Here is a 56,031-nt window from a genome sequence, read left to right on the forward strand (position 1 = left end):
GCCTGCTCCAGGGCGCGGATCCGGCCGGTGACGTTGGACTGGACAGTGTTGAGCCGCGCCGCCGCCCGCCCGATGCCGCCGGTCTCGGCCACCGCCGCGAAGAACATCAGGTCGATGCTGTTCATGCCATCTGCTTTTCCGATGCCTTCCTTCAGAAGGAATCATTTTTTCCGCCATCGCGCGAGCGTTAATCCCTGGCGGGCGGCGCGCGCAACCGAGACGCTTTCCGGGGAGGGGACCCATGGCCTTAAGGACCAGACTCACCGACGCCTTCGGGCTGCGGCACCCAATCGTGCTGGCCCCCATGGACCCGGCCTCGGGGGGCGCCCTCGCGGCGGCGGTGAGCGCCGCCGGCGGCCTCGGCCTGATCGGCGGCGGCTACGGCGACCACGCGACGCTCGACCGGGAATTTGCCCGCGCGGGCAATCAGCGGGTCGGCTGCGGCTTCATCACGTGGTCGATGGCCCGGGACCCATCGCTCCTCGACGCGGCGCTCGCCCGGTCGCCCGCGGCCCTGATGCTCTCCTTCGCGGATCCCGCGCCGTTCGCGGACCGGATCCGCGCCGCCGACGTGCCGCTGATCTGCCAAGTGCACACCCTGGCGCATGCGAGGCGTGCCCTGGAGGTCGGCGCGGCCGCGGTGGTGGCGCAGGGGACGGAGGCCGGCGGCCACGGCCTCACCGCCCGCGGCACCGCGGCGTTCGTGCCGGCGGTCGCCGACCTGATCGCCCGCGAGCGCCCCGAGACGCTGCTCCTCGCGGCGGGCGGCATCGCGGACGGGCGCGGCCTCGCCGCCGCCCTGGCGCTGGGGGCCGACGGTGTCCTGATGGGGACCCGGTTCTGGGCCAGCCGGGAGGCGCTGATCCACCCGGCCTCGAAGCAGCGGGTTCTCGCCGCCACCGGCGACGACACGATCCGCACGCAGGTCTACGACATCGCCCGCCAGCGGGCCTGGCCGGCGCCCTATACCGGGCGACTCCTGCGCAACACCTTCATCGAGACGTGGCACGGCCGCGAGGACGCGCTGCGCGCGGCCTCGGCCGAGCGGCGCCGGGACGTGGAGGATGCCGACGCGGCGGGCGACTACGACGTCGCCAACGTCACGGTCGGCGAGGCCGTCGGGCTCATCGCCGACCTGCCGGGCGCCGGCGACCTCGTCCTACGCATCGCCGAGGAGGCCGAGGCCGCGATCCGCCGGATCTCCGGCATGGCGGCGGCGCCGTGAGCGCGCCGGCACGGCGCTCAGCAAAGCGTGACTACGCAGCGGCCCGGCGGACCGGAACCTCGGTGTTGCCGGGGCTTTAGCGTGACGGCAAACCGTCGCGGTTTCTCGAGGCGCGTCTCGAGTCGGAGTCGCTCATGCGTATCGGTCTGATCTCCGTCCTGTCCGGGCTGCTCCTGAGCGCGGGGATCCCCGCGACGGCCAGCGCGGACGTGCTCGTCAACGTCGACAAGACCACTCAGCGCATGGAGGTCTCGGTCGACGGACAGCCGCGCTATTCCTGGCCGGTCTCGACCGGCGTCGCGAGCTACGACACCCCGTCCGGCGCCTACCGCCCGTTCCGGATGGAGCGCACGCACTTCTCGAAGGAGTGGGACGACGCGCCGATGCCCTTCGCGATGTTCTTCACGACGCAGGGCCACGCCATCCACGGCACCAACCACGTCCGGAGCCTGGGACGCGCGGCCTCGCACGGCTGCGTGCGCCTGTCGGTGCGCAACGCCGCGACCCTGTTCAATCTCGTGAAGAGCCAGGGCATGGGCCGGACGCGGGTGGTGATCGAGGGGGCGGATGTTCCGATGGCGGAGCGCGGCCGTCGCGGCACCCGGCTCGCCCGGAACCGCAGCCCCTACGAGCCGGACGACCTGCTGGCGAACAGCGATCAGATGGGGCGCCAGTCGGCGCCGGCCTATTACCGCCCGGCGGCCCGGGCCACCTACGCGCCCGCCACGGTCTACGGCTACCCGACCGACGCCGACGAGACGGACGGCTGGTAGGCCGGATCGCGGCCCGGACCCCGTATCGGCCGATCGGCGCCACGACGTGCCCCTGCGCGCGGACGATCACCGGCCGCGTCGTCTGAGCGCGAAAGTCATGCGCCGCAGCCCCCTCCCATTGCCGAGCGCCCCCTCCCGGCCTAGCTCCTGCGCGGCCATCAGAGCCTGCGCGGCCCCTGCCGCGACTTGAGACGGACGGAGACACCCCGAGATGCCCTTCGCTTTCTGCCGGTCCCTTCCCCTCGCCGCCCTGGCGCTCGCCGCGGCCACCGTGCCGGGCTACGCCCTGGAGGTGACGCGCTCGGCCGACATCGCCGCGCCCCCGGCCAAGGTCTGGCAGACGATCGGCGAGTTCTGCGGCATCGGCGACTGGCACCCGGCCATCGAGAAATGCGCCCTGTCCGACAAGGACGGCATGAAGGTCCGCACGCTGAGCCTGAAGGGCGGCGGCACCATCAAGGAGGAGCAGGTCTCCCGGGACGACAAGGTGATGAGCTACACCTACACGATCCTGGAGAGCCCGCTGCCGGTCTCCGACTACAAGTCGACCCTCTCGGTCGCTCCCGAGGGCTCCGGCTCGAAGGTGACCTGGACCGGGACCTTCAATGCCAAGGGCGCGCCGGACACGGTCGCCACCGACGCGATCCAGGGCATCTACGATTCCGGCCTGAAGGCGCTCGTCGAGAAGGCGAAGTAAGCCCCGTCACGATTCGGAGCGCGCCGCCGGTGCAGGCTGCCGGCGGCGCGCGCCAAGTCCCTCCGGCAGCGGCGGAATCGCGCGTTCGAGGCGCTCCGCGTCCCGCGCTCCGCGCCCCTTCGGCATGTCGCCGGGGCGATTGACCCACCGCCAAGCGCGGCTCAGAACCTCGGCGGCGCGGCCCCTCGCGCCCCAACAGGATGATCGCCGTGCCCGCGTCCCGCCTCCCGATGCGCCTCAGTCTCGTCGCCCTCGCCGTCGCGGCGCTGGGCGCCTGCCAGCAGCGCGCCACGCCCGCGGTCACCGAGCCCTCGCCGATCGTGCCGGCGCCCCTGGCCCTGCCCACGGGCAGCGGTTGCGGCCCGGAGATCGCCCGCACGAAGGCGATCGTCGACAGCGACGTGGCCACCGGCAACCTCAACAAGCCGGTGGGCGACCGCTTCAGCGCCGACCTCGCCCACGCCGCCGCGGAGTGCTCGGCCGGCAAGTCGGGCGAAGCCCTGCACCTGCTCGCCGCCGCCAAGAGCCGCTACGGCTACCGCTGAGCGCGCAGCGACAGCGATCCTGATCCGATACGATCAGCGTCCTCCCCCTAGGCGAGAATTTTTCTCGGATCCGGAACGCGGCTGGGGACCCACGCGTGGCTCTCATACCGTTTCCCGGTGATGACTTCGGAAGCGCCGTCTTCGCGAGCGGAGCAAAGCAATCCAGTCGGCGCAACGCCGACGAAGGTTGCGTTGCCCTGGGTCACTTCGCTTCGCTCGCGATGACGGATGCGTCAATCGAAGCGTTCAGCCGGAAACCGCGTCCGCCCTCGATGGGGCGCGCTCGCGCGCGCCGGACTGGCGCCGGCTTCAGTGGGGGAAGATTCTAGATCACGAAGAGCAGGTTCAGTCCGGCGCGCCGGAACCCGTCCTCGGCGATCTTCAGGTCGAGCCCGTAGGACGCGATGTCGTCCGCCACCGGGTCGAGGGCCGGCGCCCGGTGCTGGTGGAGGTGCTTGATGTAGCTGTGGCAGGTCGTGCAGGTCTCGACCTGGACGTCCTTCGAGACCTCGTCGAGCCCGTAATAGCTGACACCCTCGCCGTCGCCGCAGGCGGTGCAGCGGATCCGGACGTGGTTCCAGTACGTGCCACAGACCGAGCAGCTGAGATACCGGGCCTTGTCGGCCGGGGTCCAGGAGACGATGACGCTCGCCACCGGCGCGCCGCCGCAGCACGGGCAGACGCCGTCCGCGACGGGCTTCAGCGTCCGCGTGTCGAGGCGCGCGGCCCGCTCGGCGAAGCGCACCTGCAATGCGGCTGAGACGAACAGGCATTCGGCGATCCGGTCGACCGGCAGCGCGCCCTCGAAAACCTGCACGGCGAGATCGCGGCGCTCCTCCGGCGCGGCGGCCCGCAGGGCATCCCGCGCCGCCGCCGAGGCCTCGGGCGCGGTCGCGAGATCCAGCGCGTCGAGCAGCGCCAGGAGGCACGCGTCGAAATCCTGGTCGGCCTCGAGGCTGTGCCGCGACAGCGGCGGCATGCCGTGCTCGCTCCGCAGCGCCTGATCGGCGGGATCCGGCGCCGCCGGGGCCGGAAACCGTGCCTGGATCGCAGCCTGGGCGCGGGCGACCTCACCGACGAACCGGAGATAGGCCTCCAGCGGGTGCCCGGGCGCGGCCTCCGCCAGGCGCGCGGCCCGGTCGGCGAACAGCGTCGCGGGATCGGGCAGGCGCACGAACGGGACCGAGCCCGAGATCCCGATCTTGTCGGGATCGGGCTTGAGCTCGCTGAAATCCCGGCGGTGGGGCTTCGGAGCCTCGGCGGGTTTCGGGGTCTTGTCCGCGGCCGGAGCCGCGGGTTTCCGCCTGAAGAAGTTGGCCACGCGATCAGGATCCGCGCTTGTCCACCGAGCCGCGGCGCGCCGGGCCGCCGGCCATCTGACGGAACCACTTGCGGTGATGCCGGTAGGCCCAGCCGCCCGTGACCGTGCCGCGGACCATCGCCCGGCCGGTGCCGCGCACCCAGATGCCGGCGTAGACGTGCACGACGATGATCGCGATGGCGATGACGGCGGCCAGCGAGTGCGCGAGCAGCGCCCAGCGCTGGGTCTCGATCGAGGTGAGGCCGCCGAAATAGGTGTTCCAGATCACGAGGCCGGTCACGAACATCACGCCGATCAGCGCGGTCTGGCCCCAGAACACGCCCTTCTGGCCGGCATTGTACTTGCCGAGTTCCGGCAGCCGGTCCTCGCGGTTGGTGACCACGTCGCCGATCTTCTTCGACCACTCGACATCGTCCTTGTTGGGGATGTTGAGCCGCCAGAAGCGCACGAACAGGAAGAGGAAGCTAATCGCCAGCGCCACGCCGAACCACGGGTGGACCGCCCGGGTCGCCTGCCCGCCGCCGAACAGGCCGGTCAGCGAGAACAGGTAGGGCGTGAACATCGCCAGCCCCGAGAGGGTCAGCAGGGTGAACAGGATCGCGGTGATCCAGTGATTCACGCGCTGCAGGCCGGTGTAGCGCGGGACGTACATCACCTCCGGCGCCTCGGACTTGGCGTGGTGGAGGGGGCGGGAATCGCCGTCCCGGACATCGTTCTGGATCGTCATCGGCCTTCACTCGCCTGACGGGGCCGCCCGTCGCGGCGGGCGGGCCGTGAAACTCGAAATCGGGTCTGGCGCCCGAGCCGTCTCCGCCCTGCCGAAACCGTTCGGCGCGGCGCTCCCTCCCCCCGCGGGGGAGGGAGACCGTCGCGTCTCAGTGCGGCCGGGCCTCGCCGCCATTCTCCCGGCGCTTGGCCTCGTCGTACTCGACCGCCTCTTCCTCCTCTTCGGGCACGACCTCGTTGGGGCCGGCCGTGACGTAGTGGAAGAAGCCCGCCACCGCCGCGAAGCCCATCGCGGCGAGACCGAACACCTTGGCACCACCCTTCCAGAAGGCGACCAGCGGCGAGATCTTCGGGTCGTTCGGCAGGCCCGCGTAGAGGTTCGGCTGGTCGGCGTGGTGCAGCACGTACATGACGTGCGTACCGCCGACCCCGGCCGGGTCGTAGAGGCCGGCATGGGCGAAGCCGCGCGACTTCAGGTCCTCGACGCGGTCGTGGGCCTGATCGATCATGGCTTGCTTGGTGCCGAACATGATCGAGCCGGTCGGGCAGGCCTTGGCGCAGGCCGGGGCCTGACCCACCGCCACCCGGTCCGAGCACAGAGTGCACTTGTACGCCTTGTGGTCGGTCTGGCTGATGCGCGGGATGTTGAAGGGGCAGCCCTTCACGCAGTAGCCGCAGCCGATGCAGTTCTCCTCGATGAAGTCGACGATGCCGTTGGAGTACTGCACGATCGCGCCGGGAGACGGGCAGGCCTTCAGGCAGCCCGGCTCGGTGCAGTGCATGCAGCCGTCCTTGCGGATCAGCCATTCGAGGTTGTTGGTCTCCGGGTTCTCGTACTCGGTGAACCGCATCAGGGTCCACGACTTCGGCGTGAGGTCGTGGGGGTTCTGGTAGGTGCCCGTGTTGACACCGATGTCGTCGCGCAGGTCGTTCCACTCCTCGCACGCCGACTGGCAGGCCTTGCAGCCGATGCACTTCGACACGTCGATGAGTTTGGCGACCTCCACCTGACGGCGGATCTCCGGTGGCGTCTCCGTGGAGGCGGAGCGCTGGCGGATGTCGAGGGAGCTGTAGTCAGCCATGTCTGCCGCTCCCCCTTACGCGACCGCGTCCGACGGAGGCGTGGTCGGCTCGATGTTCACGAGCCAAGCCTTGAACTCCGGCGTCTCGGTGTTCGCGTCGCCGACGACGGGCGTCAGCGAGTTCGGGTGCCATCCTTTCTTGGTGTGGCCCATGAAGCCCCAGTGCTGCGGGATGCCGACGACGTGGACGGGCTTGCCGTCGCAGATCAGCGGCTTGATCCGCTTGGTCACCACCGCCTTGGCCTTCAGGGAGCCGCGCTTCGACCAGACGCGGACCCAGCCGCCCTTGGCGATGCCCTTCTCCTTGGCGAGCTCCTCCGAGATCTCCACGAAGGCCTCCGGCTGGAGGATCGCGTTGATCCGGGCGTGCTTGGTCCAGCCGTGGAAGTGCTCGGTCAGGCGGTAGCTCGTCGCCGCGTAGGGGAACTCCTTCGCGTCGCCGAGGTCGGCGAGGTCGTCCTTGAAGATGCGGGACGCGGGCGCGCCCTTGATCTTCGGGAAGGCGAGGTTGGCCACCGGGGACTCGAAGGGCTCGTAGTGCGTCGGGAACGGCCCGTCGCGCATGAGGCCGCGGGTCCACAGGCGGGCGACGCCCTCCTGGTTCAGGATGAACGGGCCGACGCCCTTATCGGGGGCGACGGTGACGCCGTAATCCGGCACGTCGAAGCCGATCCACTGCTTGCCGTTCCACTCGATGAGCTTCTTCTTCTCCGACCACGGGCGACCCTCGGGGTCGCACGAGGCGCGGTTGTAGAGCACGCGCCGGTTGGCCGGCCACGCGAAGGCCCAGTTCGGCGCGATGCCGCGGTCGCCGGGGTCGGTGTTGTCCCGGCGGGCCATCATGTTGCCCTTCTCGGTGTAGCAGCCCGAGTAGATCCAGCAGCCGCAGGCGGTCGTCCCGTCGTCCTTGAGCTGGGCGAAGCCGTCGACCTGCTTGCCCGCCGGGATGATCGTCCCGTTGAGGTCCGGCGTCGGCGCCAGCGTGTAGCCGTTCAGCTCGCGGGCGAGCTCGGTCGGCGTCGGCGCCTCGGCGATCGCGTAATCCCACTTCAGATTGACGATCGGGTCCGGGAAGGCCCCGCCATCCTTCTTGTAGGCCGCCTTCATGCGGAGGAAGATCTCCGACATGATCTCGATGTCGGAGCGGCACTCGCCCGGCGCCTCCTGCGCCTGCCAGTGCCACTGCAGCCACCGGCTGGAGTTCGACAGCGAGCCTTCCTCCTCCACGAACAGGGTGGTCGGAAGCTCGAACACCTCAGTCTGGATCTTGGTCGGATCGACGTCGTTGTACTCGCCGTGATTCTCCCAGAACCGGGCCGTCTCGGTCTTGAGCGGATCCATCACCACGATGAACTTCATCTTGGAGAAGGCTTCCGTCATCTTGGCGCGATTGGGGAACGACAGCAGGGGGTTGAAGCCCTGGATGACGTAGCCGGTCATCTTGCCCTGCTTGGCGAGCTCGAACCCGCGCAGCACGTCGTAGGTCGGCACGTCGAGCTTGGGCAGGTAGTCGTACGCCCAGTCGTTCTCCTTGGTGGCCTTGTCGCCCCACATCGCCTTCTGGAACGAGACGAAGAACTTGTTGTAGTTCTGCCAGTAGCTCGTCTGCCCGGGACGCAGCGGCTTGAACTGCCGCTTGGCGATGTAGCTCGCGTAGTCGGGCTCCTTCTCCACCGGGATGTTCAGGTATCCGGGGATGAGGTTCGACATCAGCCCGATATCGGTCAGCCCCTGGATGTTGGAGTGACCGCGCAGGGCCTGCATGCCGCCGCCGAGCACGCCGATGTTCCCGAGCAGCGTCTGCACGATGCACATCGAGCGGATGTTCTGCGAGCCCTTGGAGTGATGGGTCCAGCCGAGCGCGTAGAGCGAGGCCATCGACTTCTCGGGGGAAGCCGTCGTCGCCATCAGCTCGCAGACCTTCAGGAAGGTCTCCCTGGGCGAGCCGCAGATCTTCTCGACCATCTCGGGCGTGTAGATCGCGAGATGCTTCTTCAGGAGCTGCATCACGCAGCGCGGATGCTGCATCGTCTCGTCGACCACGGCGTAGCCGTCGGGGCCGATCTCGTAGTCCCAGGTGGTCTTGTCGTAGTCGCGCTTGTCGGCGTCGTAGCCCGTGAACAGCCCCTCGCTGAAGTCGTAGCCCTCGCGGACCACGTACCCGGCGTTGGTGTAGGCGGAGACGTAGCGGTGCTGCAGCTTGTCGTTGTCGAGCAGGTACTTGGCCACCCCCGACAGGAACGCGATGTCGGTCCCCTGCCGGATCGGGCAGTAGAGATCGGCCACCGACGCCGTACGGGTGAAGCGCGGATCGACGACGATCAGCTTGGCATTGTTATGGGCTTTCGCCTCCACGACCCACTTGAAGCCGCAGGGGTGAGCCTCGGCGGCATTGCCGCCCATCACGGTGATCACGTCCGCGTGCTTGATGTCCATCCAGAGGTTGGTCATCGCACCGCGTCCGAAGGAGGGCGCCAAACTGGCGACCGACGGACCGTGTCAAACTCTGGCCTGATTATCGAAGACCAGGGCCCCCATGCTTCGGACTGTCTTGTAGGTCAGCCAGGCCGTCTCGTTGGTGGTGGCCGAGGCCCCGAGGAAGCCCATCGTGGTCCACCGGTTGACCGTGAGGTCGCCGTTCTTGGCCACGAAGTTCTTGTCCCGGTCCTCCTTCATGAGCTGCGCGATGCGGTCGAGGGCGAAATCCCAGGACACGCGCTTGAACTCGGAGGAACCCGGGGCGCGGTGGAGCGGGTACTTGGTGCGGGTCTCGGCGTGCACGAAGTCGAGCAGCGCCGAGCCCTTCGGGCAGAGCGTGCCGCGGTTGACCGGATGATCCGGGTCGCCCTCGATGTGCATGACCGAGGAGCGCGCGTTCTTCGAACGGTCCCCCAGGCTGTAGAGGATCACGCCGCACGCGACCGAGCAGTACGGACAGGTGTTGCGGGTCTCGCGCATCTGCGCGAGCTTGAACGGCCGCACCGCGGCGGCCATGGCGGGCTCGAGTCCGCCGAATCCGAGCGCGCCCAGCGAGCCGCCAGCGAGGCCGGCGCCGGCCCCCTTGAGCAGGCCACGCCTTGAGACCTGGACCGTCATCTCCGCTCCGTAAAAGCGATCTGGTATAATTCCAAGCTGTCCCAAAAAAGCGTGCGCGAGGCAAGTGCGGTTGCGTGACACAGCAAGTTGCCGTGTCTCAGCCGAAGCAACACGTTTGTCGCACCGGCATCATCCTGCATGAGAACGGTTTTTTTACTTGCTGGGATTGGCCGGATTGGCGCCTGACGGGCCGGCCGTGCGGTGCTCCAGGGGCGCCTGCGGCTCGGTAGCGGAGGTGCCGCCGGGCTGGGCCGGCGGCACGGGACGGTCGGCATTCTCCTTGATCGAGTTGCCGCCCGGGTCCGGCGCGTCCTTGGCGGCCGACTGCTCCCGCGGCACCGGGGCCTGGCTCCAGCCGTCCTGCGCGCTGCGGGACTTGTCGCCCATCGCGTCGACGCCCTTGATCTCGCCCGGTTTCGTCTGCGCGAGACAGGGCGACGCCACCGTCGCGAGACCGAGGAGCAGCGACATCATCAGGGGAATCGAGCGGGACACGGGGCGCCTCCTGGCAGCAGGGGGAATGCGGGAGAATGGCAGCAGGGGATGAACAGCGGGGAATGCCCGGGCAACGTAGCCTTCGCGGCGGCAGTTCCGGCCTGCGACACCGACCCGGCACGGGGCACCGGGGTCGCGTGGCGGAAGCGCGGCCGCGGCGGTGACGGCTCCTTAACCAAACCTTGCAACCGTACGTGTCCACAGGTGCGAGGATTTCCCGGTCATGTCGAAGCCGCATCCCGAACGCCCCTGCGAGACCGAGCGGTCGGTCGACGCGCCGCCGCTGAGCTCCGACATCCGGCGCCATCTCGGCCAGAACCTGCGCGCGCTCTTCACCGACACGCTGGCGGCCCCGGTCGACAAGCGGCTGGAGGCCCTGATCGCCCGGCTCGACAAGCCGAAGCGCTGACCCGGACCGCCGCCGACAGGGGAGCGGAGGATCGCCGTCTTGCGGGCAACCGCGTGCGGCGCGAACCGCCGACGGCTATCGCCGGCCCGCAGAATGCCGCCCGATGTGCGCTAGAGCACTTAAGATCGTTCGTTCTGAGAAACCCGATTCCGCGCACGAAATCTTCTCCATCGGCGGCGTCGCAGAGAAGATCCATGCGTTCTGATCGTCTACCACCCTGAGTTATCTTGCATTTCCGGCACGATCGTCGATCCTGATCACGTTACGGCATCACGCGGGTCCACACCCGAGGCTTGACTTCGTTCGGTAAAAAGAACGATTTCGCGCCTCCCGGGGACGCCTGTCCCCTGCGTCGCAACCGCGGATGGCTGGGGGATCGGACGTGATGACGAACGCTTCAGGTCTGGGCCGGATGGCTCGGGCGATCGGGCTGACCCTTCTGGCCGGAGCCGGCCTGCTGACCTGCGCGCTGCCGGCCGCGGCCGAGACCGCGCTCCTCAACGTCTCGTACGACCCGACCCGCGAGCTCTACCGCGAGATCAACGCCGCCTTCGCGGAGGAGTGGAAGGCGAAGACCGGCGAGGCCATCACGGTGCGGGCCTCGCACGGCGGCTCGGGCGCGCAGGCGCGCACGGTGATCGACGGGGTGGACGCCGACGTGGTCACCCTCGGCATCCCGTCCGACATCGACGCGATCGCCAAGCTCACCCACAAGATCCCCGAGGATTGGCGCAGCAAGCTGCCGAACCAGGGGACGCCCTACACCTCGACGGTGGTGTTCCTGGTCCGGAAGGGCAACCCGAAGGGCGTCAAGGACTGGGACGACCTGGTCAAGCCCGACGTGAAGGTGATCACCCCGAATCCGAAGACCTCGGCCGGCGGGCGCTGGAACTTCCTCGCCGCCTGGGGCTACGCCTACGGGAAGGACAAGGACGCCGCGAAGGCCGACGCCTTCGTCGGGCAGGTCTACAAGAACGTGCCGGTGCTCGACACCGGCGCCCGGGGCTCGACCGTGACCTTTGCGCAGCGCGGCCTCGGCGACGTCCTGCCGACCTGGGAGAACGAGGCCTACCTCGTGCTCCAGGAGTTCGGCGCCGACAAGTTCGACATCGTCTCGCCGCCGACCTCGATCTACGCCGAGCCGCCTGTGTCCCTGGTGGCGGTCAATGCCGAGCGGAAGGGCACCACGAAGGCGGCCCAGGCCTATCTCGACTTCCTCTACAGCGACCGCGCCCAGGCGATCTTCGCCAAGCACCATTACCGGCCGATCCGCCGGGAGGCGGCCGCCCCGGCGGACCTCGCCCAGCTGCCCGAGATCAAGCTGTTCAAGATCGAGGACCTCCAGGGATCCTGGGACCAGATCCAGAAGCGGAACTTCGACGCCGGCGGCCTGTTCGACCGTCTGAGCCGGGCCGGCCGCTGAGGCATCAGATCATGGTCCAGACGCCCCGTCCCCGTCGGACATTCCGACGGCCGAGCGTGATCCCGGGCTTCGGGATCAGCTTCGGCTACACGCTGACCTGCCTCGGCCTGATCGTCCTGCTGCCGCTGGCCGGACTGGTGGTGAAGGCCTCGGGGCTCGGCCTGTCGGGCATCTGGGAGGTCGCCACCGATCCGCGGGTCGCCAGCGCCCTGCGGATCAGCTTCGGCGTCTCGGCCATCGCGGCGCTCGTCGCATCGGCCTTCGGCTTCCTGGTGGCCTGGGTGCTGACCCGCTACCGCTTCCCGGGCCGCAAGCTGGTCGACGCCGCCGTCGACCTGCCCTTCGCCTTGCCCACCGCGGTCGCCGGCATCGCGCTCGCCTCGCTCTACGCGCCGGACGGTCTGCTCGGCGCGCCGCTCGCGCGCCTCGGCATCCAGGCGGCCTACACGCCGGTCGGCATCTTCATCGCCATGGTGTTCATCGGCCTGCCCTTCGCGGTGCGGACCGTGCAGCCGCTGATCGCCGAGATCGACAAGGAGATCGAGGAGGCCTCGGCCACCCTCGGGGCGACGCGCCTCGTCACCCTCACCCGGGTGGTGCTGCCGCCCCTGATCCCGGCGGTGCTTACCGGCTTCGCGCTCGCCTTCGCCCGGGGTGTCGGCGAGTACGGCTCGATCATCTTCATCGCCGGCAACCTGCCCTACGTGTCGGAGATCGCGCCGCTGCTCATCGTCATCAAGCTCTCCGAGTTCGACTACGGCGGCGCGGCGGCCATCGCGACGATCATGCTCGGGATCTCGTTCCTGACGCTGCTCGCCATCAACCTCATCCAGGCCTGGTCACGGCGGCGGTTCGGCTATGTCTGAGATCTTCTCCCCCGCCTTCGTGCCGGCCGCCAAGCCGGCCCCGGTCGCCTCGGAAGGGGTCGGCGTCCGCGCGGTCCTGATCGGGATCGCCGTGGCGTTCCTGGCGCTGTTCCTGGTGCTGCCGCTGTTCGCGGTCTTCCTCCAGGCCTTCTCCAAGGGGCTCGGGGCCTTCCTGGACGCGTTCCGGGAGCCCGACGCCTGGAGCGCGATCCGCCTGACGCTGACCGTGGCGGCGATCGCGGTGCCGTTCAACGTCGTGTTCGGGCTGGCCGCCTCCTGGGCGATCGCCAAGTTCGAGTTTCCCGGCAAGGCGCTGCTGATCACCCTGATCGACCTGCCGTTCTCGGTCTCTCCGGTGGTCTCCGGCCTGATCTACGTGCTGCTGTTCGGGTCCCAGGGCCTGTTCGGCTCCTGGCTCCTCAACCACGGCGTCCAGATCCTGTTCGCCCTGCCGGGGATCGTCCTGGCGACGGTGTTCGTGACCTTCCCGTTCGTCGCCCGCGAGCTGATCCCGCTGATGCAGGAGCAGGGCACCGCCGAGGAGGAGGCGGCGCTGACGCTCGGCGCCTCGGGCCTGCACGCGTTCCGGACGGTGACGCTGCCCAATATCCGCTGGGGCCTGCTCTACAGCGTGCTCCTCTGCAATGCCCGGGCGATGGGCGAATTCGGAGCGGTGTCGGTGGTGTCGGGCCACATCCGCGGCCTGACCAACACCATCCCACTCCACGTGGAGATCCTCTACAATGAGTACAACTTCGTCGCCGCATTCGCCGTCGCTTCGCTCCTCGCCGTCCTTGCCCTCATCACCCTCGTCCTCAAATCCGTCCTCGAATGGCGCTTCGCGGGTGAGCTCGCGCACGGCCGGGCACACTGATCGCCCCTCCACGGCGATCCGGGTCGAGAACGTCTCGAAGACGTTCGACACGGCGGCGGTGCTGCACGACCTGTCGCTGGACGTGCGGGCGGGCGAGCTGATCGGGCTCCTCGGCCCGTCGGGCTCGGGCAAGACGACGCTGCTGCGGATCATCGCCGGGCTCGACGCGCCGGACCGGGGCCGGATCCTGTTCGGCGGCGACGACGCCACCGGCCTGCCGGTGCAGGAGCGGGCCGTGGGCTTCGTGTTCCAGCACTACGCCCTGTTCAAGCACATGAGCGTGGCCGACAACATCGCCTACGGGCTGAACGCGCGGCGCCGCGCCGACCGGCCGGCCAAGGCCGAGATCAAGCGCCGGGTCGGCGACCTGCTCGACCTGATCCGCCTCTCCGGCTTCGGCGACCGCTACCCGTCGCAGCTCTCCGGCGGCCAGCGGCAGCGGGTGGCGCTCGCCCGGGCCCTCGCGGTCGAGCCGCGGGTTCTCCTGCTGGACGAGCCCTTCGGCGCGCTCGACGCCCAGGTCCGCAAGGACCTGCGCCGCTGGCTGCGCGAGATCCACGACCGCACCGGCCAGACCACGATCTTCGTCACCCACGACCAGGACGAGGCGCTGGAGCTGTCCGACCGCGTGGCCGTGCTCGATCGCGGCCGCCTGGAGCAGGTCGGCACCCCGGACGAGGTGCAGGAGAACCCGGCCTCCGCCACCGTGATGAAGTTCCTGGGCGATTCCGTCGAGGTGGAGGCGATCGCCGAGGGCGGCCGGGTGCTGGTCCGGGGCCGGGAGACGCCGGTCGCCGCGCCCGCCAGCCTGTTCGGCCCGGTCAAGCTCTACGTCCGGCCCTGGCAGCTGCAGCTCGCCGAGCCCGAGGCCGCGCACCTGTCGGGCACCGTGCGCAGCTCGTACCGGACGCAGGGGCGCCAGCGGATCGAGGTGGCCGACGCTGAGGGGCGCGTCCTCGCCGTGGAGGATTTCGACGGCGTGCGCTACCCGGCCGGCCACCCGGTCGGCCTGCGGATCAACGGCGGGCACGTGTTCGGGTGAGGCTCGCCAGCGGCCGCGCGGCACCCTAGGCTCCCGACCATGACCGTACCGAGTCGCGAACCCGCCTCCGACGTCCTGGCCGCCATCGGCCAGACGCCGCTGATCCGCCTGCGCCGCGCCTCCGAGGAGACCGGCTGCACCATCTACGGCAAGGCGGAGTTCCTAAATCCCGGCCTGTCGGTGAAGGACCGGGCGGCGCTCTCGATCGTGCGGGACGCGGAGGCGCGGGGCCTGATCCGCCCGGGCGGCACGATCGTCGAGGGCACCGCCGGCAACACCGGCATCGGTCTCGCCCTGGTGGCCTCGGTGCGCGGCTACCGGACGCTGATCGTCATCCCGGTCACCCAGTCCGAGGAGAAGAAGCAGACCCTGCGGCTCGCGGGCGCCCGGCTGGTGGAAGTGCCGGCGGTGCCCTTCGCCAACCCGAACAACTACGTCCACGTGGCCCGGCGGCTCGCGGAGAAGCTCGCCGCCACCGAGCCGGCGGGCGCCTTCTTCGCCGACCAGTTCGACAACGTCGCCAATCGGCAGGCACATGTCGACGGCACCGGCCCGGAGATCTGGGCGCAGACCGGTGGCCGGGTCGACGGCTTCGTCTGCGCGGCCGGCACCGGCGGCACGCTGGCCGGCACCGCCGAGGCCCTGCGCGCCCGCAACCCGCAGGTGCGGATCGCGCTGTCGGATCCGGAGGGCTCGGCCCTCTACGCCCACTACACGACCGGCACCCTGAAGGCCGAGGGCTCCTCGATCACCGAGGGGATCGGCCAGGGGCGGATCACCCGGAACCTCGAGGGCTTCACCCCCGACCGCGCCTTCCGGATCCCGGACCGCGAGGCTCTCGACATCGTCTTCGGGCTGATGCAGGAGGAGGGGCTGTCGCTGGGCGGCTCGTCGGGCATCAACGTCGCCGGGGCGATCCGGCTGGCCCGGGACCTCGGGCCCGGTCACACGATCGTGACGATCCTCTGCGACGGGGCGGCCCGCTACGCCTCGAAGCTGTTCAGCCCGGCCTTCCTCACCGAGCGCGACCTGCCGGTTCCCGGCTGGCTCGACGCGCCCGCGGACGCTCTGCCGGACTGGCACGCCTGAGGCCGGGGTCTCATCCGGAATTTTCCTCACAAAAGCGTGGCTTGGCGTTGAACGGAACGGAATGTCGCAGCGTTTGAACGGTCACGCTCGCACCAGCGCGACCGTCCGGAGAACGCGACCGATGTCCCTCGTCACCATCCTGCTCATCATCCTGATCATTCTGGCCTTCGGCGGCGGCGGCTTCCTCGGCGGCGGCGCGTATCGCGGCCCCGGCTTCGGCCTGGGCGGCATCCTGCTCATCGTGCTGATCGTGCTCCTGGTCACCGGGCGGCTCTGAGCGGCGGCCCGTCGCCTGGGCGGACGGCTCGTCCGCCCAGGCTCGTGAACGCTGGCGGATCCCGCGCGAGCGACAGGGGATCCGCCGCGCGATCCGCATCTCAGCGGCAGGTGATCCCCACCACGGCAGGCGCGACCGCGCTGGGCCCGCCACCCGAATGCGGCGCCGCCGCGGCGATGCCCTGGGCGGCGAGGAAGGCGGAGATCGCCCGCGCCGAAACGACCGGCAGGCGTGCCGGCGGCACCACCCCGGCGACCCGGCGCGGCGCCGCGGGATAGCGGGCGACGAGACCGACGAGGGCCCCCGACCGGTCCAGCACCGGCGCGCCGCCGGAACCCGGCTGGAGCGCCGCGATCACGTCGCCGCCCCGCGCCTCACCGGGAGCGGCCTGGACCCCGTCCGCACCCGGCGCCAGGGCGATCACGCTCTCCTCGGCACCGACGGGCTCGGTCCGGAGCGCGGGCCGGAGCGGGGCGGGGGCGCCGGGCACATCGAGGAGGGCGAGGCCGGCGGGATCGGTGGCGAGCACCCGCGCCGATGCCGCGCCGATCCTGGGCTGGGCGCAGCCCTCCAGCACGGCGGCGGCGGTCAGCACGCGTCCTGGCGCCACCGCGAGACCCGCGCCCGAGGCCGGCGCGGGGGAGAGGCTCGCCGGCCTCAGCGGCGCGGCCTGCGGCTGGGGCGCCGGGTGGGCGGCGGCGCGGGCCGCCGGCGCCAGACCCGGGGGTAGCTGCGCGGCCGGCGCCGCGGCAGGATCGGGAAACGGCACGAAGGCGTTCGCCACGGCGATCACGAGCCGGTCGACCTCCGGCGCCAGGGCGCGATCGTAGCCGAGCAGGAACCCACGCACGCCCTCCGGTCCGGACGCGTAGCGGATGTAGGACAGTCCCGGCCCGGTCTCGGCGGTGACCACCACGGTGTCCGGCCGCCGCAGCTTGTAGGTCACCTTGCGGCCGGGGAGCGGCGCGGTCGCCTTCTCGAACAGCGCGTCGAGGCTCTCGGCCCCCGGCGGGAAGGCGCGGGATTCCAGGGTGACGCGGCCGTTCTGGCTCTGCCAGCGGGTTCCGGAGGGCAGGGCGGTCCGTCTCGCCAGGAGCCTCTCGGGCACGCCCATCACGGCGCCGGTCCCGGGATCGACCGCGACGCGGAAGCGCGCCGCGTTCCGCGCCGCCGCGCCGGCGGCCAGGAGCGCCGCCCGGCCGCGCGGATCGAGGGGGTCGGCCCCGCCGGTCCGGGCGCCGTAGGCGGTGAGCGCCTCGAAGGTCCGGCGCCCGAAGGCCCCCGACACGACGGCGTTGAAATCGCCGGTCCAGACCAGGGCGTCCTGGACGGCCTTGCGGTCGGCCTCCGGCAGGGCCTCGAAGCCCGCCCGCATCGCCTCGAAGACGGGGTCGGCCGGCGCGCCGGCCGCCGGCGCGGGTCTGGGGGCGGCCCGGGCGGGCGCCGGCCGGTCCTGGGCCCCGACAGGCCCGGTGCCGAGAACGATCAGGATCGCGAGGGCCGTCGCGCGCCGGGCGCGGCCGCGCAGGGTATCCGGGTTCCGACACCGCGACGCGTCACCCGAATCCATGCCCGCCCCCGACCCGCTTTGCACCGCGTCGTCCCGATCCTGGCAGAGGCCGCCGCGACAGGCCAGATCAATCCGGTGCCGGGCCGGTGTCGGCCCGGTCCCGGCAGCCGTGCGTCCGGCGCCGCGATGCGCTACAGGGCGGATGTCCGGCCCTGGGCGGCGGCCGGATCCCGGGTCGGTCGTCCGGCCACGCGATGCCGCCACGGTTCGACGCGGAGCCCGGCATGAGCGACACGAACAACACCTTCAAGAAGGCGCCCAAGCGCAAGGCCGCCAAGGGCAAGAGCATCAGCGTCTCGCCGGAGATGCGGCAGGCCTACGCCGACCTGATCCAGGAGCGCGCCGAGAAGCAGGAGGCCTACGGCCGCCACCTGCCGCAGGACGAGACGCGGCGGCGGTAGCGCGGCCCGGAGAAGCGCCGGCCCGCATCGGCCTCAGCGCTTGCGCACGAACTCGGTGCGCAGCACGAGGCCCTTGATGGTGTCGTGGCGGCAGTCGATCTCCTCCGGATCGTCCGTGAGCCGGATCGACCGGATGACCGTACCCTGCTTCAGGGTCTGGTTCGCGCCCTTGACCTTGAGGTCCTTGATCAGCGTGACCGAATCGCCGTCGGCCAGGACGTTGCCGGCCGCGTCGCGGACGGCTCTCGCCTCGGCGGGCGCGGCCGCGGACCCGGGCGGGAGCCACTCGCCCGTCGCCTCGTCGTAGACGTAAGCCTCGTCGTCGCCGCTCAAAACCGTGCCCCCTGTCCGGATCGGGGCCGGGTCCTGTGAGGATCGCGTGGGCCCGTCATCAGCGCCCCGGCACACCGAATCGGTCGCCGAGTCGGCGCGGGACGCCGCGAGCCTAGCCGATCGGGCCGGCCCCGCGCGAGAGCGGGAACCGGCCCGACGGAGCGCCTTACCGCTTCAGCGGACCGGCCTCGATCACGTCCTCGACCGTGCGCAGGCCGGCGCGCGGGGAGTTGACGAGGCAGGCCATGTTGCCCGGCGGGTGCTGGTTCTTCCACATCTTGGTGTGGGCCTGGGGGATCTTGTCCCAGGGGAAGACCTCGCTCATGCACGGGTCGATCCGCCGGTCGAGCACGAACTGGTTCGCCGACGAGGCCTGCTTGAGGTGGGCGAAGTGCGAGCCCTGGATGCGCTTCTGCCGCATCCAGACGTAGCGGGCGTCGAAGGTGATGTTGAAGCCGGTCGTGCCGGCGCAGAACACCACCATGCCGCCGCGCTTCACCACCAGCGCCGAGACCGGGAAGGTCGCCTCGCCCGGATGCTCGAACACGATGTCGACGTCCTGCTTGCCGGTGATGTCCCAGATCGCCTTGCCGAACTTCCGCGCCTCCTTGGTCCAGGCGTGGAACTCGGGGCTGTTGACCTTGGGCAGCTGGCCCCAGCAGTCGAAGTCCTTGCGGTTGATGACGCCCTTGGCGCCGAGGCTCATCACGTAGTCGCGCTTCGACTCGTCCGAGATCACCGCGATGGCGTTGGCGCCCGAGGCCGCGCAGAGCTGCACGCCGAACACGCCGAGGCCGCCGGAGGCACCCCAGATCAGCACGTTCTGGCCCGGCTTCACCGTGTGCGGGGCGTGGCCGAACAGCATGCGGTAGGCGGTGGCGAGCGTCAGCGTGTAGCAGGCGGCCTCCTCCCAGGTGAGGTGCTTCGGCCGGACCATGAGCTGGCGGGACTGCACCCGGCAGAACTGCGCGAACGAGCCGTCGCCGGTCTCGTAGCCCCAGATCCGCTGCGAGGGCGAGAACATCGGGTCGCCGCCGTTGCACTCCTCGTCGTCGCCGTCGTCGCGGTTGCAGTGGACGATGACCTCGTCGCCGACCTTCCAGCGCTTCACCTTGGAGCCGACCTTCCAGACGATGCCGGAGGCGTCGGAGCCCGCGATGTGGTACTCGCCCTTGTGGACGTCGAAGGGCGAGATCGGCTCGCCGAGGCCGGCCCAGACGCCGTTGTAGTTGACGCCCGCCGCCATGACGTAGACCAGCACCTCGTCGTCGCCGATCTCCCAGACCGGCAGCACCTCGAGCTGGTGGGACTGTTCCGGGGGACCGTGCCGCTCGCGCCGGATCGCCCAGGCATACATCTTGGCCGGCACATGACCCAGCGGCGGGATCTCACCCATCTCGTAGAGGTCCTTGACCTCCCCGCCCGTCGGACTGATCGCAGCGCTCGCCGCCATCTCGCTCTCCTCTCGTCCCGCGTGTTTCTCACGGCCGCGGTTCTCCATCGCGCTATACCGGCGATGCCGGAGGCGTCCAAGTGGGCCGAAAGTCGAAAGCCGACGGTTTCCGACATGAAAAAAGCGCGAGCACAGGGCGCGCGACCACGTATTCAAAATCGGCTTTCCGGCAGACCAAGTATTATTCGGGGCCGGCCTCGGTCGCCCCGACCCCGAGACCTTGCCCGACTCCACCGCCGCGCGCCCGAGCTGCTCCGGGCCGTCCGGCGAGCACATGCACCTCTAAGTCATTGGTTCGACTTGCCCTCTCGCGCCTGAACAGCGGCAAGTCCCGCGAAGAACAGTTCAGGTGGACATTATACCAGCACTGATAAAGCGGATCGGGACCGTCGCGCGGCGCCGTCCGGACCGCGGGTGCGGGCGGCGCGCGAGCGGCGGCGCGCCGCGGCGCCTTCAAATCCCGCTGTTCCGGCGGGCAAGTTTTTTCATGAGCCGCGGATGCCCGCGCGGGCGTCTTGCACTTCCGTCCCGGATGACGCGTGCTCAAGCCTTCGCTACGGTGACCGCAAGGCCGCGCCCCGCGCGGATACAAAGATCACACGGAGGCGAGGAATGGGCGCGAGCGTCGCCGAGACCAGGAGCGACAAGTCGAGCCGCGACAAGCCCTGGATCATCCGCACCTACGCGGGGCACTCGACCGCGGCGGAGTCCAACAAGCTCTATCGGGGCAACCTCGCCAAGGGCCAGACCGGCCTGTCGGTTGCCTTCGACCTGCCGACCCAGACCGGCTACGACCCCGACCACGAGCTGTCCCGCGGAGAGGTCGGCAAGGTCGGCGTCTCGATCGCGCATCTCGGCGACATGCGGACCCTGTTCCAGGACATCCCGCTCGCCCAGATGAACACCTCGATGACGATCAACGCCACGGCCCCGTGGCTGCTGGCGCTCTACCTCGCGGTGGCCGAGGAGCAGGGCGCGCCGATCGCCGCCCTCCAGGGCACGACCCAGAACGACATCATCAAGGAGTACCTGTCGCGCGGCACCTACGTGTTCCCGCCCGCGCCGTCCCTCCGGCTCACCAAGGACGTGATCCTGTTCACGACCAAGAACGTGCCGAAGTGGAACCCGATGAACGTCTGCTCCTACCACCTGCAGGAGGCGGGGGCGACGCCGGTCCAGGAGCTCTCCTACGCGCTGGCCATCGCCATCGCGGTGCTCGACACCGTGCGCGAGGACCCCGAGTTCGACGCCGAGAGCTTCTCCGACGTCTTCGGCCGGATCTCGTTCTTCGTGAACGCGGGCCTGCGGTTCGTCACCGAGATCTGCAAGATGCGGGCGTTCTCGGAGCTCTGGGACGAGATCGCCCGGGAGCGCTACGGCATCGACGACCCGAAGAAGCGCATCTTCCGGTACGGCGTGCAGGTGAACTCCCTGGGGCTCACCGAGCAGCAGCCCGAGAACAACGTCCACCGCATCCTGATCGAGATGCTGGCGGTGACGCTGTCCAAGCGCGCCCGCGCCCGCGCGGTGCAGCTCCCGGCCTGGAACGAGGCGCTCGGCCTGCCGCGGCCCTGGGACCAGCAATGGTCCATGCGCATGCAGCAGATCCTGGCCTTCGAGACCGACCTCCTCGAATACGACGACATCTTCGACGGCAGCCACGTGATCGAGGCCAAGGTCGAGGAGCTGAAGGCGCAGACCCGCGCCGAGCTGGAGCGGATCGGCGGCATCGGCGGCGCGGTCGCGGCGGTGGAAACCGGGGCGCTCAAGCGCGCGCTGGTGGAGTCGAACGCGCGCCGGATCTCGGCCATCGAGGCCGGCGATCAGATCGTGGTCGGCGTCAACAAGTGGCAGCAGGGCGAGCCGTCGCCGCTCACGGCCGGGGAGGGGGCGATCTTCTCCGTCTCCGAGACCGTCGAGATGGAGGCGCAGAGCCGGATCCGCGAGTGGCGCGGCCGCCGCGACGAGAACGCCGTGGGCCAGGCCCTCGACGCCCTGGAGCAGGCGGCGCGCTCCGGCGCCAACATCATGCCGCCCTCGATCGAGGCCGCCAGGGCCGGCGTCACGACGGGCGAGTGGGGCGCGCGCCTGCGCGCGGTCTTCGGCGAGTACCGGGCGCCCACCGGCGTCACCGTGGAGACCGTCTCCAGCGGCGCGGCCGAGGAGGCCAAGCTCCTGATCGCCGATCTCGGCGAGCGGCTCGGCGAGACGCCGAAGCTCGTGGTCGGCAAGCCGGGCCTCGACGGCCACTCCAACGGCGCCGAGCAGATCGCGCTCCGCGCCCGGGACGTCGGCTTCGACGTCACCTACGACGGCATCCGCCAGACGCCGGCCGAGATCGTCGCGAAGGCCAAGGAGACCGGCGCCCACGTGGTCGGCCTGTCGATCCTGTCCGGCTCCCACGTGCCGCTGGTGCGGGAGGTCCGCGCCAAGATGCGCGAGGCCGGGCTCGACCACATCCCGGTGGTGGTCGGCGGCATCATCTCGCCGGAGGACGAGCTGGTCCTCAAGAACATGGGCGTGCGCGCCGTCTACACGCCGAAGGACTACGCCATCGACCAGATCATGGTCGGGCTCGCCAAGGTCGTGAAGAAGGGTCTGGATCGACGGGACGGCCCGGCGGATCCGCCGCGCGCCGAGGCCCAGGTCTACTAGCGGACCGAGCCTGCCCGGACCGCGCGCGGTCCGGGCAGGACCAAACAACCTTAATATTTCTCAGACAAGCATAGGCCCCGGTCCCAAGTGCGGGACCGGGGACGAATCCTATGCGCGCCGGTATCTCCATCGCGGCCAAGCTCGGCCTGTGTCTCGCGGCCCTGGTGCTGCTGATCGCCGCGACGAGCGGCCTCTCGCTGGCCGAGCTCGGCCGCATCGAGTCCGCCGCCGCGCAGCTGCGCGACACGCGCATCCCGGCCACCGACGCCCTCGGCCGGATCGGCATTAACTTCATGCGGCAGCGGGTCAACGCCGTCCGCCTGATCACCGCCGACACGCCCGCGCTGCGCGCAGAGGTCGCCGACCAGATCGCCAAGCGTGACGCGCTGCTCGCGGCCCAGTACGCCCGGTACGAGGCCCTGCCGCTGACCCAGCCCGAGCGCGAGGCCTACGCGGCCTTCCGCCAGCACGTGGCCACCTACGCCGAGCAGCAGCGGGAGGCGGTGGCCAAGGCCGAGGCGGGCGACGTTGCCGGCGGCCAGCGGATCTACAACACGGTGATGTCGGACAGCATCCGCGCCATCATGGCCGACTGGGAGAAGCTCGTCGCCCTGAACGGCGAAGGCTCGCAGGCGAGCGGCACGCTGATCGGGCAGACCTACGACGCCGCCAAGCGGAACGTGCTGGCGCTCGCCGGCCTCGCCCTGCTGGTGGCGCTCGGGGCCTTCGTGCTGGTGACCCGCGGCGTCAGCGGGCCGCTCCGCAAGATCGCCGCCGTCACGCAGCGCCTCGCGGCGGGCGACGCCGAGGTGGCGATCTCCGGGCAGGAGCGCCGCGACGAGATCGGGGCGCTCGCGGGCTCCGTGGTGGTGTTCCGCGACAACCTCGTCCGCGCGCGCGCCCTGGAGGCCGAGACGGCGCTGGCCCGCGCCGATGCCGAGACGCAGCGCCGGGCCGCGACCCGGGCCATGGCCGACGCCTTCGAGCAGGCGGTGGGCGGCATCGTCGGCGGCGTGTCGGCGGCCGCGACCGAGCTGGAGGCCACCGCCCGGACCCTGACCGGCAGCGCGACCGAGGCCGCCGGGCAGTCCGGCACCGTCGCGGGCGCCGCGAGCGACGCCGCCGCCAACGTCAACACCGTCGCGGCCGCCGCCGAGGAGCTCGGCTCCTCGGTGCAGGAGATCGGCCGGCAGGTCAGCAGCTCGGCGGAGCTCGCGCGGGTCGCGGTCGCCGAGGCGACCAACACGGTGGCGCTGGTCCAGGACCTGAGCGGCGCGGCCGCGAAGGTCGGCGACGTGGTGGCGCTGATCTCCGGGATCGCGGCCCAGACCAACCTGCTGGCGCTCAACGCCACGATCGAGGCGGCGCGCGCCGGCGCCGCGGGCCGCGGCTTCGCGGTGGTGGCCTCGGAGGTCAAGGCGCTCGCCGAGCAGACCGCCCGGGCCACCGAGGAGATCACCGGCCAGATCGGCCGGATCCAGTCCTCCACCGGGCAGGCGGCGTCGGCGATCGACGGGATCGGCCGGCGCATCCGCGAGATCGACGGCGTGGCCTCCAGCATCGCGGCCGCCGTGGAGCAGCAGGGCGCGGCCACGCAGGAGATCGTCCGCAACGTCGCGGAGGCGGCCGCCGGCACCGGCGCGGTGACCGGCACCATCGCGAGCCTCGCCCAGTCCGCCGAGGAGACGGGCGCCGCCGCCGCCCAGGTGCTCGGGGCCGCGAGCGAGATGTCGCGCCAGTCCGAGCATCTCGGGGCCGAGGTCGCGCGCTTCCTCGCCACGGTGCGGGCGGCGTAACCCCCTCACGGTCGGGCGGCGGATCGCGTAGGACGGCGCCATGCCGCCCGACGTGCCGCCCGCCCTGTCCGCCCTCCCGTCCGCCCTGACCGCGATCCTGCTCCTGGCGGTGCCCCTCGCCGCGGCGCTCTCGGCGGGCCTGATCCTGCGCCTGCGCCCGCTGCTGCAGCGCTACGCCCTGGCCCGGCCGAACGCCCGCTCCAGCCACACCGTGCCGACCCCGCAGGGGGGCGGGATCGCCGTGGTGACGGCGCTGGTCACGATCTCGGGCCTGCTGATCGCGGCGCCGGAGATCGGCGGCCGGCCGGACTGGATCTGGCTCGCCGCCGGCGCCCTGGCCCTGGCTCTCCTCGGCGCCGTGGACGACGTCCGGCCGCTGCCGGCCGCCCTGCGGCTCGCCGTGCAGGCCGTCGTGGTCGGCCTGCTGGTCTGGCACCTGGACGGGCGCCTGCTGCCCGGCCTGCCGCTCTGGCTGGAGCGCGGCCTCGCGCTGCTGGCCGGCCTGTGGTTCGTCAACCTGACGAACTTCATGGACGGGCTCGACTGGATGACGGTGGCGGAGATCGTCCCGGTGGCGGGCGCGCTCCTGCTCATCGGCCTCGCCGGGCACCTGCCGCCGCTGCCGACCCTGGTGGCGGCGAGCCTGCTGGGCGCGGTGCTGGGCTTCGCGCCGTTCAACCGGCCGGTCGCGCGGCTCTTCCTCGGGGATGTCGGCTCGCTGCCGGTCGGGCTCGTCACCGCGTGGCTGCTGTGCCAGCTCGCCCTGGCGGGCGGGCTCGCCGCCGCCCTGCTGCTGCCGCTCGTCTACCTCGCCGATGCCAGCCTGACCCTCGCCGCGCGGGCGGCGCGGGGCGAGCGGATCTGGGAGGCGCATCGCGGGCACTATTACCAGCGGGCCACCGTCAACGGGCTCACCGTGCCCGGCGTGGTCGGACGGGTGTTCGCGGCCAATCTCGCCCTGGCGGCGCTCGCCGCCGCGACCTTGTTTTGGCCGTCCTGGCCGGTCACGCTCGCCGCATCGGCCGCCGGGCTCGCCCTGGTCGCCGCCCTGCTCCGCCGCTTCGCCCGCGCCCCGGCGCCGGCCCCCGCCGAAGGTGCCGCCCAGCCGTGACAGAGGCCGCCCAGCCGTGACCGGACTCATCGCGCTCACCGGGGCGACCGGCTTCATCGGCCGCCACCTGCTCGCCGACCTCACCGCGCGCGGCTACCGGGTCCGCGTGCTGCTGCGCCGGCCCACGACCGTGCCGGAGGGCGCGGCGAGCGCGGTCGTCGGCGACCTGACCCGCCCGATCAACATGGCGGCGGCCCTCAGCGGCGTCGACGCGGTGGTTCACTCGGCCGGCCTCGCCCACGCCAATCTCGGTCCGGCGGCGTCGGGGGCACCGGAGGACGACTACCGCACGCTCAACACCGAGGCGACGCGCCGGCTGGCGGAGGCCGCGGCGCGCGCGAAGGTGCGCCGCTTCGTGTTCCTGTCGTCGATCCGCGCGCAGGTCGGGGCGAGCGCGCCGGGCGTGGTCGGGGAGGGCGATCCGCCCCGGCCCACCGACGCCTACGGCCGCTCCAAGCTGGAGGCCGAGGCGGCGCTCGCCGAGACCGGCCTGGACTGGGTCGCGCTGCGCCCGGTCCTCGTCTACGGCGCCGGCGTGAAGGGCAACATGGCCGCGCTCCTGCGGCTGGCGCGCAGTCCCTACCCGCTGCCGCTGGGCGGCCTCGCGGCGCGGCGCTCGCTGATCGCGCTGGAGAGCCTGTCGGGTGCCGTGGACGCGGTGCTGGGGGCGCCCGCCCCCCTGAACCGCGCCCTCGTCGCGGCCGACCCGGACCCGCTCAGCCTGCCCGAGATGATCGCGGCGCTGCGCCGGGGCCTCGGCCGCGGCCCGGGCCTCGTCCCGGTCCCGGCTGGGCTCCTCCGGCTGGCCTGCCGGCTGACCGGCCGGGACGCGCAGTTCGCCCGCGTCGCCGAGGGTCTCGTCGCCCGCGCCGACGGGCTCGCGTCCCTCGGCTGGCGGCCGGCCGGGCCGACCCGCGACGGGCTCGCCCGGCTGGCCCGCGACGGCGGCTGAACGCGGGGCTGCCTCAGCGGCCCGCGTAGATGTCGGTGATCTTGCCGAGCAGCGACAGGGCGTCCGCCTTCGAGCGCTGGAACGCGTTGCGGCCCACGATCGAGCCGAATCCGCCGCCCGCCTGGATGGCGCGGATCTCGTCGAGGAAGCTGGCCTCCTCCGCCTGGGCGCCGCCGGAGAAGATCACGATCCGCCGGCCGTTGAAGGCGCACTGCACCACGTGGCGGACGCGCTCGGCCGCCGTGCCGATCGGGATGCCGGTCGATTCGTAGACCTTCTTCGCCGCCGGCTGCTCGATATGGGCCGAGGGCAGCTTCACCTTGATGATGTGGGCGCCGAGCTGCGCGGCGATCTGGGCCGCGTAGCCGATCACGTCGATGGCGGTCTCGCCCTCCTTCGACAGGGCCGATCCGCGGGCGTAGGACCAGATCACCACGGCGAGGCCGACGCTCTTGGCCTCCTCGGCGATCGCGCGGATCTGCCCGTACATGGCGTTGCGGTGGGCGGAGCCCGGGTAGATCGTGAAGCCGATGGCGCAGGCGCCGAGCCGCAGGGCGTCGGCCACCGAGCCGGTAATCGCCTGCTCGGGATCCTCCTCGTCGGCCAGGAGGTCGTGATCGTTGAGCTTCAGGATGAGCGGGATGCGCCCGGCATAGTCGCGCGCGCCCGCCTCCAGGAAGCCGAGCGGCGCCGCGTAGGCGTTGCACCCCGCCGCCAGGGCCAGCTCGAAATGGTAGTGCGGGTCGTAGGCCGGCGGGTTCGGGCCGAAGCTGCGGGCGGGCCCGTGCTCGAAGCCCTGGTCGACGGGCAGGATCAGCATCTTGCCGGTGCCGCCGAGCTTGCCGTGCTCCAGCATCCGGGCGAGGTTGGTGAGGGTCCCGGGGCTGTCGGCCCCGTACCACGACAGGATCTCGGTGACGCGGGCGGATCGGTCCATCGGGCAGCCTCCTGGCCAGAGACCGTCGCGCCGCGGATCGGGCCGCGGGCCGTGCTGCGGACGGCTCCCGGTCGGAACGGTGCGGGCAAAGCCGAGGTTCCCGCACGCGGCGCTTTCGGCTAACCGGGCGGGAGCGGGCGCCGCCCGGTCCGGCCGCGCGCGCCCGAACCGGCAGCCCGAGACCGGCCCACGAGACCGTCAGAGGTTCGCTCATGCGCAGGCTGATCCTGCTGCGGCACGCCAAGTCCGACCGTCCGCCGGGCGTGGCGGACCACGAGCGCCCGCTCAACGCGCGCGGGAAACGGGCCGCCCCGGCGGTGGGCGCCCACCTCGCGCGGGAGGGCCTGTGCCCGGACCTCGCCCTGGTCTCCACCGCCGCGCGGACCCGCGAGACCTGGGCCGCGATGGAGGCGGCCCTCGGCAGCCCCGAGACGCGCTGGCATTCCGAGATCTACGAGGCGCCGGCGGACCGGATCCTCGGGGTAATCCGGCAGGCGCCCGACGCGGCCGCCACGCTGATCGTCGTCGGCCACAATCCGGGCCTCGGCGACCTCGCCGCAATCCTCGCGGGCTCGGGACCGCGGGCGGCCCGGGACCGGCTGGCCCTGGAATTCCCGACCGCGGCCTTCGTGGTGATCGACTTCGACGGCGACCGCTGGGCGGAGATCGCGCCGGGCCGCGGGCACCTCGACCGGTACGTGCGCCCGCGGGACATCGACCCGGATCTCGGCGGCTGACGCCTCAGGCGACCGGCACCGCGACGGCGTGCGCCTCGACCTCCGCGTGGGTCGGCAGGGGCGAGCCCGGCACGAAAGCCTCGAAGGCCGCCCAGAAATCCTGCCGGATCGCGTCGCGCTCGGTCAGGATCTCGTGCCGGGAATTCGGCAGGACCAGGATATGGCCGGCCTTCAGCCGGGCGGCGAAGCGCTCGGTTTCCGCCGTGCCGCAGACCGGGTCGGCGCCCGCCGCGACGATCAGGGTCGGCAGCCCGATCCGCGGCGCCGCCCGCGGGTCGCGCAGCCGCGCCATCGCGCGGAACGCCTCGGCGAGCCACGCGATCGTCGGGTCGCCGACCGCGCCGGCGCCGACCTGCCGCGCCGCCGCGGCGTTGCGAGCGTAGCGGATGGGATCGCGCGAAAGGCGGTTGCCGGCGTACGGGTTGGTGGCGATCGAGACCGGCTTGCCGAACGGGATGTAGCGGCTCCCGAGGCCGAGCCGCTGCAGGCTCCGCGACAGGATCGCGGCGCCGGCCGGCCAGCGGACCATCCGGATCGACAGCATCGGCGCCAGGGTCACCAGCCGCCGGAACGGCAGCGCGCCGTCGAGGGCCGCGAGGAGGGCGACGCATCCGCCCATGGAATGCGCGAGGCCGACATGGGGCTCGGGCATCAGCGGCACCAGGATCGTCTCGGCCACCGCCCGCAGGTCGAGCCGGTAATCGTCGAACCGGGCGACGTGGCCCTTGTGGGGGTCGTCGACCCGGCGGTCCGATTCGCCCTGGCCGCGCCAGTCGAAGGCCACGACCGCGAAGCCCCGGGCGCGCAGCTCGTGGATCGTCTCGTAGTACTTCTCGATGAACTCGGCCCGGCCCTGGAGCAGGCAGACCGTGCCCCGGCAGGTGCGCGCCGTGGTCTGCCAGTAGGCCGCCCGCAGGGTGCAGTCGTCGCGCGTGCCGACGGCGATCAGCGTGCCGCCCGGCGGGACCGGGTTGTCGGGGGTGCTGCGCAGGGTCAGGAGCGGCGGCTCGCGCCCGGTGTCACCGTCGAAGCGTCTCACTGGCCTCACCTCAGCGCCTTCGCGCACCGTCCGATACACGCCCGGATGCACTCTGCGACCGTAGCGAAAAAATCTCGTTTCCGACCCTCGCCGGGGGTCTTGAAGCGCGATTTTCCCCCTCCGATATCTCGTCTGTGCCGGCCGTCAGGCGGCACGAGAGACGGGTCCGGCCCATCGGGCGGACCGGAATTGCATGTTGCTCAGACGAGGATATGTCATGCGTCAGTTCGATCTCGCTCCCCTGTACCGCTCCACCGTCGGCTTCGACCGCCTGTTCTCCGCCCTCGACCAGTTCGCGAGCGCCGAGGCGGCCCCGACCTACCCGCCCTACAACATCGAGCGGACCGGCGAGAACGCCTACCGCATCACCGTCGCGGTCGCCGGCTTCACCGAGTCCGACCTGTCGATCGAGGTGCGGGAGAACGCGCTCACGCTGAAGGGCGAGCGCAAGGCCGAGGGCAGGGCGGAGTTCCTGCACCAGGGCATCGCGGCCCGCGCCTTCGAGCGGCGGTTCCAGCTCGCCGACCACGTCCAGGTGACGGGTGCGGCGCTGGAGAACGGCCTCCTCCACATCGACCTCGTCCGCGAGGTTCCGGAGGCGAAGAAGCCCCGTCGCATCGAGATCGCCTCGGCGGCGCGCCCCAGCGCCCCGGTGATCGAGGGCGACGTCCGCAAGGACGCGGTCCAGCAGGCCGCCTGACCCCGCCCCGCGCGGAAACCGTCAGGTCCACATCAGGTACCGATCAGGTTCTTGGAGCGCCTCGGCCCCGGCCGGGGCGCTTTCTCGTGGCGGCTGTCATAATGGCGTGTGGCCGTCGTGCTCTCTGTCGGATTCGACGGTGCACGGATGCGCACCCGGAGTGAACCCGACGATGGTCGCCAATCTCGCCCGCGGAGCCTACAGCGCGCTCGGAGCCGGCTGGCACAGGGGCGTGCAGTGGGGCGTCGGCGCGCCGATCGCCAAGCTGCGCCGCCGGTCGGTCCCGCTGCCGGGCGTCGCGGGCGTGGGCGGAATCGACGACGTGCTCTCGGCCGAGCGGGCGATCCGCCTGCCCGAGCCGTTCGAGGGCCGCAGCCTCGGCCGCATCGGCAGCCTCGAGGTCCGGCTGGCGACGCGGAAATCGGAGATCCGGCGGGCCCAGCGGCTGCGCTACAAGGTCTTCTACGAGGAGATGTCGGCGGTGCCCTCCGGGCTCGCCGCCCTGTCCCGGCGCGACGTCGACGGCTACGACGCGGTCTGCGACCACCTCCTCGTCCTCGACCACGCGGCGCCGCGGCGGAAGAAGCCCTTCGTCGAGCCGCGCCCGAAGGTCGTCGGCACCTACCGGCTGCTGCGCGGCGAGGTGGCCGAGCGGCATACCGGCTTCTACTCGGAGAGCGAGTACGACCTCGCGCCGCTTCTCGCCGCGCAGGGGCACCGGCGGCTCCTGGAGCTCGGCCGCTCCTGCGTGCTCAAGCCCTACCGGAGCAAGCGGACCGTCGAGCTGCTGTGGCAGGGGATCTACGCCTACGTCCTGCACCACCGGATCGACGCGCTGATCGGCTGCGCGAGCCTGGAAGGCACCGACCCGGACCGGCTGGCCCTGCCGCTCGCCTTCCTGCACCACCATGCCCGCGCGCCGGAGGGCTGGCGGGCCCGGGCGCTGCCGGAGCGGGCGGTGGCGATGGACCGGATGCCGCGCGAGGCGGTGGACGCCAAGGCGGCCCTGCAGGCGCTGCCGCCCCTGATCAAGGGCTACCTGCGCCTCGGCGCCACCTTCGGCGACGGTGCGGTGATCGACCGCCAGTTCGGAACGACGGACGTGTTCGTCGCGCTGCCGGTCGAGGTGATCGGGGCGCGCTACCGGGGCCATTTCGCGCCGGCCGGGTGAGAGCGCGGGGCATCGGAGGCGGGAGCCCGCACCGTCCTCGCGAGCGGAGCGGAGCGATCCAGCGTCGCCGCGCTTCGCAGGGTCGCGCTGCCCTGGGTTGCTCCGATCCGCGCGCGAGGACGACGGCGCGGCCGCCCCTCAGAGATCCCCCAGAGCCAGCTGACCCTGGTTGCGCGCCTTCGGCGGCGCGGCCTTGCGCTCCTTGGCCCGCCCGGAGGCGGGGCGCGCGGCGGCGGCCTTCCTGGGCTTCGGGTCGCCGCGCATCCGGGCCACCGCCTTGTCGCGGGCCACGGCCTCCGGGGCGTTCGGGTCGTCGCTCAGCCACTTGCCGCGCTTGATCACCTCGTTCACGCGGCCCTGGTTGACCCCGACCTTGAAGGCGATCTCCTGCTGGGTCATGCCCGTCGTGGCGTGCAGGTCCAGGATCGCCCGGGCGAGTTCCGGGGTCATCTTCTGTCCGGTCAGCCGCCGGGCGGGCTTCACCGTCCGGGTGGCGCGGTCGCGCTCGCGCAGGCGCTCCAGCAGCGCCAGCGCCATGTTCATGCCGTGCTCGCGCAGGGCCTCCTCGAATTCCTTCAGGGTCGCCATCGGCGCCATCCTCCGCCGGGCTCTCGAGCCGGGTGCTGGCCGGGGAACGTGCCGGGAACGAAGCGGTTGCGCAAGCCGATCCGGCGGGTGCGCTCCGCCGCGCCGGTGGATGACACCCGCCGTCCACCGGAAATGCGCGTCCCTGGCCTCCCCCCGGCGGCTCCGCTAGAGGGAGCCGGACCGTGACGGCCGCGGGCGCGCAGACGATGATCACCCCGATCCGCAGAATTGTCCCCGGCGAGGCGTCCGGCTCCCGGGCGCGGGGGCTGGAGGCCGCGGCGGTGCTGCTGTTCCCCGATCTGCCCTTCCCGTTCAGCGCGTTCGAGCGCCGGTTCACCGAGCGGCCCTTCGCGGACGGCAGGGCCGAGAACGTCTGCATCCGCGGCGCGGCCGCCGAGCTGCGCGGCGCGACCGGCACGCCGGAGGAGCGGGAGTCCCTGCGCCGGCTGCTGATCCGCGTCCGCGCCTTCACCCGGGACCCTCTCGGACCTCGTGATGCACGGCGCCATGGGCGGCCGCTACATGCTGGAGCTGACCGCCTACCTGCCGGTCGCCGCCCAGGCCGACCCCACCTTAAGCCCGCAGCGTATCCTCGCGGCCAAGCTCGGCCGCGCCCGTCGCACCTGAGACAGGAACCGCACCGATGATCCTCGAAATCGCGCAGATCGAGATCAAGCCCGGCCTCGAGGCCGAGTTCGAGAAGGGCATCACCGAGGCCTCGGCGATCTTCAAGCAGGCCAAGGGCTGCCGGCACTTCGAGGTCCGGCGCTCGATCGAGCATCCGCAGCGCTACCGCCTGATGATCCACTGGGACACGCTGGAGGCCCACACCAAGGACTTCACCGGCTCGCAGCCCTGGCAGGATTACCGCGCCCTGGTCTCCCACTGCTTCGACGGCCCGGTCGCCGTCGAGCACGCCGAGCAGGTGCTGAAGGCGTTCTGAGCCTCGGCGCGAGGCCGGGCAGGGCCTACAGCGATCCGAAGCGTTGCGAGCCCGACCGCCGGTGCTAGGCTCCGGCGCGACGGGACCCGGGACGAATCATCGGGATTGCGGGTGGGGAACAGGCTGATGGCGCGGCTCGGACGGCTCGCGGGTGCCCTGGCGCTCCTCGGAGGGATCGCCAGCAATCCGGCCCTCGCCCAGACCTCGCCGGCCCTGTCCCCACCTACGGCTCGCACCGCGCCCCGCCCGGCGACGGCCGTCGCCGCGCCGTTCGCCAGGACCTTCGTCCGGGCCGACCTCGCCAGCGCGGCGGTCCGCCTAGAGACCGCGCTCAAGGCGGAGGCCGGCGGCCCGCTGCGGCCGGCCGGCCAGTCCCGCGCGGCCGGGCTGGCCCTGCTCGCCGCCGATAAGCCCGACGAGGCGCTGGCGCCTTTGACCGCCGCGGTGGCGGCCGATCCGGCCGACGCGCGCAACTGGCAGGCCTATGCCCGGGGGGCCGCGGCGGCCCTGGATGCCCTCGAGGACAACGACTACCAGGGCCGGTCGCGCCTTCGCGGGCGGGTGACGGCCGCCGCCTACCGCACCTACGAGCGCGCCGGCACGGCGGCCGACGCCGCGGCCGCGCTGGCGGCGCTCGGCGCCGCCGAGGCCGAGCAGGAATCCTGGCGCCCGGCGCTCGACGCCTACGCGGCGAGCCTCGCGCTGGCCGAGACCGGTTCGGTCCGGGAGACCTACGAGACCGTGCGGGCGCAGCACGGCTTCCGGATCCTCGACTACAAGGTCGATTCCGACGCGGCCGCCCCCCGGGCCTGCTTCACCTTCTCGGAGGCGATCCGCCCCAAGACCGACTACGCCCCCTTCGTCGCCGTCTCGGGCAGCAGCGCGGCCGCCGTGACCGGGGAGGGCTCCCAGGTCTGCGTCGACGGGCTCAAGCACGGCGGCCGCTACGCCATCGTGGTCCGCCAGGGCCTGCCCTCCGCGGTCGGCGAGAGCCTGCTCAAGGCCGCCGATTACGAGATCTACGTCCGCGACCGCGCCCCGCAGGTGCGCTTCACCGGGCGCAACTACGTCCTGCCGCGGACGGGCCAAGCGGGCGTGCCCCTGGTCTCGGTGAACGCGCCGAAGCTCGACGTCGAGGTGCTGCGGATCGGCGATCGCGGCCTGCTGCCGACCCTGCGGTCGGAGGATTTCCTGGGCCAGCTCAGCGGGTCCACCGCCCGGACGATCGCGTCCGAGAAGGGCCAGCGCGTCTGGAAGGGCACTCTCGACACCGCCAAGGCCGAGATCAATCAGGAGGCCGTCACCGCCTTCCCGGTCCTCCAGGCCGTGGGCAAGCTCGAGCCCGGCCTCTACGTGATGCTGGCCCGCCCCTCCGGCACGGCCGCCTCCGACGAGGAGTACGACACCCAGGCGACCCAGTGGTTCGTGGTCTCCGACCTGGGGCTCACCGCCACCAAGGGCCGGGACGGGGTCACCGTGGTCCTGCGCTCGCTCGCCTCCGCGCAGGTGATGCCGGGCGCCGAGATCCGGCTGGTCGCCCGCAACAACGAGGTGCTGGGCACCCGGACCACGGACGCGCAGGGCCACGTCGCCTTCGATCCCGGGCTCGCCCGCGGGGAGGGCGGCCTGGCGCCGAGCCTCGTGGTCGCGCAGGCGGGCGGCGATTACGGCTTCCTCGACCTCAACCTCGGCGCCTTCGACCTCACCGACCGCGGCGTGAAGGGACGGCCCGAGACCGGCGGCCTCGACGCCTACCTGTTCCCGGAGCGCGGGGTCTACCGCACGGGCGAGACCGTCCAGCTCACCGCCCTGCTGCGCGACCCCCGCGGCGCCGCTGTGCCGGACCTGCCGCTGACCCTGGTGGTCAAGCGGCCGGACGGGGTCGAGTACCGGCGCGTCTCGGTGCCCGACCAGGGGCTCGGCGGCCGGGCCCTGCCGCTGCCGCTCCTGTCGGGGGCGATGCACGGCACGTGGCGGGTCTCCGCCTACACGGACCCGAAGGCGCCCGCGATCGGCGAGACCAGCTTCCTCGTGGAGGATTACGTCCCCGAGCGGCTGGAGGTGACCCTCAAGGCCCGGCAGGCGGCCCTGAACCGGGGCGAGGCCGCGCAGGTCGACGTCGCCGCCCGCTACCTCTACGGCGCCCCGGGCTCCGATCTCGACGTGTCGGGCAGCGTGACCGTGCAGGCGGCGGCCACCAGCGGCATCAAGGGACTGGAGACTTATTCCATCGGTCTCGACGACGAGGCCGTGGAGCCGACGACCCAGGAGTTGCAGGACCACGCCACCACGAACGCGCAGGGCGCCGCCACCGTCACGGTGCCGGTGCCCCAGGTCGCGGCGCCGCGGGCGCTGGAGGCGAAGATCACGCTGGCGGTCGGCGAGCCCGGAGGCCGGGCGCTGTCGCGCAGCCTGACCCTGCCGATCCTCCCGGCGAGCCCGGTCCTCGCCCTGCGCAAGGGCTTCACCGACCTCAAGGAGGGCGGGATCGCCGGCTTCGACGTGGTGTTCGCGCGCCCCGACGGGGCGCTCGTTGCCCGGCCGGGCGTGAGCTGGACCCTGTCGCGGATCGACTCCTCCTACCAGTGGTACCGGGCGGACGGGCGCTGGTCGTTCGAGGCGGTGAAGTCCGCCCGGCGCGTCGCCAGCGGCACCGTCGACCTCACGGCCGCCGGCCCGAGCCGGATCGAGGCGCCGGTCGGCCTCGGCCGCTACCGGCTGGAGGTCTCGACCGCGGGCGCCCCGGAGGCGGGTGCGAGCCTCGGCTTCGAGGTGGGCTGGGGCGGCTCCGAGACCGCGGAGGCGCCGGACCTCCTCGACCTGACCCTCGACAAGGCCGCCTACGCGGCCGGCGACACGCTGCGGGCCAAGCTCAGCCCGAAGTTCAAGGGTCAGGCCAGCCTGATGGTCGTCAGCGACCGCGTTCACCAGACCCTGGAGGTCAGCGTGCCGGAGGGCGGCACAACGGTCAGCATCCCGGTGAAGGCCGAGTGGGGCGCCGGCGCCTACCTGGTGGCCACCGCCTACCGGCCCCTCGACCAAGCGGCCAAGCGCCTGCCCGGCCGGGCGCTGGGTCTGGCGTGGTTCTCGGTGGACCGGGAGCGGCGCAGCCTCGGGGTCGCCCTGAAGGCGCCGGAGCGGGCGCGCCCGCGCCAGGACCTGACCCTGCCGGTCCAGCTCACAGGACTGAAGGCCGGCGAGCCGGCACGGATCACCGTGGCGCTGGTCGATGTGGGCATCCTCAACCTGACCCGCTACGCGGCGCCGGACCCGACCCAGTACTTCCTCGGCCAGCGGGCACTCGGACCGGAGGTCCGCGACCTCTACGGCTACCTGATCGACGGCATGCAGGGCTCGGCCGGGGCGATCCGCTCCGGCGGCGACGCGGGCGGCGGCGAACTCGCCGATTCCCCGCCGACCCAGGCGCCGCTGGCGCTCTATTCCGGCGTGGTGACCGTGGGGTCGGACGGCGCGGCCAGCGTCACCTTCCCGATCCCGGCCTTCAACGGCACCGGCCGCGTCATGGTCACCGCCTGGAGCGGCGACCGGGTCGGGCAGGCGCAGGCCGACGTGATCATCCGCGACCCGGTCGTGCTCAGCGCCACGCTGCCGCGCTTCCTCGACACCGGCGACCGATCGCGCCTGTTCGTGGCCCTCGACAACGTCGAGGGGCAGGCGGGCGAGTACACGGTCGACCTGAGCCCGACCGGCCCGGTCGTGGTCGGCGCCAGCGCGCTGCGCCAGACGCTGCGGCTTGAGGCCGGCGCCAAGGGCCAGTTCGCGATCCCCCTCACCGCCGCCGGACCCGGCACGGCCCGGCTCGACCTCGCCCTGTCGGGGCCCAGCCTCCCGGCCGCCCTCAATCAGAGCTTCGCCCTCGGGATCTCGCCGGGGACGGGCGCCCTGCTGCGCCGCTCGGTGCGCAGCCTCGCCCCCGGGGCGAACCTGACGCTGACCTCGGACCTCCTCGCCGACCTGCAGCCCGGCACCGGCAGCGTCTCGCTCTCGGCCACGGCCCTCCCCGGGGTCGACGTGGCGGCCCTGCTCCGGGCGCTCGACCGCTACCCCTACGGCTGCTCCGAGCAGGTGGTGAGCCGGGCGATGCCGCTGCTCTACGTCAACAAGCTCGCGGCGCTGGAGAAGCTCGCCCTCGACGCGGGCGCGGACGAAAGGGTGCGCGAATCAATCGAGCGCCTGCTCGCCCGCCAGGATTCGAGCGGCGATTTCGGCCTGTGGTCGGCGCAGGGATCGAGCGACCTCTGGCTCGACGCCTACGTGACCGACTTCCTGACCCGCGCCCGCGAGCGCAACTTCGCGGTGCCGCAGAAGGCCTTCGCCCAGGCCCTCGACTACCTGCGCAACGCGGTGGCCAACGCCACCGAGGTGCGCAACGGCGGCGCCGACCTCGCCTACGCGGCCTATGTGCTCGCCCGGAACGGCCGGCCGGTGATGGGCGACCTGCGCTACCTCGCCGACACCAAGATCGGCGACTTCTCCTCCGCCCTCGGGCGCGCGCAGCTCGCCGCCGCTCTGGCGCTGCTCGGCGACCGCGGCCGGGCCGCCAAGACCATGGAATCGGCGCTCACGGTCCTGCGTGCCGAGCGCGACAAGGGTGTCTACCGCGCCGATTACGGCTCCCGCCTGCGCGACGGGGCCGGGCTCATCACCCTGGCCGCCGAGAGCGGGCTGGCGCAGGGGGCGCTGGGCCCCGCGGCTTCCGCGCTCGGCGAGGAGCAGCAATCCGAGCGTGCGACGAGCACGCAGGAGAATGCCTGGCTGGTGCTCGCCGCCGAGAGCCTGTCGAACGAGGCGGGCGCCCTCTCGTTCACCCTGGACGGCGCCCCGCAGACCGGGATGCTGGCGCGGGTCTATCGGGAGGCGGCCCTGGCCGACCGGGGCGTTCAGCTCACCAATACCGGCCGCGCGCCTGTGCAGGTGGCCGTGACCGTCAACGGCAGCCCCCTGGTGCCGGAGCCGGCGGCGCAGCAGGGCTACACGATCGAGCGCAGCTTCCGCCGCCTCGACGGCAGCACCGTCGATCCGGCGAGCGGCCTGCGCCAGAACGACAGGTTGGTGGTGGTGCTCAAGGTCACCGAGGCCAAGGCGGAGGCGGCGCGGCTCCTGCTGGTCGATCCGCTGCCGGCGGGGCTGGAGATCGACAATCCGAAGCTCCTCGACGCCGACGCCCTCCAGGGGCTCGCCTTCGCCAAGTCCGACGTGCAGCCGGTCCACACCGAGTTCCGGGACGACCGGTTCGTGGCCGCCTACGACCGCGACCCGAGCCAGTCGGCCTTCTTCACCGTGGCCTACACGGTGCGTGCGGTCTCGCCCGGGACCTACGTCCATCCGGGCGCCACCGTGGAGGACATGTACCGGCCGGCGCGGTTCGGCCGGACCGCCTCGGGCAGCGTGACGGTCGGGGCGGCCAAGTAGGGCGGACGGCGTTCGCGCGCTCCGCTCGTCGGGGTCCGCCCGTCATCGCGAGCGCAGCGAAGCGACCCAGGACAGCGCGCCATCGGTGAGCGTGGCGCTACCCTGGATTGCTTCGCTGTGCTCGCAAGGACGGGGGTGCGGAGGCCGTCGTCCGGATCCGACTAGGACGTCACGGCGCAACCCGCCGGGCCGGGCTGCTGCGTTGCGGCGGGCACATGGTGCGCTGCGGAACCGCCGTGAGCGCCCACCCATTCCTCCAGGTCCCGTTCGGAACCCGTGGAGCGATGCCCGATGCCGGACCTCGACGCGCGCGCCGGCTCCGCAGCCCGCGCGCTGGCCTACCTGCCGTGGTGGGCCGAGAGCCTGATCCTCATCGTCGCCTGCTGCGCCGTGGTGATGCCCCTGCACGGGGTGGTCTACCGGGCGATGAAGCGGGCGGTCGCGGGCAAGAGCCTGTTCTGGCGCTCGCTGGTGTCGCGCACCCGCGGGCCGAGCCGCCTCGGCCTGATCGTGGTGGCGATCAGCCTCGCTTCGACCACTGTGCACTTGTCCTGGGAGGTGCGGATCGCCCTCAACCAGATCCTGCTGGTGGCCTTCGTGACACTGACTGGCTGGTGCTGCGCCACCGCGCTGCACATCGCCACGGTGATCTACCTGCGGCGGTTCAAGCTCGACGCCGAGGACAACCTCCTGGCGCGCAAGCACTTCACCCAGATGCGCATCCTAGAGCGGGCGGGCGTGACGCTGGTGGCGCTCGTCACCCTGTCGGTGGCGCTGATGACCTTCGAGCCGGTGCGCCAGTACGGCGTCAGCCTGCTCGCCTCGGCGGGCGCGGCGGGCCTCGTCCTCGGTCTCGCCATGCAGCCGGTCCTGTCGAACCTCGTGGCCGGTATCCAGATCGCCATCACCCAGCCGATCCGGATCGAGGACGCGATCATCGTCGAGAACGAGTGGGGCTGGGTCGAGGAGATCACCGCGACCTACGTGGTGGTCCGCCTCTGGGACTGGCGCCGGCTGGTCCTGCCGCTGACCTACTTCATCCAGAAGCCGTTCCAGAACTGGACCCGCGACGGCGCCTCGCTGATCGGCAGCGTGTTCGTCTACGTCGACCACCGGGCGCCGGTCGCGGCGATGCGCGAGAAGCTCGCCGAGATCGCCGGGGCCACGCCCCTGTGGGACGGCAAGGTGGTGAACCTCCAGGTCTCGGACGCGAAGGAAGCGACGATCGAGATCCGGATGCTGGTCAGCGCCCGCAACGCGCCCCAGGCCTGGGACCTGCGCTGCGTGGTCCGCGAGGCGATGATCACGTGGCTCCAGGCCGAGCACCCGGAGGCCCTGCCGCGGCACCGGACGGAATGGGTCGGGGCCGCGGAGATGCCGCTTCGCCGTGCGGAGGAGCGGCGGTTTGCGGCGTGAGCCGCCCCGTCATCGCGAGCGCAGCGAAGCGACCCAGGGCGGCGCGCCATCTGTGCGCGTGGCGCTACTCTGGATTGCTTCGCTGCGCTCGCAAGGCCGGTTGTCAGTCGTCGGCGCCGGCGTAGAAGCTCTCCACGCCGATACCCTCCTCCTGCATCAACCGGGCGCGGGCGCGCAGCTTCTCGGTCTCGCTCTTGAGCTGGCCGCAGGCCGCCAGGATGTCCCGGCCGCGGGGCGTGCGCACCGGCGAGGCGTAGCCGGCGTTGAACACGATCTCGGAGAAGCGCTCGATCCGGTCCCAGTCCGAGCACTCGTAGCGGCTACCCGGCCAGGGGTTGAACGGGATCAGGTTGATCTTGGCCGGGATGCCCTTGAGCAGGCGCACCAGCTCCCGCGCGTCCGCGTCCGAATCGTTGACTCCCTTCAGCATCACGTACTCGAAGGTGATCCGGCGGGCGTTGCTCAGGCCCGGATAGGCCCGGCAGGCCGCGAGCAGCTCGGCAATCGGGTATTTCCGGTTGAGCGGCACCAGCTCGTCGCGCAGGTCGTCGCGCACGGCGTGCAGCGAGATCGCCAGCATGGCGTTGGCCTGCTCGCCGAGCCGCGGGATCTGCGGCACGACCCCCGAGGTCGAGACCGTGATCCGGCGGCGCGAGAGGCCGAGGCCCTCCTGATCCGACATCACCCCGACCGCGTCGACCACGGCGTCGAGGTTGTAGAGGGGCTCGCCCATGCCCATGAACACGATGTTGGTCACGAGCCGGCCGACCTCGCCGGAGCCGCCGGCGTCGCGGCTCGGCATCTGGCCGGGCCAGTCGCCGAGCTCGTCCCGGGCGGTGACGAGCTGCTGCACGATCTCGGCCGCGGACAGGTTGCGCACGAGGCGCTGCGTGCCGGTGTGGCAGAAAGAGCAGGTCAGCGTGCAGCCGACCTGGGAGGACACGCACAGCGTGCCGCGGTCGGGCCCCGGAATGTAGACGCACTCGATCTCGGCGCCGCGGTTGTGCTCCTGCCGGTTGGTCGGCGCCATGCGCAGGAGCCACTTGCGGGTGCCGTCGCGCGAGACCTGCCGGCTCGCCACCTCCGGCCGCTCCAGGGTGAAGTGCTCGGCGAGCTGCGCCTTCAGCGCCTTGCCGACGTTGGTCATCTCGGCGAAGTCGGACGCCCCGCGGAAATTGACCCAGTGCCAGACCTGGCCGGCGCGCATCCGGCTCTCGCGCTCGGGCACGCCCATGCCGATGAGCTGTGCCTTGAGGGCGTCGCGGGTCAAGCCGACCAGCGAGGGGCGGCGGCCGGGCAGCGCCTCGGGGAGGAGATCCGGCGCCTTCTCGATCGCGGCATCGGCCGCGCGGGCGCTGTCGAGCGACGGCGTCGCCATGGTGTTCAAACGATCCATACGTTGGAAAGGGTCTGATATACGCGATCGCGGCAGCGAAGGCGAATGCGTGCCGCCCACAGGGGCCCTGACGGAGAGCCATGGCGACCGACACCCGAGCCGGGCAGGCGATCTACAATCCGCGGACGCTACAGATCTACGACCTCGTGGTGCTGCGCCTGTCGAACCCCCTGATCTGGCGCTGCCCCACGGCGCGGATCCTCGATCTCTACGACCGGCACGCGGGCCTCGCGCATCTCGACGTCGGGGTCGGGACCGGCTGGTACCTCGACCGATGCCGGTTCCCGGCGCCCGCGCCGCGGGTCGGCCTGATGGACCTCAACGCCGACAGCCTCGCCTTCGCGGCCGACCGGATCGCGCGCTACCGGCCCGAGACCTACCGGATCGACGTGCTCGCCGCCCCGGCTACCGGCATCGCGCCGTTCGACTCGATCGGGATGACCTACCTGCTGCACTGCCTGCCGGGCGACATCCCCGCGAAGGCGAGGGCCTTCGACACGGTGCGACCGTGCCTGGCCGACGACGGCGTGGTGTTCGGCGCCACGATCCTGTCGGGCGGCGTCCCGACCACGGGCGCGGCGCGGGCGCTGATGCGGGTCTACAACCGCAAGGGGGTGTTCTCGAACGCCGCCGACACCCTGCCGGCGCTGCGCGCGGCGCTGGAGCAGCGGTTCCGGTCGGTCGAGATCACGGTCGTCGGCTGCGTGGCGCTGTTCGTCGCGCGGGAGCCGCGCTGATCCATTCGCCGTCTTTGCGAGCGGAGCGAAGCAATCCAGCGGCGCCACGCCCGCCGAGCTCGAGCCGCCCTGGATTGCTTCGCTGCGCTCGCAAAGACAGGCACGAAAAAGGGCGCCGGCGGGCGCCCTCATCCAATGTGCCGAGTCTCAAAAGAGTCAGGCGGCGGCGGTCTTCACCGGCACGCCCTTCTCGGACAGGAAAGTCTGCAGCTCGCCCGACTGGAACATCTCGCGAGTGATGTCGCAGCCGCCGACGAACTCGCCCTTCACGTAGATCTGCGGGATGGTCGGCCAGTTCGAGAAGGCCTTGATGCCCTCCCGGATCTCCTGATCGGCCAGGACATTCACGCCCTTGAACGGCACGCCGAGGTAGTTGAGGATTTGCACCACCTGCCCCGAGAAGCCGCATTGCGGCATCTGCGGCGTGCCCTTCATGAACACCACCACGTCCTGGGAGGCGATCTCGTTCTGGATGGTCGTGTTGACGTCGGTCATCGCTCTGTCCTTGTTCGTCGGTCGTATGTGAGGCCTGAATCAGCGGCGCGCAACCGACGCGGCGATCGTACGAAGTGCGCGCTCTATGTCGAAAGTCTCGGTCAGCAGATCCTCAGGACGGAACGGGCAGGCCTCCGGCAGTCCCGGGAGCAGCGCGTTCCCATAGGCGCCGAGACCAGCCTCGGCCGCCGTGACGGCCGATTTCCAGATCCTGCTCCAGTTCAGCCTTTGCCGCATCGACGCTTCGTAGGCATTCCGGGCGGTGATCTGGAAGGTCGCGACCTCCTCCCGCCAATGCAGGCTGGCCGGCGCGAGCGGGGCGGACGCGCGCTTGAGGAGGTGGGCGAGCGTCTGGATCAACAGCCCCTCGACGGCCCGCAGATGCGAACGCCCCACGCTCTCGATCTCCTCGGCAACGTTCTCCCAATCGACCGCGTTCGACAGCTCAGGCCGTTCGGCCAGCGCTCGCAGGGCCGCCGCCTGCTCCTCGGCCCAGGTCACGATGTCGTCGTCGTAGAGACTCGGTCGGTCCATCGGGAGCGCTCCCGCGAGAAGGCTCAATCCTGCGGGACGCCCGTGGTAAGCGCAAGGGCGTGGAGCACGCCGCCCATCCGGCCCTGGAGGGCGCCGTAGACCATCTGGTGCTGCGCCACCCGGGTCTTGCCCTTGAAGGCCGCCGACAGGACGGTGGCGGCGTAGTGGTCGCCGTCGCCCGCGAGGTCGCGGATCTCCACCTGCGCATCCGGCAGGGCCTCGCGGATCATGCGCTCGATCTCGCCCGCATCCATCGGCATCGGGAAACTCCTCGTCAGAACGGGGCTCAGGCGGCCGGCGCGGCCGGTTGGCTCGCCATGTAGTCGGGCAGCCAGCCCTCGTGCGCCGTATTCAGGTCGGCGAGCGATATGGTCTCGCCGCCCGGCAGGGTCAAACGGTCGGAGCCCGCGACGCCGACCGAGGCCGCGGCCACGCCCTGTGCCGCGGCAGCCGCGAGAAGATCGGTGGCCGCCTCCGGCCGCACCGCCAGCAGGTAGCGGCCCTGGTCCTCGCCGAAGAGGTAGGCGTGGGCCGGCAGGTCCACCGGCACGTCGGAGAGCGCCGCGCCGATCCGGCCCGCCATGGCCATCTCGGCGAGCGCGACGGCGAGGCCGCCATCCGCGAGGTCGTGGACCGTGTCGACGGTGCCGGCCTGGATCAGGCCGCGGACGAAGTCGCCGTTGCGGCGCTCCAGGGCGAGGTCGACGGGCGGCGGCGCCCCCTCCTCGCGACCCTCGATCACCGACAGGTAGGCCGACTGGCCGAGCCAGCCCTCGCTGTCCCCGATCAGCACCAGCACGTCGCCTTCGCGCTTCAGGGCGATGGTCGCGTGGCGCGCCACGTCGTCCAGGACGCCGACGCCGCCGATGGTCGGGGTCGGCAGGATGCCGACGCCGTTGGTCTCGTTGTAGAGTGAGACGTTGCCCGACACGACCGGGAAGTCGAGCGCCCGACAGGCCTCGCCGATGCCCTGGAGGCAGCCGACGAGCTGGCCCATCACCTCGGGCTTCTCGGGGTTGCCGAAGTTCAGGTTGTCGGTGATGGCGAGCGGCTTGGCGCCGACCGCCGTGATGTTGCGCCACGCTTCGGCCACGGCCTGCCGGCCGCCCTCGACCGGGTCGGCCTCGCAGTAGCGCGGGGTGACGTCGCAGGTGAGCGCCAGCCCCTTCGGCCCGTCCTCGACCCGCACGATGGCGGCGTCGCCGCCGGGCTTCTGGACAGTGTTGCCCAGGATGAAGTGGTCGTACTGCTCGAACACCCAGCGCTTCGAGGCGAGGTCGGGTGAGCCGACGAGGCGCTTCAGCGCGTCGGTGAGCGAGGCCGGGGCCGCCACATCGGCGGCCGCGATCACCGGCTGATGCGTGTTGGCGAGGTGCGGCCGGTCGTAGAGCGGGGCCTCGTCGCCCAGCTCCTTGATCGGCAGGTCGGCCACCGTTTCCCCGTGCCACTTGATCACGAAGCGCAGCGTGTCGGTGGTCCGGCCGATCACCGCGAAGTCGAGGCCCCACTTCACGAAGATGGCTTCCGCCTCGGCCTCCATGCCGGGCTTGAGCACCATGAGCATGCGCTCCTGGCTCTCCGAGAGCATCATCTCGTAGGGGGTCATGCCCTCCTCGCGGGCCGGCACCTTGTCGATGTCGAGCTCGACGCCGAGGTCGCCCTTGGCGCCCATCTCCACTGCCGAGCAGGTGAGCCCCGCCGCGCCCATGTCCTGGATGGCGATGACCGCGCCCGAGGCCATCAGCTCCAGGCAGGCCTCCAGCAGCAGCTTCTCGGCGAAGGGGTCGCCGACCTGCACGGTCGGGCGCTTCGACTCGGATTCCTCGTCGAACTCGGCCGACGCCATGGTGGCGCCGTGGATGCCGTCGCGGCCGGTCTTGGAGCCGAGATAGACGATCGGGTTCCCGACGCCGGCGGCGGCCGCGTAGAAGATGCCGTCGGTGCGGGCGAGCCCCACCGCCATGGCGTTGACCAGGATGTTGCCGTCATAACGCTTGTGGAAGCCGGTCAGGCCGCCGACGGTCGGCACGCCGAAGGAGTTGCCGTAGCCGCCGACGCCCGCGACCACGCCCGAGACGAGGGCGCGCGTGCGCGGATGATCGGGGGAGCCGAAGCGCAGGGCGTTGAGCGCCGCGATCGGCCGCGCGCCCATGGTGAAGACGTCGCGCAGGATGCCGCCGACCCCGGTCGCCGCGCCCTGGTAGGGCTCGATGTAGCTCGGGTGGTTGTGGCTCTCCATCTTGAAGACGCAGGCGTGGCCGTCGCCGATGTCGATGACGCCCGCGTTCTCGCCCGGCCCCTGGATCACCCACGGCGCCGAGGTCGGCAGCCCGCGCAAATGCTTGCGGGAGGACTTGTAGGAACAGTGCTCGTTCCACATGGCCGAGACGATGCCGAGCTCGGTCAGCGTCGGGTCGCGCCCGATCAGGCCGCGGAAGCGCTCGTACTCGTCCGGCGTCAGGCCGTGCTGGGCCACGAGCTCGGGGGTGATCGGAACGTCGTTGCGGAACATGGGCGGTCTCGACGAGGGCGGTCCGGGAGCCCCGGCAGGGCCCTCGACCCGATGCGCGACCCGAACCGGGCCGCGCGCGGCGACGGTGACGGATTAGTGCGTTCCGCCACCGCGTTGCAATACGCCGGCCCTGCTGGCCGTGTATGGGTGCCGGTCACGCGGCCGGCGGATGGGCCAGAAAATCGGCGATCGCGGCCACGAACTTGTCGCCGTAAGCCTCGCGCTTGCGCTCACCGACCCCGTGGACGGTGCGCAGCGCCCAGAGATCGACGGGCTTCTGGCGGGCCATCTCGATGAGGGTCCGGTCTGGGAAGACCATGAAGGCCGCGATGCCCTCGGCCCGGGCCAGGGTGGCGCGCAGGCCGCGCAGGTGCTGGAACAGCGCCTCGTCGGTCTCCGAGAGGGCGATCTCACCGTCCTCGCGGGCGGCGGCCCGGCGGCGCTCGCGGGATTCGGTCTTCGGCTCCGGATCGGGGCGGAGCTGGACCGGCTCCCGGCCGAACAGGATCGCCTCGCCCTTCTCGGTCATGGACAGGCCGCCGTAGCCGTCGGCGTTCTCGGCGATCGCCCCGGCGGCGAAGAGCTGGCGCAGGATAGCCCGCCACGCCGCCACCGGCTTGTCGGCCCCGACCCCGAAGGTCTTGAGGCTCGCGTGGCCGTTGCGGCGGATCTGGTCGCTCTCCTTCCCGTGGACCACGTCGCAGATATAGGCCGCGCCGAAGCGCTGGCCGGTGCGCACGATCGCCGACAGGATCTTCTGGGCCGGGACGGTCCCGTCCACGAGGGTGACGCCGCCGCGGCACAGGTCGCAGCGGCCGCAAGCACCGCTCGACTCGCCGAAATAGGCGAGCAGCGACTGGCGGCGGCAGGTGGCGCCCTCGCACAGGGTGATCATCGCCTCGAGCTTGCGCCGCTCGACCCGGCGGCGGTCGTCCGAGATCTCCTTCTCGTCGATCTGGCGGCGGCGGAGCGCCATGTCGTCGAGGCCGTAGAGGGTCAGGGTGTCGGCGGGCAGCCCGTCGCGGCCGGCGCGGCCGATCTCCTGATAGTAGCCCTCGACGTTGTTGGGCATGTCGGCGTGGCAGACGAAGCGCACGTCCGGCTTGTTGATGCCCATGCCGAAGGCGACGGTGGCGGTCATCACCACCCCGTCCTCCTGCAGGAACCGGTCCTGATTGGCCATCCGCGTCGCTTGGTCGAGGCCGGCATGGTAGGGCAGGGCGTCGAAGCCGTCCTTCCGGAGGGTTTCGGCGAGCTGCTCGGTGCGCTTGCGCGACGAGCAGTAGATGATCCCGCTCTCCGCGCGCCGGTGCTTCAGGAACCGCTCGATCTGCCGGGCCGGGTTGTCCTTGGCCTGGAAGGTCAGCCGGATGTTCGGCCGGTCGAAGGAGTGGACGAAGATCTTCGGGGGCCGGTCCTGCGGGAACAGGCGCTCGGCGATCTCGGCGCGGGTCGCGGCGTCGGCGGTGGCGGTGAGCGCCAGGGTCTGGACGTTGCCCAGCGCCGTCCGGGCGCGGGCGATCTCACGGTACTCCGGTCGGAAATCGTGCCCCCACTGCGAGACGCAGTGGGCCTCGTCGACGGCGAGCCGCCGGACGCCGGCGCCGCGCAGGGCGTCCATGCAGCCGTCCATCAGCAGGCGCTCGGGGGAGACGAACAGCAGCCGCAGGTCGCCGGAGCGCAGGGCGCGCCACGTCTCGCGGGACTCGGATTCCCCGACCGTCGAGTTCAGGGTCGCGGCGCGGATGCCGACGCTGCGCATCTGCTGGACCTGATCGTGCATCAGCGCGATCAGCGGCGAGACCACCACGGTGAGCCCCGGATCGACCAGCGCCGGGAGCTGGTAGGTCATCGACTTGCCCGAGCCCGTGGGCATCACGGCGAACACGTCGGTCCCGTCGAGCACCGCGCCGATCACCTCGTCCTGGCCGGGGCGGAAATCCTCGTAGCCGAACGTCTTCTTCAGCGCGGCGCGGGCCTCGTCGAGGCGGGTCATCGGGATCCTTGGTCGGGGTCTGGCCGCCCTTGCGGCAGGGGTGTGTAGACACTAGCCTCTCCGTGTCTACACGGGGGCCGCCATGCCGCTCAACATCCGCAGCGAAGAGGTGAATCAGCTGGCCGAGAAGCTGGCATCGCGGGCCGGCGTGAGCAAGACCGAGGCGGTGCGGATCGCGCTTCAGAACGAGCTGGATCGGCGGGAAGAGTCGCTGACCGAATTTCTGGAGAAGATCCGCCCGATACAGGAGGCCCTTGCCGCCTACCCGAAGACCGGCCTCAAGGCCGACAAGACCTTCTACGACAGCCTCTATGAGGACTGATGTTCATCGATGCGTCGGCGCTGGTGGCGATCCTATGCCAGGAGCAGGGATATGAACGGGTGGCAGATTGTCTCCGCCAAGCTCCGCATCGTCTGACCAGCGCCCTCGCCCAGTTCGAGGCTGTCTTGGCGGTGGCTCGCATTCGGTCGCTGCCGCCTGAGACCGCCGAGAGACTCGTGAACAGCTTCCGCGAGACGGTCGGTATCGGGATGGTCTCCCTCGGCCTTGCAGAAATCCGCATCGCCGTTGCGGCCCATGCCCGCTACGGCAAGGGCCGCCACCCGGCGCGCCTGAACCTCGGCGACTGCTTCGCCTATGCCTGCGCACAGGTGCACGGCGTGCCGCTGCTCTATGTCGGCGACGATTTCCCGCAGACCGACATCCGCTCCGCCCTCGCCTGAGGCTTCAGCCCCCGTGGAACTCGGCCACGTGCTGGGCCACGATCGCGTCGAAGGATTCATCCGCCCGGAAGCCCAGGGCCAGGGCGGCCTCCGGCTCGAACGCCTCCGGCCAGGAGCCGACGATCCGCGCGATGGTGGCGTCGGGTTCGGGCCGGATCAGCGCCACGGCCTTGTCGCCCGCCGCGCGGCGCAGAGCCTCGATCTCCTCCGCCACCGTCGCCGAGACGCCCGGCATGGTCAGGCTGATCCGCGGGCCGATCGCCTCGAGGTCGAGCCCGGCCGCGTGGATCAGGAAGCCCACCGCCGCCGCGGGGCTGGCGAACCAGTGCCGGACCGTGTCGGGCACCGGCAGGATCGCCTCCTGGCCGGCGAGCGGCTCGCGGATGATCCCCGAGAAGAAGCCCGAGGCCGCCTTGTTGGGCTTGCCCGGCCGCACGCAGATCGTCGGCAGCCGCAGGCCGATCCCGTCGAGGAAGCCGCGGCGGGCGTAGTCGGCGAGCATCAGCTCGCCCATGGCCTTCTGGACCCCGTAGGAGGAGGCCGGGCGCAGGATGTGGTCGTCCGGGATGACCTTGGGGAAGGGCGGCCCGAACACCGCGAGCGAGGAGGTGAAGACCAGCTTCGGCCGGTATCCGTCCGCCGCGCTGGCCGCCCGGATCGCGTCGAGGAGCAGGCGGGTGCCGTCGAGGTTGACCCGGTAGCCCAGCTCGAGGTTCGCCTCGGCCTCGCCGGAGACCACGGCGGCGAGGTGGAAGATGACCCCCGGCCGCTCGGCGATGGCGGCCTCGGCGGCGCCGGGCGCCGTGAGGTCGGCGGCCTCGGCCCGCACCGGGCCGGAGAAGCCCTCGGGCGCCGACGGCGGCACCACGTCGAGGAGCGTGAGGGCGGTGAGCGGCTGTCCACCGACCCGGCCATCCCTCACCAGGGCGTCCACGAGGCGGCGGCCGATCATGCCGGCGGCGCCGAGAATCAGGGCGTGCATGGAAAACCTCCCGTCGGGTTGTGGCGTCAGGCCATCATGTCGAGGGCGCGGCCGAAGAAATCGGCGCCGCCGAAATTGCCGGATTTGAGGGCGAGCAGCATCGGCTCGGGCCGGCCCGCCGTGCGCAGCACCGGCACACCCGCGGCGATCTCGGGGCCGAGCAGGAAGGCCGTGAGGCCCAGCCGGTCGACCGCCGCGCCGGAGGTCTCGCCGCCAGCGACCACGAGCCGGCGCACCCCACGGGCGACGAGGCCCTCGGCGATCGCTGCCAGCGCCGCCTCGATGGCGTGGCCGGCCGCGTCGACGCCGTGGGCGGCCTGGAGCGCGCGCACCGCCTCGGGCGGGGCCGAGGTGGCGATCAGTACCGGGCCCGAGGCCAAGTGCTTGTCCGCGAAGGCCAGGGCCTCGGCGACCACGTCGTCGCCCGCGAGCAGCCGCGCCGGGTCGAGGCGCAGCACCGGCATGATCGCCTCCGCGGCGGCGACCTGCTGGAGGGTCGCCTGCGAGCAGCTGCCGGCGAGGCAGGCGGAGGCGCCACCCACCGGCTCGCCCACGGCCGCGCCGGCGGCGTCCTTGGTTCCCCGCCCGTCGGCCGCGAGCGCCCGGGCGAGGCCGAGGCCGAGGCCGGACGCGCCCACCGAGAACTTGCGGCCGACGATCGCCCGGCCGAGCACCTCGAGGTCGCTGTCGAAGATCGCGTCCGCGATGGCGGCGCCCTTGCCCTCCTGCGCGAGGGCGTCGAGGCGGGCGGCCACGGCCTCCGCGCCCCTCGACACCGTGGCGGTGTCGATCAGGCCGACGGGACTGCCGCTCTGGCGCCCGAGCACGCGCACGAGGTTGGCGTCGCGCATCGGGTTGAGCGGGTGGTCCTTGAGCGGGCTCTCGTTCAGCGGCACCGAGCCGACGAACAGGTTGCCCTGGTAGACGCTCCGCCCGGTCTCGGGGAAGGCCGGGGTGACGAGGGCGACGGTCTCGCCCGCCTCCGCCCGCAGGGCGTCCATCACGGGACCGATATTGCCCGCATCGGTGGAGTCGAAGGTCGAGCAGACCTTGAACATCACGTGGGCCGCGCCCCGGGCCCGCAGCCAGGCTTCCGCCTCGCGGGAGCGCGCCACGGCCTGGTCGGCGGGGATCGAGCGGCTCTTGAGGGCCACCACCACCGCGTCGGCCTCCGGCAGCGACCGGCCGTCCTCAGGCACGCCGATGGTCTGGATCGTGCGCAGGCCCGCCTTGGTCAGCGTGTTGGCGAGGTCCGAGGCGCCCGTGTAGTCGTCGGCGACGCATCCCAGCGCGAGGCTCATCGGGCGCTCCCCTTGTAGGCGGCGAGCCAGCCGAGGCCCGCGACGGTGTCGGCGGCCGGAATGTACTCGCAGCCGACGAAACCGCGGTAGCCGAGCCGGTCCAGCTCGTCGAACAGGAAGAAGTCGGCCATCTCGCCGGTGCCGGGCTCATGCCGCTCGGGCACGCTCGCGGTCTGGACGTGGCCGATGAGCGGCATCAGGGCGCGCAGCCGCACGGTCACGTCGCCGTGCAGGATCTGGCAATGGTAGAGGTCGAACTGGAGCTTCAGGTTCGGCAGGGCGAGCTCGCGGATCAGGTCGGCCGCGCGGCCGAAATCGTTGAGGAAATAGCCCGGCATGTTGCGGCCGTTGATTGGCTCCAGGACGAGGTCGAGGCCGGCCGACGCCAGCCGCTCCGCCGTCCAGGTCACGGCCCGGCGGTAGGATTCGACCGCCCTGGGATCGTCCCACGGGGCGAGGCCCGACATGAGGTGGAGCCGGCCGACGCCGGTCGCCTCGGCGTAGCGGAGCGCCGTGTCGACCCCCGCCTTCAGCTCGTCGAACCGCTCGGGAAAGGCCGCGATCCCGCGCTCGCCCTGGGCGAAGTCGCCCGGCGGCAGGTTGAACAGGCCCTGGGTCAGGCCGTTCGCCCGGAGCCGCGCGCCGATGTCGTCCGGCGCGTGCTCGTAGGGGAACAGGAACTCGACGGCGTCGAACCCGGCCCGGGCCGCGGCCTCAAACCGGTCGAGGAACGGCACCTCGTTGAACATGAGGCTCAGGTTGGCGGCGAAACGCGGCATGGTTCTGTCCCCTCAAGCTTTCTCGGGCAGCTTCGCCCCCGAGACCTGGGCGTAGAGCCGCGCCACTGAGGCGTCGTCGTCCCGGCCCATGCCGGCGCCCGACGCCATCAGGAACATCTGCAGGGCCGCCGCCGCCACCGGCACCGGGTACTTCTCAGCCCGGGCCATGTCCTGCACGATGCCGAGATCCTTGACGAAGATGTCGACCGCGCTCTTCGGGCTGTAGTCGGCGTCGAGGATGTGCGGCACCCGGTTCTCGAACATCCAGGAATTGCCGGCCGACTTGGTGATCACCTCGTAGACGCGCCGGAGGTCGAGCCCCTGCTTGGCCGCGAAGGCCATCGCCTCCGAGGCGGCGGCGATGTGAACGCCCGCGAGCAGCTGGTTGATCATCTTGAAGGCCGCGCCCTGGCCGGCGGCGTCGCCGAGCTCGTAGAGCGTGCCCGCCATGGCATCGAGGGCGGGCCGCGCCTTCGCGAAGGCCGCCGCCGAGCCCGAGGCCAGGAAGGTCAGGCCGCCCTCGGCCGCGCGGGCGGCGCCGCCGCTCATCGGGGCGTCGAGGTAGTGGCGGCCGGTGGCCTCCAACCGCGCCGCCAGCGCCCGGGCGACGGCCGGGTCCATGGTGGCGGAGGAGACGAACACCGCACCCTCCGGCATCGCGGCGGCGGCGCCGTCCTCGCCGAACAGGACCGCCTCGGTCTGGGCGGCGTTGACCACCACGCTCACCACCACGTCGGCGTCCCGCGCCGCCTCGGCGGGGTTCGCGGCGCCCCAGCCGCCGGCGGTCGCGAAGCGCGCCACCGCGTCCGGGTTCACGTCGCAGGCGGAGACGGCGAAGCCCGCGCGCAGGAGCGAGCCGGCCATCCCGGAGCCCATGGAGCCCAGGCCGATCACCGCGGCGCGGGGTGTTGCGTTGGTCATCGGGGACGGCTCCTGAAGCTAGGAAAGGGCGCCTCGGCGTCGCCGCTCGAAGCGCGGGTCCCCTCTCCCGTGCGGGAGAGGGGCCAGGTCGCGCCCGGATCAGAGGTCAGCGGTTGACCATCCGGGCGGGCGTCACGAACACGCAGACCGCGCCGACCACCAGCATGGCGGCGAGCGCGTAGAGGCCCGTGGCGGTGCTGCCAGTGGCATCCCGCAGGGCGCCGATCACGTAGGGGCTGACGAAGCCCGCGAGGTTCCCAACCGAGTTGATCAGCGCGATGCCGGCCGCCGCGCCCGCGCCGCTGAGGAACGCCGTGGGCAGCGACCAGAACAGGGGCGAGCAGGTCAGCACGCCGGCCGCCGCCACCGACAGCGCCGCGATGGCGAGCGTCGTCGAGCCGGCATTGGCCGAGACCACGAAGGCGACCGCGCCGATCAGCGCCGGGATGATCAGGTGCCAGCGGCGCTCGCGCATCCGGTCGGCGGAGCGGCCGAGCAGGATCATCACGATCGCCGCGCAGACGAACGGGATCGCGCTGATCAGGCCGATGTTGAAGTTGCCCTGCACGCCCGACGCCTTGACGATCGTCGGCATCCAGAAGGTCAGCCCGTACTGGCCGGTGACGAAGGCGAAGTAGATCAGGCTCATGAACCACACGCGGCCGTTGCGGAACACGGTGGCGATAGAGTGCGGGCTCGATTCCTTGCCCTGGTTGTCGGCCGCGATGTCGCGCTCGAGGAGCTGCTTCTCGGCGTCGGTCAGCCACTTGGCCTCGGCGGGGCGGTTGTCGAGGTAGAAGAACACCGCGAGGCCGATCAGCACCGCCGGCACTGCCTCGATCAGGAACATCCACTGCCAGCCCGACAGGCCGTGGGCGCCGTTGAAGGCGTCCATGATCCAGCCGGAGAGCGGGTTGCCGAAGATGCCGGAGATCGGGATCGCCGCCATGAACACGGCGATCACCCGGGCCCGGCGATGGGCGGGGAACCACGAGGTCGTGTAGAGGATGACGCCCGGGTAAAACCCGGCCTCGGCGAGACCGAGGAGGAAGCGCATCCCGTAGAAGCTCCACTCGGAGTTCACGAACAGGAACGCCCCGGAGATCACCCCCCAGGTGATCATGATCCGGGCGATCCACACCCGGGCGCCGACCCGGTGCAGGATCACGTTCGAGGGCACCTCGAACAGGAAGTAGCCGAGGAAGAAGATGCCGGCGCCGAGGCCGTAGACCGTCTCGGAGAATTTCAGCTCCTGGGACATCTGGAGCTTGGCGAAGCCGACATTCACCCGGTCGAGATACGCCACGACGTAGCAGAGCATCAGGAACGGCACGAGGCGCCAGAACACCTTCGCGTAGGTGCGGTCGGCGAAGGACTTCTCGTCCGCGGGTGCGGTGGCGCCCCCCAGCGGGGCGGCTTGAACCGACATGGCGTACTCCCTGGTCCGGGCCGCACGGCTGCCGGACATTGCTCTTCACCGCTTGTCGGGCGGCGCTGGGGCGGTGCCATATCGCCTTTTGGCAGCGCTGCCAATCCGGTTGTGCGAGATAATGCAGGCCGCTATGTCAGTCGTGGATCGACGCGGACGGTCTTCCCATTCCTGCCTTATGCCGAGGCGCTGCAGCGTGGCGGAGGCCTCCTTCGGGGCCCGCTTCGCGGTCGCCTCAGGATGAGGGAAGGACGCCGGGAGGTTCGACGGGCGTCGTGAAAAAAATACCGCGTCGGGAGAGCGGGGCCATGGACGACATCCAGCCGCCGGGGCGGCTCGTCACCCTCACCGACGTCGCCCGCGAGGCCGGGGTCGGCGAGAGCACGGTCTCGCGGGTCCTGCGCAACCACGGCTCCTACTCCAAGCGCGCCGGCGAGCGGGTGGCGGAGGCGGTCGCCCGTCTCGGCTACGTTCCGAATCGCCTCGCCGGCAGCCTCGCCGGCCAGGGGGCGAGCGCGCGGCTCGTGGGGGTCGTCATCCCGTCGCTCGCCAACGTGGTCTTCCCCGACCTGCTGCGCGGCCTCACCGCCGCCCTCGACGCCGACGGCATCCCCTGCGTGATCGGGGTGAGCGACTACGACCCGGACCGGGAGGAGGCGCTGGCCGCCGCGCTCCTGTCCTGGCGGCCGGCGGCGCTGCTGCTCACCGGGCTGGAGCACAATCCCGGGACGGTGGCCCTGGCGAAGGCCGGGGGCGTGCGCGTGGTCGAGATGATCGACACGGATGGGGAGGGGATCGACGCCGTGGTCGGCTTCTCCAACCGGGCCGTGGGGGCGGCGAGCGCGCGCCACCTCGTGGCGCGCGGGTACCGGCGGATCGGCTATCTCGGCCACGACCTCGCGGTCGACCTGCGCGCGGGCAAGCGGCTCGCCGGGTTCGAGGCCGCGCTCGGGCAGGCGGGTTTGGCGCTCCACGGCAAGGAGATCCGGACGGGACCGTCCTCGCCGGCCTCGGGCCGGGCCGGGCTGGAGGCGCTGCTGGCGCGCGTGCCCGATCTCGACGCGGTCTACTTCTCCAACGACGACATGGCGCTCGGCGGCTACTTCGCCTGCTTGTCGGCGGGGCTGGCGGTGCCGGGACGGGTCGCGCTGTTCGGCTTCAACGGGCTCGACTTCGCGGCGGCGATGCCGCAGCCCCTGTCGACGGTGCGCACGCCGCGCCTGGAGATCGGCCGGCAGGCCGCCGCCTGCCTGACCGGCGCAGGCCCGAGAAGAATCGATCTCGGATTCGAGCTGATCGAGGGAGCGACCGCATGAGCGACGAGAGCCGGCTGCGCGAGGAGATCTGCCGCTACGGCCGCTCGCTGTTCGAGCGCGGCCTGACGCCGGGCTCGTCCGGCAACATCTCGCTGCGCCTGCCCGACGGCGGCTGGCTGGTGACGCCGACCAACGCGTCGCTCGGGTTCCTCGACCCGGCGCGGATCGCGCGGCTGGACGATGCGGGGCGGCTGGTCTCCGGCGACAAGCCCACCAAGGAGATCCCGCTGCACAGCGCGCTCTACGAGAGCCGGAACGAGGCAAAGGCCATCGTCCACCTGCACTCGACCCACGCGGTGGCGGTCTCGATGCTGCCGGAGGTCGACCCCAGGCAGGTGCTGCCGCCGCTGACGCCCTACTACCTGATGCGGACCGGCGGCACGGCGCTCGTGCCCTACTATCGCCCAGGCGACCCGGCCGTGGCGGACGCGATCCGGGGCCTGGCGGGGAAGTACAGCTCGGTGCTGCTCGCGAATCACGGCCCGGTGGTGGCCGGCGACAGCCTGGAGGGCGCGGTCTTCGCCACCGAGGAGCTGGAAGAGACCGCCAAGCTCTACCTGCTCCTGCGCAACCTCAACCCGCGGCAGCTAAGCCCCGGGCAGGTGGCGGATCTGGTGAGCCATTTCGGCCTGACCCTGCCGGAGCCGGACGACCATGCCGGCCACGATCACGGGTGAGGGCGGTGGGTCCGCTCTCCCATCAGACCCCCTCATCCTGAGGTGCGAGCGCAGCGAGCCTCGAAGGAGTCCTCCAGACGCCGCCGCGATCCCTGAGCCCTCCTTCGAGGCCTCCGCGACGCTCCGGCACCTCAGGATGAGGGGGAGGATGGTAGGATGGGGCTGCGGTGGTCTGCGCCTCACCCCTCGATCTTCGCGAACTCCGCCACTTCCCGCGTCGCGGCGCGCAGCGCGTTGAGCAGAGCCAAGCGGTTCTCGCGGAGCTTCAGATCGGGGGCGTTGACGGTCACGTCCTGGAAGAACGCGTCGACCGGCGCGCGCAGCGTCGAGAGCGCCTGCATGGCGCCGGCGAAATCCTCGCGGGCGACGGCCGCCGAGGCGGTCTCGCGCGCCTTCGCCAGGGCCTCGGCCAGGGCACGCTCGGCCGGCTCGCCCGCGGTGGCCAGCGCCGCGTCCGGCGCGGAATCGTAGGCGCGGCCGTCCTTCTTCTCCTCGATCCGCAGGATGTTGGCCGCGCGCTTGTAGCCCGCGAGCAGGTTCTTCCCATCCTCGGTGTCGAGGAACTGGCCGAGTGCCTCGACGCGGCGCACGACCATCAGCAGGTCGTCCTGGCCGGGGAGGGCGAAGACGGCGTCGATCAGGTCGTGGCGGGCGCCCTGGTCGCGGAGATAGACCTTCAGGCGGTCGGCGAGGAAGCCGAGGAGATCCCGCGCGTCGGCACCGGCCCGCCCGGCGAGGCCGCGATCCGCAGCGCCGACCTGCTCCAGCAGCCGCAGGCGCAGGCCGCGGTCGAGGATCAGCCGGATCACGCCCAGCGCCGCCCGGCGCAGTGCGAACGGGTCCTTGCTGCCCGTGGGCTTCTCGTCGATCGCCCAGAAGCCCGCCAGCGTGTCGAGCTTGTCGGCGAGCGCCACCGCGATCGAGACCGGATCGGTCGGCACCCGGTCGGAGGGGCCGAGCGGCTTGTAGTGCTCCTCGATGGCCGCGCAGACGCTGTCGTGTTCGCCCTGGAGCGCCGCGTATTTCCGGCCCATCAGGCCCTGGAGCTCGGGGAACTC

51 protein-coding genes and 1 pseudogene (2 of these 52 running past the window's edge) are annotated in these 56,031 nt (G+C 71.7%); 28 read left to right on the plus strand and 24 right to left on the minus strand.

What is annotated here, in order from left to right; genetic code table 11:
* Positions 1–125 carry the start of a LysR family transcriptional regulator gene (locus BLW78_RS22655; protein ID WP_091682259.1) on the minus strand. Its footprint begins 766 nt before the window's first position, so only the first 125 of its 891 coding nucleotides appear in the window; the start codon lies at positions 123–125; its stop codon lies beyond the left edge, outside the window.
* A gap of 116 nt (positions 126–241) precedes the next feature.
* On the opposite strand from BLW78_RS22655, the gene BLW78_RS22660 reads away from it, so the two are divergent.
* The 4 genes from BLW78_RS22660 (at position 242) to BLW78_RS22675 (ending at position 3,240) form a co-directional block, all read left to right on the plus strand.
* On the plus strand, positions 242–1,225 hold the full coding sequence (locus tag BLW78_RS22660) for an NAD(P)H-dependent flavin oxidoreductase (RefSeq protein ID WP_091682261.1): 984 nt from the start codon (positions 242–244) through the stop codon (positions 1,223–1,225).
* A gap of 134 nt (positions 1,226–1,359) precedes the next feature.
* Positions 1,360–1,998, plus strand: coding sequence for a L,D-transpeptidase (locus BLW78_RS22665; protein WP_091682263.1), 639 nt, complete (start codon positions 1,360–1,362; stop codon positions 1,996–1,998).
* 211 nt (positions 1,999–2,209) lie between these two features.
* The gene (locus BLW78_RS22670; protein ID WP_091682264.1) at positions 2,210–2,695 is read left to right on the plus strand and encodes an SRPBCC family protein; all 486 of its coding nucleotides are present in this window, start codon (positions 2,210–2,212) and stop codon (positions 2,693–2,695) included.
* A gap of 200 nt (positions 2,696–2,895) precedes the next feature.
* Entirely contained in the window at positions 2,896–3,240 is a 345-nt protein-coding gene (locus BLW78_RS22675; RefSeq protein WP_020092423.1) for a hypothetical protein, read from the plus strand.
* Positions 3,241–3,565: 325 nt separating this feature from the next.
* On the opposite strand, the gene fdhE is transcribed toward BLW78_RS22675, so the two are convergent.
* From fdhE to BLW78_RS22700, 5 genes are all read right to left on the minus strand, one after another.
* Entirely contained in the window at positions 3,566–4,561 is a 996-nt protein-coding gene (fdhE, locus tag BLW78_RS22680) for a formate dehydrogenase accessory protein FdhE (RefSeq protein ID WP_091682266.1), read from the minus strand.
* A gap of 4 nt (positions 4,562–4,565) precedes the next feature.
* Positions 4,566–5,288 carry a formate dehydrogenase subunit gamma gene (locus BLW78_RS22685; RefSeq protein WP_091682268.1) on the minus strand — a complete coding sequence of 241 codons (723 nt, stop codon included), beginning with the start codon at positions 5,286–5,288 and terminating at the stop codon, positions 4,566–4,568.
* 148 nt (positions 5,289–5,436) lie between these two features.
* Positions 5,437–6,369, minus strand: a complete 933-nt coding sequence (gene fdxH / locus BLW78_RS22690; RefSeq protein ID WP_020092426.1) for a formate dehydrogenase subunit beta — start codon at positions 6,367–6,369, stop codon at positions 5,437–5,439.
* A gap of 15 nt (positions 6,370–6,384) precedes the next feature.
* The gene (gene fdnG / locus BLW78_RS22695) at positions 6,385–9,465 is read right to left on the minus strand and encodes a formate dehydrogenase-N subunit alpha (RefSeq protein ID WP_091682269.1); all 3,081 of its coding nucleotides are present in this window, start codon (positions 9,463–9,465) and stop codon (positions 6,385–6,387) included.
* Between the two features lie 153 nt (positions 9,466–9,618).
* Positions 9,619–9,960, minus strand: a complete 342-nt coding sequence (locus BLW78_RS22700) for a hypothetical protein (RefSeq protein WP_091682271.1) — start codon at positions 9,958–9,960, stop codon at positions 9,619–9,621.
* A gap of 223 nt (positions 9,961–10,183) precedes the next feature.
* Between BLW78_RS22700 and BLW78_RS22705 the strand changes: the two genes are divergently transcribed.
* From BLW78_RS22705 to BLW78_RS22735, 7 genes are all read left to right on the plus strand, one after another.
* Positions 10,184–10,369, plus strand: coding sequence for a hypothetical protein (locus tag BLW78_RS22705; RefSeq protein WP_042672044.1), 186 nt, complete (start codon positions 10,184–10,186; stop codon positions 10,367–10,369).
* A 412-nt stretch (positions 10,370–10,781) separates the two neighbouring features.
* A complete protein-coding gene (locus BLW78_RS22710; RefSeq protein WP_091682272.1) occupies positions 10,782–11,792 on the plus strand; it encodes a sulfate ABC transporter substrate-binding protein in 1,011 nt (336 codons plus the stop codon).
* Between the two features lie 11 nt (positions 11,793–11,803).
* On the plus strand, positions 11,804–12,658 hold the full coding sequence (cysT, locus tag BLW78_RS22715) for a sulfate ABC transporter permease subunit CysT (protein WP_012318099.1): 855 nt from the start codon (positions 11,804–11,806) through the stop codon (positions 12,656–12,658).
* On the plus strand, positions 12,651–13,532 hold the full coding sequence (cysW, locus tag BLW78_RS22720) for a sulfate ABC transporter permease subunit CysW (protein ID WP_091682273.1): 882 nt from the start codon (positions 12,651–12,653) through the stop codon (positions 13,530–13,532). The genes cysT and cysW overlap by 8 nt, the downstream gene beginning before the upstream one ends.
* Complete coding sequence (locus BLW78_RS22725; RefSeq protein ID WP_234080988.1) at positions 13,504–14,574, plus strand: sulfate/molybdate ABC transporter ATP-binding protein; 1,071 nt, start codon at positions 13,504–13,506, stop codon at positions 14,572–14,574. The genes cysW and BLW78_RS22725 overlap by 29 nt, the downstream gene beginning before the upstream one ends.
* 39 nt (positions 14,575–14,613) lie before the next feature.
* The gene (locus tag BLW78_RS22730) at positions 14,614–15,663 is read left to right on the plus strand and encodes a cysteine synthase A (RefSeq protein ID WP_091682274.1); all 1,050 of its coding nucleotides are present in this window, start codon (positions 14,614–14,616) and stop codon (positions 15,661–15,663) included.
* A 121-nt stretch (positions 15,664–15,784) separates the two neighbouring features.
* Positions 15,785–15,940, plus strand: a complete 156-nt coding sequence (locus BLW78_RS22735) for a hypothetical protein (RefSeq protein WP_007563230.1) — start codon at positions 15,785–15,787, stop codon at positions 15,938–15,940.
* A gap of 100 nt (positions 15,941–16,040) precedes the next feature.
* On the opposite strand, the gene BLW78_RS22740 is transcribed toward BLW78_RS22735, so the two are convergent.
* Complete coding sequence (locus tag BLW78_RS22740; RefSeq protein WP_091682275.1) at positions 16,041–17,510, minus strand: serine protease family protein; 1,470 nt, start codon at positions 17,508–17,510, stop codon at positions 16,041–16,043.
* Between the two features lie 224 nt (positions 17,511–17,734).
* Here BLW78_RS22740 and BLW78_RS31480 point away from each other — a divergent pair, with 224 nt between their 5' ends.
* A complete protein-coding gene (locus BLW78_RS31480) occupies positions 17,735–17,911 on the plus strand; it encodes a hypothetical protein (RefSeq protein ID WP_012318104.1) in 177 nt (58 codons plus the stop codon).
* 33 nt (positions 17,912–17,944) lie between these two features.
* Here the strand turns inward: BLW78_RS31480 and BLW78_RS22750 are convergent, their stop codons facing one another.
* Both BLW78_RS22750 and ccrA read right to left on the minus strand, forming a co-directional pair.
* Entirely contained in the window at positions 17,945–18,244 is a 300-nt protein-coding gene (locus BLW78_RS22750) for an alkylphosphonate utilization protein (protein WP_020092438.1), read from the minus strand.
* A 166-nt stretch (positions 18,245–18,410) separates the two neighbouring features.
* Positions 18,411–19,697, minus strand: coding sequence for a crotonyl-CoA carboxylase/reductase (ccrA, locus tag BLW78_RS22755; RefSeq protein ID WP_042672037.1), 1,287 nt, complete (start codon positions 19,695–19,697; stop codon positions 18,411–18,413).
* A 612-nt stretch (positions 19,698–20,309) separates the two neighbouring features.
* Here ccrA and BLW78_RS22760 point away from each other — a divergent pair.
* From BLW78_RS22760 to BLW78_RS22775, 4 genes are all read left to right on the plus strand, one after another.
* Positions 20,310–22,352: a protein meaA gene (locus BLW78_RS22760; RefSeq protein WP_091682276.1), complete on the plus strand. Its 2,043-nt coding sequence runs from the start codon at positions 20,310–20,312 to the stop codon at positions 22,350–22,352.
* A 110-nt stretch (positions 22,353–22,462) separates the two neighbouring features.
* Complete coding sequence (locus BLW78_RS22765; protein ID WP_091682277.1) at positions 22,463–24,148, plus strand: methyl-accepting chemotaxis protein; 1,686 nt, start codon at positions 22,463–22,465, stop codon at positions 24,146–24,148.
* Between the two features lie 40 nt (positions 24,149–24,188).
* A complete protein-coding gene (locus BLW78_RS22770; protein ID WP_091682279.1) occupies positions 24,189–25,259 on the plus strand; it encodes an MraY family glycosyltransferase in 1,071 nt (356 codons plus the stop codon).
* A gap of 16 nt (positions 25,260–25,275) precedes the next feature.
* Positions 25,276–26,211, plus strand: a complete 936-nt coding sequence (locus BLW78_RS22775) for an NAD-dependent epimerase/dehydratase family protein (protein WP_091682281.1) — start codon at positions 25,276–25,278, stop codon at positions 26,209–26,211.
* A gap of 13 nt (positions 26,212–26,224) precedes the next feature.
* Here the strand turns inward: BLW78_RS22775 and BLW78_RS22780 are convergent, their stop codons facing one another.
* Positions 26,225–27,148: a class I fructose-bisphosphate aldolase gene (locus BLW78_RS22780; protein ID WP_020092444.1), complete on the minus strand. Its 924-nt coding sequence runs from the start codon at positions 27,146–27,148 to the stop codon at positions 26,225–26,227.
* 212 nt (positions 27,149–27,360) lie between these two features.
* On the opposite strand from BLW78_RS22780, the gene BLW78_RS22785 reads away from it, so the two are divergent.
* Positions 27,361–27,885: a SixA phosphatase family protein gene (locus BLW78_RS22785; RefSeq protein ID WP_091682282.1), complete on the plus strand. Its 525-nt coding sequence runs from the start codon at positions 27,361–27,363 to the stop codon at positions 27,883–27,885.
* A 4-nt stretch (positions 27,886–27,889) separates the two neighbouring features.
* On the opposite strand, the gene BLW78_RS22790 is transcribed toward BLW78_RS22785, so the two are convergent.
* A complete protein-coding gene (locus tag BLW78_RS22790; RefSeq protein ID WP_091682284.1) occupies positions 27,890–28,924 on the minus strand; it encodes an alpha/beta fold hydrolase in 1,035 nt (344 codons plus the stop codon).
* Positions 28,925–29,141: 217 nt separating this feature from the next.
* Between BLW78_RS22790 and BLW78_RS22795 the strand changes: the two genes are divergently transcribed.
* The gene (locus BLW78_RS22795; protein ID WP_042673074.1) at positions 29,142–29,624 is read left to right on the plus strand and encodes an Hsp20 family protein; all 483 of its coding nucleotides are present in this window, start codon (positions 29,142–29,144) and stop codon (positions 29,622–29,624) included.
* Between the two features lie 172 nt (positions 29,625–29,796).
* On the plus strand, positions 29,797–30,795 hold the full coding sequence (locus BLW78_RS22800; protein WP_091682363.1) for a l-ornithine N(alpha)-acyltransferase: 999 nt from the start codon (positions 29,797–29,799) through the stop codon (positions 30,793–30,795).
* A 138-nt stretch (positions 30,796–30,933) separates the two neighbouring features.
* Here the strand turns inward: BLW78_RS22800 and BLW78_RS22805 are convergent, their stop codons facing one another.
* Positions 30,934–31,383: a DNA-directed RNA polymerase sigma-70 factor gene (locus tag BLW78_RS22805; RefSeq protein WP_026604809.1), complete on the minus strand. Its 450-nt coding sequence runs from the start codon at positions 31,381–31,383 to the stop codon at positions 30,934–30,936.
* Positions 31,384–31,589: 206 nt separating this feature from the next.
* On the opposite strand from BLW78_RS22805, the pseudogene BLW78_RS22810 reads away from it, so the two are divergent.
* The 4 genes and pseudogenes from BLW78_RS22810 to BLW78_RS22825 all read left to right on the plus strand — a co-directional run bounded on the left by BLW78_RS22810 (position 31,590) and on the right by BLW78_RS22825 (position 39,175).
* Positions 31,590–32,010, plus strand: a pseudogene (locus BLW78_RS22810) (Kdo hydroxylase family protein).
* Between the two features lie 16 nt (positions 32,011–32,026).
* Positions 32,027–32,326, plus strand: coding sequence for an antibiotic biosynthesis monooxygenase family protein (locus BLW78_RS22815; RefSeq protein WP_091682289.1), 300 nt, complete (start codon positions 32,027–32,029; stop codon positions 32,324–32,326).
* A gap of 126 nt (positions 32,327–32,452) precedes the next feature.
* The gene (locus BLW78_RS22820) at positions 32,453–37,759 is read left to right on the plus strand and encodes an alpha-2-macroglobulin family protein (RefSeq protein ID WP_091682295.1); all 5,307 of its coding nucleotides are present in this window, start codon (positions 32,453–32,455) and stop codon (positions 37,757–37,759) included.
* Positions 37,760–38,050: 291 nt separating this feature from the next.
* Positions 38,051–39,175, plus strand: a complete 1,125-nt coding sequence (locus tag BLW78_RS22825; protein WP_091682296.1) for a mechanosensitive ion channel family protein — start codon at positions 38,051–38,053, stop codon at positions 39,173–39,175.
* Between the two features lie 103 nt (positions 39,176–39,278).
* Here the strand turns inward: BLW78_RS22825 and rlmN are convergent, their stop codons facing one another.
* Positions 39,279–40,553, minus strand: a complete 1,275-nt coding sequence (gene rlmN, locus BLW78_RS22830; protein WP_041372269.1) for a dual-specificity RNA methyltransferase RlmN — start codon at positions 40,551–40,553, stop codon at positions 39,279–39,281.
* Positions 40,554–40,651: 98 nt separating this feature from the next.
* Here rlmN and BLW78_RS22835 point away from each other — a divergent pair, with 98 nt between their 5' ends.
* The gene (locus BLW78_RS22835) at positions 40,652–41,308 is read left to right on the plus strand and encodes a class I SAM-dependent methyltransferase (protein WP_091682297.1); all 657 of its coding nucleotides are present in this window, start codon (positions 40,652–40,654) and stop codon (positions 41,306–41,308) included.
* Between the two features lie 156 nt (positions 41,309–41,464).
* Here BLW78_RS22835 and grxD read toward each other — a convergent pair whose 3' ends face one another.
* The 5 genes from grxD to recQ form a co-directional block, all read right to left on the minus strand.
* Positions 41,465–41,803: a Grx4 family monothiol glutaredoxin gene (grxD, locus tag BLW78_RS22840; RefSeq protein WP_012318124.1), complete on the minus strand. Its 339-nt coding sequence runs from the start codon at positions 41,801–41,803 to the stop codon at positions 41,465–41,467.
* A gap of 39 nt (positions 41,804–41,842) precedes the next feature.
* Positions 41,843–42,337 (minus strand): DUF29 domain-containing protein, encoded by a 495-nt coding sequence (locus BLW78_RS22845; RefSeq protein ID WP_091682298.1) that lies wholly within the window; start codon positions 42,335–42,337, stop codon positions 41,843–41,845.
* Positions 42,338–42,360: 23 nt separating this feature from the next.
* Complete coding sequence (locus tag BLW78_RS22850; RefSeq protein WP_007568343.1) at positions 42,361–42,597, minus strand: BolA family protein; 237 nt, start codon at positions 42,595–42,597, stop codon at positions 42,361–42,363.
* Between the two features lie 26 nt (positions 42,598–42,623).
* A complete protein-coding gene (purL, locus tag BLW78_RS22855) occupies positions 42,624–44,849 on the minus strand; it encodes a phosphoribosylformylglycinamidine synthase subunit PurL (RefSeq protein WP_091682299.1) in 2,226 nt (741 codons plus the stop codon).
* A gap of 154 nt (positions 44,850–45,003) precedes the next feature.
* Positions 45,004–46,845 (minus strand): DNA helicase RecQ, encoded by a 1,842-nt coding sequence (recQ, locus tag BLW78_RS22860; RefSeq protein WP_091682301.1) that lies wholly within the window; start codon positions 46,843–46,845, stop codon positions 45,004–45,006.
* 82 nt (positions 46,846–46,927) lie between these two features.
* Between recQ and BLW78_RS22865 the strand changes: the two genes are divergently transcribed.
* Together BLW78_RS22865 and BLW78_RS22870 are read left to right on the plus strand one after the other, a co-directional pair.
* A complete protein-coding gene (locus tag BLW78_RS22865) occupies positions 46,928–47,167 on the plus strand; it encodes a type II toxin-antitoxin system VapB family antitoxin (RefSeq protein WP_091682302.1) in 240 nt (79 codons plus the stop codon).
* Positions 47,167–47,568 carry a type II toxin-antitoxin system VapC family toxin gene (locus BLW78_RS22870; protein ID WP_091682304.1) on the plus strand — a complete coding sequence of 134 codons (402 nt, stop codon included), beginning with the start codon at positions 47,167–47,169 and terminating at the stop codon, positions 47,566–47,568. Before BLW78_RS22865 ends, BLW78_RS22870 begins: the two co-directional genes overlap by 1 nt.
* Before the next feature lie 4 nt (positions 47,569–47,572).
* Here the strand turns inward: BLW78_RS22870 and denD are convergent, their stop codons facing one another.
* The 5 genes from denD to BLW78_RS22895 form a co-directional block, all read right to left on the minus strand.
* The gene (gene denD, locus BLW78_RS22875) at positions 47,573–48,550 is read right to left on the minus strand and encodes a D-erythronate dehydrogenase (RefSeq protein WP_091682307.1); all 978 of its coding nucleotides are present in this window, start codon (positions 48,548–48,550) and stop codon (positions 47,573–47,575) included.
* 26 nt (positions 48,551–48,576) lie between these two features.
* Positions 48,577–49,851: a 3-oxo-tetronate kinase gene (gene otnK, locus BLW78_RS22880; RefSeq protein WP_091682309.1), complete on the minus strand. Its 1,275-nt coding sequence runs from the start codon at positions 49,849–49,851 to the stop codon at positions 48,577–48,579.
* Entirely contained in the window at positions 49,848–50,630 is a 783-nt protein-coding gene (gene otnI, locus BLW78_RS22885; protein ID WP_091682310.1) for a 2-oxo-tetronate isomerase, read from the minus strand. Before otnI ends, otnK begins: the two co-directional genes overlap by 4 nt.
* A 12-nt stretch (positions 50,631–50,642) precedes the next feature.
* On the minus strand, positions 50,643–51,551 hold the full coding sequence (gene ltnD, locus BLW78_RS22890; protein WP_091682311.1) for an L-threonate dehydrogenase: 909 nt from the start codon (positions 51,549–51,551) through the stop codon (positions 50,643–50,645).
* 106 nt (positions 51,552–51,657) lie between these two features.
* Entirely contained in the window at positions 51,658–52,980 is a 1,323-nt protein-coding gene (locus BLW78_RS22895) for an MFS transporter (protein ID WP_091682313.1), read from the minus strand.
* Between the two features lie 308 nt (positions 52,981–53,288).
* Between BLW78_RS22895 and BLW78_RS22900 the strand changes: the two genes are divergently transcribed.
* Positions 53,289–54,296 (plus strand): LacI family DNA-binding transcriptional regulator, encoded by a 1,008-nt coding sequence (locus BLW78_RS22900; RefSeq protein ID WP_091682315.1) that lies wholly within the window; start codon positions 53,289–53,291, stop codon positions 54,294–54,296.
* Positions 54,293–54,973 (plus strand): 3-oxo-tetronate 4-phosphate decarboxylase, encoded by a 681-nt coding sequence (locus BLW78_RS22905; protein WP_091682316.1) that lies wholly within the window; start codon positions 54,293–54,295, stop codon positions 54,971–54,973. Before BLW78_RS22900 ends, BLW78_RS22905 begins: the two co-directional genes overlap by 4 nt.
* A 179-nt stretch (positions 54,974–55,152) precedes the next feature.
* On the opposite strand, the gene glyS is transcribed toward BLW78_RS22905, so the two are convergent.
* Positions 55,153–56,031 carry the 3' portion of a glycine--tRNA ligase subunit beta gene (gene glyS, locus BLW78_RS22910; protein ID WP_091682318.1) on the minus strand. It continues 1,221 nt past the right edge of the window, so 879 of the gene's 2,100 nt are visible here — the last part of the coding sequence; the start codon falls outside the window, past its right edge; it ends in the stop codon at positions 55,153–55,155.

It is taken from the genome of Methylobacterium sp. 275MFSha3.1 (assembly GCF_900108435.1).
In the GTDB taxonomy this organism is placed as follows: domain Bacteria; phylum Pseudomonadota; class Alphaproteobacteria; order Rhizobiales; family Beijerinckiaceae; genus Methylobacterium.

Bases quoted from the DNA above. Each gene is read 5' to 3' on its own strand.
- BLW78_RS22685 (WP_091682268.1), bottom strand. From the start codon at position 5,288: ATGACGATCCAGAACGATGTCCGGGACGGCGATTCCCGCCCCCTCCAC.
- BLW78_RS22900 (WP_091682315.1), top strand. From the start codon at position 53,289: ATGGACGACATCCAGCCGCCGGGGCGGCTCGTCACCCTCACCGACGTC.
- BLW78_RS22825 (WP_091682296.1), top strand. From the start codon at position 38,051: ATGCCGGACCTCGACGCGCGCGCCGGCTCCGCAGCCCGCGCGCTGGCC.
- BLW78_RS22785 (WP_091682282.1), top strand. From the start codon at position 27,361: ATGCGCAGGCTGATCCTGCTGCGGCACGCCAAGTCCGACCGTCCGCCG.
- BLW78_RS31480 (WP_012318104.1), top strand. From the start codon at position 17,735: ATGAGCGACACGAACAACACCTTCAAGAAGGCGCCCAAGCGCAAGGCC.
- ltnD (WP_091682311.1), bottom strand. From the start codon at position 51,551: ATGACCAACGCAACACCCCGCGCCGCGGTGATCGGCCTGGGCTCCATG.
- BLW78_RS22815 (WP_091682289.1), top strand. From the start codon at position 32,027: ATGATCCTCGAAATCGCGCAGATCGAGATCAAGCCCGGCCTCGAGGCC.
- BLW78_RS22765 (WP_091682277.1), top strand. From the start codon at position 22,463: ATGCGCGCCGGTATCTCCATCGCGGCCAAGCTCGGCCTGTGTCTCGCG.
- BLW78_RS22670 (WP_091682264.1), top strand. From the start codon at position 2,210: ATGCCCTTCGCTTTCTGCCGGTCCCTTCCCCTCGCCGCCCTGGCGCTC.
- rlmN (WP_041372269.1), bottom strand. From the start codon at position 40,553: ATGGCGACGCCGTCGCTCGACAGCGCCCGCGCGGCCGATGCCGCGATC.
- BLW78_RS22660 (WP_091682261.1), top strand. From the start codon at position 242: ATGGCCTTAAGGACCAGACTCACCGACGCCTTCGGGCTGCGGCACCCA.
- BLW78_RS22735 (WP_007563230.1), top strand. From the start codon at position 15,785: ATGTCCCTCGTCACCATCCTGCTCATCATCCTGATCATTCTGGCCTTC.
- BLW78_RS22835 (WP_091682297.1), top strand. From the start codon at position 40,652: ATGGCGACCGACACCCGAGCCGGGCAGGCGATCTACAATCCGCGGACG.
- BLW78_RS22665 (WP_091682263.1), top strand. From the start codon at position 1,360: ATGCGTATCGGTCTGATCTCCGTCCTGTCCGGGCTGCTCCTGAGCGCG.
- fdxH (WP_020092426.1), bottom strand. From the start codon at position 6,369: ATGGCTGACTACAGCTCCCTCGACATCCGCCAGCGCTCCGCCTCCACG.
- recQ (WP_091682301.1), bottom strand. From the start codon at position 46,845: ATGACCCGCCTCGACGAGGCCCGCGCCGCGCTGAAGAAGACGTTCGGC.
- BLW78_RS22760 (WP_091682276.1), top strand. From the start codon at position 20,310: ATGGGCGCGAGCGTCGCCGAGACCAGGAGCGACAAGTCGAGCCGCGAC.
- BLW78_RS22730 (WP_091682274.1), top strand. From the start codon at position 14,614: ATGACCGTACCGAGTCGCGAACCCGCCTCCGACGTCCTGGCCGCCATC.
- BLW78_RS22850 (WP_007568343.1), bottom strand. From the start codon at position 42,597: ATGCCGATGGATGCGGGCGAGATCGAGCGCATGATCCGCGAGGCCCTG.
- BLW78_RS22865 (WP_091682302.1), top strand. From the start codon at position 46,928: ATGCCGCTCAACATCCGCAGCGAAGAGGTGAATCAGCTGGCCGAGAAG.
- BLW78_RS22740 (WP_091682275.1), bottom strand. From the start codon at position 17,510: ATGGATTCGGGTGACGCGTCGCGGTGTCGGAACCCGGATACCCTGCGC.
- cysW (WP_091682273.1), top strand. From the start codon at position 12,651: ATGTCTGAGATCTTCTCCCCCGCCTTCGTGCCGGCCGCCAAGCCGGCC.
- BLW78_RS22870 (WP_091682304.1), top strand. From the start codon at position 47,167: ATGTTCATCGATGCGTCGGCGCTGGTGGCGATCCTATGCCAGGAGCAG.
- ccrA (WP_042672037.1), bottom strand. From the start codon at position 19,697: ATGGCGGCGAGCGCTGCGATCAGTCCGACGGGCGGGGAGGTCAAGGAC.
- otnI (WP_091682310.1), bottom strand. From the start codon at position 50,630: ATGCCGCGTTTCGCCGCCAACCTGAGCCTCATGTTCAACGAGGTGCCG.
- BLW78_RS22895 (WP_091682313.1), bottom strand. From the start codon at position 52,980: ATGTCGGTTCAAGCCGCCCCGCTGGGGGGCGCCACCGCACCCGCGGAC.
- purL (WP_091682299.1), bottom strand. From the start codon at position 44,849: ATGTTCCGCAACGACGTTCCGATCACCCCCGAGCTCGTGGCCCAGCAC.
- BLW78_RS22800 (WP_091682363.1), top strand. From the start codon at position 29,797: ATGGTCGCCAATCTCGCCCGCGGAGCCTACAGCGCGCTCGGAGCCGGC.
- BLW78_RS22905 (WP_091682316.1), top strand. From the start codon at position 54,293: ATGAGCGACGAGAGCCGGCTGCGCGAGGAGATCTGCCGCTACGGCCGC.
- BLW78_RS22705 (WP_042672044.1), top strand. From the start codon at position 10,184: ATGTCGAAGCCGCATCCCGAACGCCCCTGCGAGACCGAGCGGTCGGTC.
- BLW78_RS22845 (WP_091682298.1), bottom strand. From the start codon at position 42,337: ATGGACCGACCGAGTCTCTACGACGACGACATCGTGACCTGGGCCGAG.
- BLW78_RS22770 (WP_091682279.1), top strand. From the start codon at position 24,189: ATGCCGCCCGACGTGCCGCCCGCCCTGTCCGCCCTCCCGTCCGCCCTG.
- BLW78_RS22780 (WP_020092444.1), bottom strand. From the start codon at position 27,148: ATGGACCGATCCGCCCGCGTCACCGAGATCCTGTCGTGGTACGGGGCC.
- cysT (WP_012318099.1), top strand. From the start codon at position 11,804: ATGGTCCAGACGCCCCGTCCCCGTCGGACATTCCGACGGCCGAGCGTG.
- BLW78_RS22795 (WP_042673074.1), top strand. From the start codon at position 29,142: ATGCGTCAGTTCGATCTCGCTCCCCTGTACCGCTCCACCGTCGGCTTC.
- otnK (WP_091682309.1), bottom strand. From the start codon at position 49,851: ATGAGCCTCGCGCTGGGATGCGTCGCCGACGACTACACGGGCGCCTCG.
- denD (WP_091682307.1), bottom strand. From the start codon at position 48,550: ATGCACGCCCTGATTCTCGGCGCCGCCGGCATGATCGGCCGCCGCCTC.
- BLW78_RS22675 (WP_020092423.1), top strand. From the start codon at position 2,896: ATGATCGCCGTGCCCGCGTCCCGCCTCCCGATGCGCCTCAGTCTCGTC.
- BLW78_RS22710 (WP_091682272.1), top strand. From the start codon at position 10,782: ATGGCTCGGGCGATCGGGCTGACCCTTCTGGCCGGAGCCGGCCTGCTG.
- grxD (WP_012318124.1), bottom strand. From the start codon at position 41,803: ATGACCGACGTCAACACGACCATCCAGAACGAGATCGCCTCCCAGGAC.
- BLW78_RS22820 (WP_091682295.1), top strand. From the start codon at position 32,453: ATGGCGCGGCTCGGACGGCTCGCGGGTGCCCTGGCGCTCCTCGGAGGG.
- BLW78_RS22805 (WP_026604809.1), bottom strand. From the start codon at position 31,383: ATGGCGACCCTGAAGGAATTCGAGGAGGCCCTGCGCGAGCACGGCATG.